The following is a 51,751-nucleotide window of genomic DNA, read 5'->3' as shown; positions in this document are numbered from 1 at the left end:
ACGAGGAACGAGGAACGAGAAACGAGGAACGAGGAAGAGACAAGAGGAACGAGAAACGAGGAACGAGGAACAAGGACCCAGACACGAGGAACGAGACCCCGCCACGAAGCACCCGTCACGGGGCACCCGATCAGCGCCGGAGCGGCTCGGCCTTCATGAAGACGTCGACCGCGTCTTCGCTCTCGAGTTCGAAGCCGTGCCTCTCGTACAGCCGTCGCGCCGGACTGCCCTGCAGCACATTGAGGCGGAACGGCCGGTCATCGCCCGCATGACGCGTCTCCAAGGCGTCCGCCAGCACCGCGGAGCCGAGGCCGCGGCCCTGCTGAGCGGGATCGAGGTAGAAGTGCTCGATCCACACCGCGTCGCTCTCGGGCCTCACCGCGATGAGGCCCACGTCCTGCCCGGCAACCACGATCACTCGCGTGTTCTGCGGGACGAACCCATCGAGGAACCGCTGCCGCACACGCACCGGGTCGAAGCGTCCGAGACGCTCCAGATCGGCGCGCATGACGATCGCTCGCAGCTCCGACATCCAGTGCGCATCCGACCGACTGCTCTCTCGAAGACTCCACCCGGCGCACACAGCATCCATACAATCACGCAGGCCACGCACCCGGAGCGACCGCGACCACGACCACGACCACGACCACAGAACCACCGCCGCAGAACCACCGCTACAGCGCGAGCAGCACGATCCCGCCCGCGACGACCGCGGACGCGGCGAGACGCCATCCGGGCCTGCTCTCCTTCAGGGCGAAGACACCGAACAGGCTGACCAGCACGACGCTGACCTCGCGCAGCGGCGCGACCAGTGCGACCGGAGCGATCTGGATGGCCGTGAGCACCAGGATGTACGAGAGCGGCGACAGGATGCTGAACGCCACGATGCGCTTCCACTGCGTGCGGCCGAGCGCGCGAACGGCCGCCCATCGGCCTCGGACGCCGAGCGAGTAGAACGGGATCTCGAGCAGCATCGTCCCCACCATGAAGGCGACGGGCGAGAGGTGCCACGTGCGCACGGCGTTGGCGTCCCAGATCGTGTAGACCGCGATCGCGACGCCGGTGAGCAGACCGAACACGAGCCCGGGATCCAGGCGACGCGACCGGTCGGCGCGTCCTCGGTCGACGAGACCGATCGCGACGACTCCGAGGATGATCGCCGCGACGCCGGTGAGCGCGAGGGCCGACGGGCGCTCCCCGAGCACCAGCACGGCGACGATCACAGAGAGGAACGGCCCGGTGCCCCGAGCCGTCGCGTAGACGGTCGAGAGGTTGCCTTCGCGATATCCGCGTTGCAGCACCGCCATGTAGGCGACGTGCAGCACACCGGAGACTCCGACGCCGAGCAGGAACGCCAGCACGTCGTCGGTACCGAGCCCGCCGGTGAACGGCACGACCCCGATCCAGACGGCGGTTCCTCCCACGGCCCCCCACCAGAGGAACGGCGTCCCTGCGCGGCTCACGCCGTGGGCGATGATGTTCCATGCGGCGTGCGTGACGGCTGCGGCGAGGACGAGAGCGAAGGCGAGAGCGGACATCAGAGACCCTTCCGTTCTTCGCGGGCGCGACGAACAGGGTCCTCCGGGCTTTTGTCCTGTCAGATGACGGCGCTCCTGCGGAGGAGCACCGTGGCGCCGCTCGGACCAGACGGGACGAACCCCGGAACCCTAGGCGCTATCGAGATCGACCGTACCGGCCGATGGTGACGAGAAGGTGAACGACCGCCATCCGACCGTCGCGGAGATCGCGCATCGAGTCGCCGATTACGATCGAAGGACCGCCCCTCCAGGAAGGTCGCTCATGCCCGTCACCCCGGACGCTCTCGCCCACGCCGAGGATCTCGCCGACTTCGTCGCCGCCTCGCCCTCGAGCTATCACGCCGCCGCCGAGGTGGCCAGGCGCCTCGCGGATGCCGGTTTCACGCGGCTCGAAGAGGATCAGGCCTGGGATGTCGCCCCCGGCGGACGCTATGTCGTCGTACGAGACGGTGCCGCGATCGCGTGGACGGTTCCGGGGGACGCCACCGCGACCACGCCCGCTCACATCCTGGGTGCTCACACCGACTCCCCCGGCTTCAAGCTCAAGCCGCAGCCGACGACCGGTTCGAGGGGCTGGCTGCAGGCGGCCGTCGAGGTGTACGGCGGTCCGCTGCTGAGCTCGTGGCTCGACCGCGAGCTGCGTCTCGCCGGACGGCTGGCCCTCGCCGACGGACGCGTGGTGCTCGCCGACACGGGAGCGCTGCTGCGGCTTCCCCAGCTCGCGATCCACCTCGACCGCGAGGCGAACACGGGCCTCGCGCTCGACAAGCAGTTCCAGACGCAGCCGGTCTGGGGCCTCGGCGACCCGACCCAGGAGGACATCCTGGCCGAGCTCGCCGGTTCGGCCGGCGTCTCGGCATCCGACATCCGCGGTTACGACGTCGTGATCTCCGACACAGCGCGCGGCGCGATCTTCGGCAAGGACCGCGCGTTCTTCGCTTCCGGCCGACTCGACGACCTCGCCTCGGTGCACGCCGGCGTCGTCGCGCTCGAGAAGATCGATACGGCAGTCAGCGGACCGATCGCGATCCTCGCGGCGTTCGACCATGAAGAACTGGGCTCCAGCTCCCGCTCCGGCGCGGGCGGCCCCCTGCTCGAAGACATCCTCGGCCGCGTCTACGACGCGCTCGGCGCCGACGCCTCCGAGCGTCGACGCGCGTTCTCCGCGTCGTGGTGCCTGTCGAGCGACGTGGGCCACTCGGTGCACCCGAACTACGTGCACAAGCACGACCCCGTCGTGCAGCCGGTGCTCGGCTCGGGACCGATCCTCAAGCTCAACGCCAACCAGCGCTATGCGACGGATGCCGTCGGCTCCGCCGCCTGGCGCGGCTGGTGCGAGACCGCCGACGTGGTCACGCAGGAGTTCGTGTCGAACAACAACGTGCCGTGCGGCTCGACGATCGGCCCGATCACGGCCACGCGTCTCGGCATCCGCACGGTCGACGTCGGCATCCCGATCCTGTCGATGCACTCGGCGCGCGAGCTCGCCGGCGTCTCGGACCTGCACGACCTCACCCGCGTCGCCGGAGCTTTCTTCGCCGGCTGAGCCCTGCCGACGCCCTCGCGGGCCCTGCGCAGTGCCAGGATGATGGCATGACGGACATCAAGCCTGCTCTCATCGAGCGCGCGGGCATCGAGATCATCCCCGAATCCGAGCGCACCGCGAAGCCGAGCGACCTCTTCTGGCCGTGGTTCGCGGCGAACGTCTCGGTGTTCGGCATGTCGTACGGCTCGTTCGTGCTGGGCTTCGGCATCTCGTTCTGGCAGGCGACCCTCGTGTCGATCATCGGCATCGTCGTGTCGTTCCTGCTGTGCGGACTGATCGCGATCGCCGGCAAGCGCGGTTCGGCGCCCACCATGGTGCTGTCCCGTGCGGCGTTCGGCGTGCAGGGGCAGAAGGTTCCGGGCATCGTCTCGTGGCTGACGTCGATCGGCTGGGAGACGTTCCTCGCGATCATGGCCGTGCTCGCCACGGCCACCGTCATCACGCAGCTCGGCGGTGACGGCGACAGCATCGCGCTGAAGATCACCGCCACCGTGATCGTCGCCGCGCTCATCGTCGCGGCATCCGTGCTCGGCTATCACACGATCATGAAGCTGCAGTCGGTGCTCACCTGGGTCACCGGCATCGTGACGGTGCTCTACATCGTCCTCGCCGCTCCGAGCATCGACATGGCGGCCGTCCTCGCGCGTCCGGACGGCGGGATCGGCCAGGTCACCGGCGCACTCGTCATGGTCATGACCGGCTTCGGCCTCGGCTGGATCAACATCGCCGCCGACTGGTCGCGGTACCAGAAGCGCACGGCATCCGACGGGGCGATCGTCCTGTGGAACACGATCGGCGGCTCGGTGGCTCCCGTGATCCTCGTCATCTTCGGTCTGCTGCTCGCCGGATCCGACGACGAGCTCAGCGCGGCGATCGCCGCCGACCCGATCGGCGCGCTCGCGACGATCCTGCCCATCTGGGTGCTCGTTCCGTTCCTGCTCACCGCCGTGCTGGCGCTCGTCTCCGGCGCGGTGCTGGGCATCTACTCCTCGGGCCTCACGCTGCTGAGCCTCGGCATCCGCATCCCCCGCCCGTCCGCGGCGGCGATCGACGGCGTGATCCTCACGATCGGCACGATCTACGTGGTGTTCTTCGCGACCGACTTCCTCGGTCCGTTCCAGAGCTTCCTCATCACGCTGGGCGTGCCGCTGGCGGCATGGGCCGGCATCCTGATCGCCGACATCCTGCGTCGCAAGAAGGACTACGACGACGAGGCGCTCTTCGACAGCCGCGGCCGCTACGGCGCGTGGGACTGGATCTCGATCGGCACGATGGTGATCGCGAGCGTGATCGGCTGGGGCTTCGTGCTCAACGGATTCGCGGATGCGGCGCCGTGGAACAACTGGCAGGGCTACCTGCTCGGCCTCGTCGGGGGTGTCGACGGCGACTGGGCCTATGCCAACCTCGGCGTCTTCTTCGCCCTCGTCCTGTCGTTCGTCGTGACCTGGTTCGCCCGGGCCGGAAAGATCCGCGCGCAGGAGGCCTCGGCGTGAGCGACGGTCCCTGGCTGATCGTGATCGACCCTCAGCAGATCTTCGCGTCGCCCGGATCTGCGTGGGGATCGCCGTTCTTCGCCGACACGATGCCGCGCATCCGCGAGCTGGCCACGGCCTTCGGCGACCGCGTGATCGTGACGCGCTGGATGCCGACGGCAGACCGCTCGACCTCGTGGGGCGCCTACTTCGCCGCGTGGCCGTTCGCCGACCAGCCGCCGACGGATCCACTGTTCGACCTCGTCCCCGACGCGGCCGGGCTGTCGCCGCATCCGACTCTCGACCTGCCGACCTTCGGCAAGTGGGGCGCAGAGATCGAGGCGGTCGTCGGCCGAGGGGCGCACGTCGTGCTGACGGGTGTCGCGACCGACTGCTGCGTCATCTCGACCGCACTGGCCGCAGCGGATGCCGGAGCGCACGTCACCGTGGTCGGCAATGCCTGCGCGGGATCGACGGCGGAGAATCATGCGGCCGCGATGCAGGTGATGGGTCTCTACCCGCCGCAGATCACGATCAGCGACACCGCCTCCGTGTTGTCGGGGCTCTAGCTCCCCGCGCGCACCGCGGCCGCGATGTCGGCGGGCGACCCCCGCCACGGAGCTCCGTGCCCGGGCAGCACCCATGATGCCGACACGGCGGCCAGCCTGTCGAGAGACGCGATGGCCTCGGTCGGCTCATCCGTGAACGGCGCGGGCTGAGGACCGACCTGCCCCGTCAGCACATGGCGCGTGGTGAGGGCGTCGCCGACGAACACCGCGTCCGCTGCGGGAATGTGCACCGCGATGCTGCCCGGCGAGTGTCCCGGCATCCCGATGATGACCGGAGATCCCGGCAGGCCGAGCGCCTCGCCGTCGGCGACCGTCATGACGTCGGTGACATGGCGCGTGCGCAGCCCGTTCTTGCGCACGCCGTAGGCGAGGAAGCCGAGCAGTGGACCGACGCGAGCGGGTCCCATCGGGGTCTTCGGCTTCTCACCCGTGCGCACGCGGTGCGCGTCGGCGCTGTGGATGAAGATCGGCACGTCTGCTTCGCTGCGCAGCCGCTCGGCGAACCCGATGTGGTCGCTGTCGCCGTGGGTCAGGACGAGACCCCGGATGTCGGAGAGCGGGCGCCCCAGTTCTGTGAGGGTGCGCTGCAGATCGTTCCAGTGGCCGGGCAGCCCGGCGTCGACGAGCGTGATCCCCTCGGGCAGATCGATGAGGTATGACGCGACGATGTCGTTGCCGAGTCGATGCAGGTGCGGTGCGAGCTTCATGGCCGTTCCCTTCGCGGTGGCTTATGATGGCTAGCCTACGTAGCTATCATAGCTAATGTCAATAGCCATGAAGGAGACCCGGATGCCGACCCCCGAACGAACCTCGCTGGCGGCCATCATCGACGCCGGTCGCGACATCCTCGAATCCGCCGGACCCGCGGGACTCACCATGCAGGCGGTCGCCGAGCGGGTGGGCGTCCGCGCACCTTCCCTCTACAAGCGGATCCGCGATCGTGACGCTCTGCTCTCCGCAGTGGCGGAGGCCTCGGCCGACGCGCTGACGGTCAGGCTCGACGCCGCAGGCGACGAGCTCCCCCTCCTCGCCTCCGCCTACCGCACCTTCGCGCACGAACGCCCGCACGCGTTCCGCCTGCTGTTCACCGCCTCCGCGCCCGAAGACGCCCTGCACCGGACGTCTGTTCCGGTGCTGCGCTCATGCGCCGCTCTCGTCGGGCCGGATCGGGCGCTCGATGCGGCCCGGCTCTTCACCTCCTGGGCGACCGGGTTCCTGCAGATGGAACTCGCCGGAGCCTTCCGTCTGGGCGGCGACGTCGACGAGGCGTTCGACTACGCGGTGGAGCGCATACTCGCGGGACTGACCGCCTGAGAGGTCGGAGCACCCCGCTCGGTGGCCTGCCGATCTCACCGCTCGGCGAGCGGCTGCGCCGAAGAGCAACCGGAATACTGCCAAGATGATGCGCGGAGAGGGGTTTCCATGACCGCGAGCGCGCACGACGACGGATCCGTCCACCCGACGAAGGGTCGTCGCCCCTGGCATCGCACGAAGGTGGCGGTCGGAATCGTGCTGATCGTCGTCGCCGTGGTGACGATCATCGGCGCGCTCACCCCCTGGCCGTCCGCGATGGCCATCCGCGCGGTGTTCACCCGGGGCGGCGACGAGACTGCCGCCGAGATGGACAAGCACGTGCCCGACACCGAACTCACCGAGAAACTCGATCTCGCGTATGCGGACGGAGGCGCCGACACCACGATGGACGTCTTCACACCGGCATCCGCCACGGGCCCGCTTCCGACCGTCGTCTGGATTCACGGCGGCGCCTGGATCTCGGGATCGAAGGAGAACGTCGACCCGTACATGCGGATCCTCGCTGCGGAGGGCTACACGACCATCGCCGTGAACTACACGATCGGACCCGAAGGGGTGTATCCGCTCGCCGTGCACCAGCTCAACGACGCGCTCGCCTACATCGACGCGCACGCCGACGAGCTGGGCGTCGACCCGACCCGGATCGTGCTCGCGGGCGACTCCGCCGGAGGTCAGCTGGCCAGTCAGATGGCGACGCTCATCACGAGCCCCGACTACGCCGAGATCATGGACGTCACCCCGGCGCTCGAGGCCGAGCAGGTGGTGGCGACCGTGCTGAACTGCGGCGTCTACGACCTGGCCGCACTCGCGACGCTCGACGGCATCGCCGGTTGGGGGCTGAAGACCTCGATGTGGGCGTACTCAGGCACCAAGACCTGGGCCGAGGACTCGACCGGTGCCACGATGTCGACGATCGACTGGGTCACCGAGGACTTCCCGACGACCTACATCTCGGGCGGCAACGGCGACGGTCTCACCTGGCTGCAGTCGATCCCCATGGCCCAGCGGCTCGACGCGCTCGGCGTCGACGTGACGACCCTCTTCTGGCCTGCGCCGCACGAGCCGCAGCTGCCCCACGAATACCAGTTCCATCTCGACATGCCGGATGCGCAGACGGCCCTGCAGAAGACCATCGACTTCCTGGACGCGCACACCACCCGCTGACCGGGCGGGGTCGGCGTGGGCCGTCTTTCGTGTCCCGCTGCCTACTTCATCGTGTCGAGGATGCCGACGAGGTCGCCGAACGTGGTGAGCGGATTGAGGATCGCGAAGCGGGTGTTCGGGCGGCCTCCGTGCGAGCTCGGCACGACGAACGCGCGCTGCGAGTCGAGGAGCTCATCGGACCACCGGTCGTAGTCGCCGCGTTCCCAGCCCTCGCGTTCGAAGACGACGACCGACAGCTGGGGGTCGCGCACGAGACGAAGCTCGGGCCGCGCGGCGATCTCGGCGGCGATCCGCTGCGTCAGAGCGAGCGTCGCGCTCACGGCCTCGCGATACGCCGTCACCCCGTACGTCGCGAGCGAGAACCAGAGCGGCAACCCCCGGGGGCGCCGGGTGAGCTGGATCGAGTAGTCCGACGGGCTGAAGTCGCCCGCGTCGGTGAGCGTGTCGAGGTATTCGGCGTGCTGGGTGTGCGCGCGACGACCCGCATCGGGGTCGCGGTAGATCAGCGCGCAGCAGTCGAAGGGCGCGAACAGCCACTTGTGCGGATCGACGATCACCGAGTCGGCGCGCTCCACCCCGGCGAAGACACCCCGAGCCTCGGGGGCCAGCATGGCGGTCAGCCCGTACGCGCCGTCGATGTGCAGCCAGAAGTCGAACTCGTCCTTCAGCGCGGCGATGCCGGCGATGTCGTCGACGATGCCGAAGTTGGTCGAGCCGCCGGTGGCGACCACAGCGCAGATCTCGTCGCCGTGCTCGGCGAGTGCGTCGCGCACCGCGTCCGCCCTCAGCACGCCGTCGTCTCCGGCCGGCACGAGCAGCACGTCGGCGTCCATGACCTTCGCCGCCGACTTGTTCGAGGAGTGCGCCTCGACGCTGCACACGATCTTCCAGCGACGAGGCAGCTCCTTGCCCGCGTCGAGCAGCTTCGCCTTCGCCGCCTCGCGCGCCGCGACGAGTGCCGACAGGTTGCCGATCGTGCCACCCTGCACGAACACCCCGCCCGCGGTGTCGGGAAGGCCGAACTCGGAGGCGAGGAACGACAGCACCTCGTTCTCGGCGTGCACGGCTCCTGCGCCCTCGAGCCAGCTGCCGCCATAGAGGCCGGATGCCGAGACCACGAGGTCGAACGCGATCGACGCGATGGTCGGCGCCGTCGGGATGAACGACAGATACGCCGGGTGGCTCGTCGTCAGGCAGGCGGGAGCGAGGATGTGCTCGAACACGCTGAGCGCCCGCTGCGATCCGAGACCCGCATCGGTGATCGTCGTGCCGACCAGACGGTCGAGCTCGGCGGGCGACTGGGGCTTGTCGAGCGGCACATCGGCCGCGAGCATCCGCCGGCGCGAGTAGTCGAGCACTGCATCGACGATCGCCGTCGATTCGGCCGAGGCCGCGTGCATGCGTTCTGCTCCCATGAGCTGTCCTTACCTGAGGGTTTCTGCGGGCTGTGCGGGCTGTGCGGGCTGTACTGCCCGTCGTGCTGCGGCGGGCTCGAGATCGTCCGACACCGGAACGGAGGGCTCCGGAACGTCCGTCACGGGGACATCGAGCACGGCGGAGAGGGTGCGGCGAGCGAGTGCCGCCCGATCGCGCGGCGCCCAGTGCACGAGCGAGTGGGCGCTCATCCCGTCGACCATGGCGAGCAGCATCCACGCCGACGAATCGGGATCGACCCGCACTGCCGGATCTTCGGCGATCGCCCGGGCGATGAGGTCTTCGAGGGCGCGGTGCCAGAGGTCCATCTCGGTGCGCACCCGGGTGCCGAGCGCCTCGTTGCGGGCTCCGAGCGCCCACGACTGCACCCACACCATCGCCACGTCGTCGCGCGAGTCGTCGAGCAGCGTCTCGATGAGACGCAGCAGATTCGTGCGCAGGTCGACAGTCGGGTCGTAGGAGGAGATGACCTCTTCGCGCTCGGCCGCGACGATCGTCGTGAAGACCTCGGCGACGAACGACTCCATCACGGGCCGGTAGTGGGCGACGAGAGCGGGTGTGACGCCGACCCGCGCAGCGACGGCTCGCACGGTGAGGGCCTCGAGGCCGCTCTCCGAGGCGAGCGATACGGCGCCGTCGAGGATCGAGCGTTCGCGCTCCTCCGGCGGCAGCCTGCGCGGTGCGGCGGCTCTTGACGTGGTCTTCATCACGGGTTACCGTATCACTCGTTGATCGCGTGTTCAATAGCGACGGCGACTCTCGTTGCCGAGGTCGTGATCAGCAGCGAGGGAGACAACCATGGCCTGGCACATGCCCGCCGAGACCGCACCGCACGACCGCACCTGGATGGCGTTCCCCGCCGAGGGGCCGACGCTCGGCGAGACGGCGGCCGAGCGCGACGAGGGCTACGAGACCTGGACCGCCGTCGCCCATGCGGTCGCCGAGTTCGAGCCGGTCACGATGATCGTCGACCCGGCGGAGATCGCCCGCGCCCGGCGGATGCTCAGCGGTGCCATCGACATCGTCGAGGCGCCGGTCGACGAGTTCTGGATGCGCGACTCCGGGCCGACGTTCGTCATCGACGACGAGCGACCCGGCGTGCTCGGCGCGGTGGACTGGATCTTCAACGGGTGGGGCGCACCGGCCTGGGCGCAGTGGCAGAAGGCGGCGCAGCACGCGCGCATCATCGCCGGGGCCGTCGACGCCGAGCTCGTGAGCTCGACCCTCGTCAACGAGGGCGGCGGAATCCACGTCGACGGCGAGGGCACCGTGCTGCTCACCGAGACCGTGCAGCTCGATCCGCGCCGCAACCCCTACGCCGACAAGGCCCGCGTCGAGGCCGAGATGGCCCGCACTCTCGGCACCTCGAAGGCCGTGTGGCTGCCCCGGGGCCTCACCCGCGACTACGACGACTTCGGCACGAACGGCCACGTCGACATCGTGGCGACGATCGTCTCCCCCGGTCGGCTGCTGCTGCACGATCAGCAGGATCCCGCGCACCCCGACCACGAGGTCACCCGCGAGCTGCGCGCGCACCTCGGCGATCAGACCGATGCCGCCGGTCGCCGCTTCGAGATCGTCGACCTGCCCGCGCCCGCGACCCTGCGCGACGGCGAGGGGTTCGTGGACTGGAGCTACGTCAACCATCTGGTCACCAACGACGGCGTCGTCGCGTGCGGGTTCGGCGACGAGAAGGCGGATGCCGCCGCGAGGGCCATCCTCGCCGACGTCTATCCCGGCCGCCGGGTCGTCACCGTCGACGCGCGCCCGCTGTTCGACCGCGGCGGCGGCATCCACTGCATCACCCAGCAGCAGCCGAGTGTGGGGGTGTCCGCATGATCGACGTGGTCGAGGCCTCGATCGCCGACCTGCGACGAGCGCTGGAGACGGGCGCTGCCACCTCCGTCGAACTGGTCGACGCCTACCTCGCGCGCATCGCCGCCTACGACGGCCCCGATACGGACACGGCTCTGAACGCGATCGTCGTCGCGAATCCCGAGGCGCGCACGGAGGCCGAGGCATCGGACGCGAGACGTGCCCGTGGCGAGACGCGGGGGCCGCTCGACGGCATCCCGTACACGGCGAAAGACAGTTATCTCGTGCGAGGGCTCACGGCGGCCGCCGGCAGCCCCGCCTTCGCCGACCTCGTCGCGCAGCGCGACGCGTTCACGATCGAGCGCCTGCGGTCGGGAGGCGCGATCTGCCTCGGGCTGACCAACATGCCGCCGATGGCGAACGGCGGCATGCAGCGCGGCGTCTACGGCCGCGCCGAGAGCCCCTACAACGCCGACTTCCTCACCGCGCCCTTCGCCTCCGGGTCGTCGAACGGCTCGGGCACGGCGACGGCTGCCAGCTTCGGCGCGTTCGGTCTGGGCGAGGAGACCTGGTCGAGCGGTCGCGGCCCGGCCACGAACAACGCCCTGTGCGCCTACACGCCCTCACGAGGCGTCATCTCGACGCGGGGCAACTGGCCGCTCGTGCCGACGATGGATGTCGTCGTGCCGCACACCCGCACTCTGGCCGATCTTCTCGAGGTGCTCGATGTGATCGTCGCCGACGACGCCGAGGTCCGCGGCGATTTCTGGCGCGCACAGCCGTGGGTGTCACTGCCGCAGTCCTCCGAGGTCCGCCCCGCGTCGTACCGCGCGCTCTCCACCGATGCGGCGGCAGCTCTCGACGGCGCTCGCATCGGAATCCCGCGCATGTACATCAACGCCGACTCCGACGCGGGCACCGCCGACGATCCGGGCATCGGCGGCCCGACCGGCCGGCGCATCGCGACGCGTCCGTCCGTGATCGACCGGTGGCAGGCGGCCCGACGGAGCCTCGAGGCGGCCGGCGCGACGGTCGTCGACGTGGACTTCCCGGTGGTGTCGAACTACGAGGGCGATCGACCCGGCGCCCCGACCATCGCCACCCGCGGGCTCGTCACGCCGGAGTACCTGCACCGCGAGATCGTCGACCTGTCGGCCTGGGCCTGGGAGGATTTCCTGCAGGCGAACGGCGACCCGCGGCTGCACACTCTCGCGGAGGTCGACGGGGCATCGATCTTCCCCCACCCTGAGGGTGCGCTGCCCGACCGCTACACCGGCTTCGACGACGACATCGCCGAGTACCCGGAATGGGTGCGCGAGAACCCCGGCGTCGGATTCGAGGACATGCCCGAGCTGCCGGACGGCCTCCGCGGACTCGAGGAGACCCGCCGGGTCGACCTCGAGCAGTGGATGGACGAGCTCGAGCTCGACGCGGTCGTCTTCCCCGCGGTGGCCGACGTCGGGCCGGCTGACATGGATGTGAACGAGTCATCCGCCGACCTCGGCTGGCGCAACGGCACCTGGATCGCGAACGGCAACCTGACCATCCGTCATCTCGGCATTCCGACCGTGACGGTGCCGATGGGTCTGATGGCCGACATCGGCACGCCGATCGGCCTGACGTTCGCCGGCCGCGCCTACGACGACTCGTCGCTGCTGCGACTCGCGGCCGGGTTCGAAGCCGTCGGCGCACCCGGCGAGCGGCGTACTCCCCCGCTGCGCACGCCGAGGCTTTGACCTCGGCGGAGCCGGTCCCACCGCGCGACATTTCACCATTGTGACGCTCGCCACGATTGTTATATGTTCTTCCTGTCCGTCACGACAGGAAGCGACCTATGAGCACCGAGAACAACGAGCGCGAGCTCGAGGCCGGCATCGTCACCGATCTGTCCGGACGCATGACGTACGGGTCGTATCTGTCGCTCGACCAGCTGCTCACCGCCCAGAATCCCGTCAGCGTCCCGGAGCACCATGATGAGCTGCTGTTCATCATCCAGCACCAGACGACCGAGCTCTGGCTCAAGCAGCTGCTGCACGAGCTGTCGTCCGCACGCCAGCTGCTCGCGAGCGACGACCTCCGTGAGGCGCTGAAGAGGGTCGCGCGCGTCAAGCGCATCCAGGACGTCATGACCCAGCAGTGGGCGATCCTCGCGACGCTCACGCCCACCGAGTACGCGCAGTTCCGCGGAGCGCTCGGCAATTCCTCCGGCTTCCAGTCGGTGCAGTACCGCGCCGTCGAGTTCGCGCTGGGCAACAAGAACGAGAAGATGCTGAGCGTCTTCAGCGACCACCCCGCGAACCTCGCGCTGCTCACCGCCGAATGGCACAAGCCGACGCTCTATGACGAGTTCCTGCGCTACGCCTCGCGACGCGGCCTCCCGATCCCGACCGAGATCCTCGACCGGGACGTGCGTCTCCCCTACCGCGAGACGCCCGCACTCGTGCCGGCCATCCGCGAGATCTACCAGAACCACCAGCAGCACTGGGATCTGTATGAAGCGTGCGAAGACCTCGTCGATCTCGAGGACAACTTCCAGTTCTGGCGCTTCCGTCACCTCAAGACCGTCGCGCGCACGATCGGCATGAAGGTCGGCACCGGCGGCTCGAGCGGAGTCGGCTTCCTGCAGCGCGCCCTCGACCTGACGTTCTTCCCCGAGCTCTACACCGTGCGCACCGAGATCGGCGGCTGATGCACGCGGCGACCTTCTTCGACGGCGAAGGATGGCGCGACGGCATCATCGACCGCGACGGCGAGCGGATGCGGCTCCGCGCCGAGCCTCCCGCCCGCGATCTGCCCCGTCTGGCCGGCGTGCTCATCGGCGGCTTCACCGACCACCACGTGCACCTTCAGCTCGTCGACCACACGCTGCTCGCGAGCTCGACCCTGGGCCGCGTGGTCGACCTCGGGGCGGACCCGGCCGTCATCGAACCGCTGTCCCGGGCATCGTCGCCCCACGACTTTGGAGATCTGCGCCACACCATCCCGGATTATGCGGATGTCCGCCGAGCCGACGCGGGGATTCCGGAGTTCCGGCGAACCGACGCCTCGCACCGTGTCCAGGTCGACTTCGCCGGCGCATTCCTCACTCCCGTCGGCGGGTACCCGAGTGACCGCGACTGGGCCCCCACAGGATCCTTCCGCGAGATCACGGACGCAGAGACGGCGCGCGCGGCCGTCACCGCGATGGCGGATGCCGGAGCATCCTGCATCAAGGTGGCGAGCAACGCCACCGCAGGCCCCGTCTTCGACGACGACCTGTTCCGCACGATCGTCGACGCCGCCTCGGCCCGCAGGCTGTCCGTGGTCGCCCATGCCGAGGGACCGGGCCTGGCGCAGCGCGCCGCTCGCCTCGGGGCCGCCCGTCTCGCCCATGCACCGTTCACCGAAGGGCTCGCCGACGACGAGATCGCCCGACAGGCGGCATCCGTCTCGTGGATCTCGACGCTCGCGATCCACGATGCAGACAGCGACGAGCGAGCCACCGCGGTCGACAACGTCCGCCGCTTCCACGCCGCCGGCGGAATGGTGCTCTACGGCACCGACATGGGCAACGGTCCGACGCCCGTGGGCCTGAACCCCGCCGAGCTCGCAGCGCTCCGCGAGGCAGGCATCGCGGGCGATGACCTCCTGCGCGCTCTCGCGCCACAGGACCCGCTCGATCCCGCCGCTCTGCTCCTGAGGCTCCCCGGCACCGACGCCGACCCGACACTCGCCCGCCCGCTGACCAGCGCCGATCTGAAGGCATGACATGACCGACTCACCCGAGACCACGACCGCCGCTCCGACCGCCGACAGCACCCTCCTCGACCTCGCGCAGGCTCTCGACGCGGCCGATCCGCTGCACTCGCACCTCTCCGCCTTCGCCGAAGCGCCCGGCGTCGGCGCCTACCTCGACGGCAACTCGCTCGGCCGGCCCCTGAAGGACACCCCCGAGAAGCTCGCCGCATTCGTGCGCGACGACTGGGGCACCCGCCTGATCCGCTCGTGGGACGAGCAGTGGATGGCCCTTCCGATGGAGCTCGGCGATCGCATCGGACGTGTCACCCTCGGCGCCGCCGCGGGTCAGACCGTGGTCGCCGACTCGACCAGCGTGCTGATCTACAAGCTGATGCGCGCGGCCGCCGCCGCCGACCCCTCGCGCACCGAGCTCGTCATCGAGGCGGGCAACTTCCCGACCGACCGGTTCATGGCCGAGGGCGTCGCCGCCGAGACCGGCATGACGGTGCGGTGGATCGAGCCCGATCCGGTGCTCGGGGTGCAGATGGCCGATGTGGTCGCTGCGATCTCTGCGAAGACGGCGCTCGTGTCGCTGAGCCACGTCGACTACCGCTCCGGCGCCCTCGCCGATATGCCGGCGATCACCACCGCGGTGCACGAGGTCGGCGCGCTGATGATGTGGGATCTGTGCCACTCGGCCGGCGTGATCCCCATGCAGCTCGACGACTGGGGCGTCGACATGGCCGTCGGGTGCACCTACAAGTACCTCAACGGCGGCCCCGGCTCCCCCGCGTTCGCCTTCCTGCGGCGCGAGCATCAGGGCGTGCTGCGCCAGCCGATCCAGGGGTGGTGGAGCGCCGCCGACATCTTCGCGATGGGTCCGCAGTACGAACCGGCCGGCGACATCCGTCAGCTGCTCAGCGGCACTCCCCCGATCACCTCGATGCTCGCGATGCAGGGCATGCTCGACCTCATCGAGCAGGCGTCGGTCGAGGCGATCCGTGAGAAGTCGCTCTCGCTCACCGATTTCGCGGTCCGCGCCCACGACGAGGTGCTCGCGCCTCTCGGCGTGCGCCTGCTCAGCACCCGCGACGCCGCACAGCGCGGAAGCCACGTGACCATCGGCCACCCCGACTTCCGCGCGGTGACGCAGCGACTGTGGGCCGACGGCATCATCCCCGACTTCCGCTTCCCCGACGGCATCCGTCTGGGGCTCTCCCCTCTCAGCACGTCGTATGTCGAGACGCTCACCGGCGTCCTCGCCGTGCGCGACGCACTGGAGTCGCATGACCGCTGACCGCGCAGAGGCGACCACAGGCCCCGTGCTCGATGACATCGATGCGCGCCCCGGCAGCACCGCCTCCCTCTTGCGCACTCTGGTCGGGCTGTATCTGCGACCTCTCGGCGGCTGGATCTCGACGGCCGACCTGGTCGCCCTCGCCGGCGATCTCGGGATCCCCACGGCGCAGGCGCGCACCGGCGTCACCCGTCTCAAGCAGAAGGGACTGCTGCTCGCCGAGCGCAGGCACGCGGCCGGGTATCTGCTGAATCCGGATGCCGCGACGATGCTCGAGCGCGGCGATCGGCGCATCTTCGAGATGCGCGAGATGACGGATGCCGACAGCTGGTGCCTCATCTCGTTCTCGATGCCCGAGAGCGCGCGAGCCACCCGGCACCAGCTTCGCCGTCGCCTGCAGTGGATCGGGGCGGGTGTCGTCTCGCCTGCGCTGTGGATCTGTCCGGGGCATCTGCAGGGCGAGGTGCAGGAGATCGTCGACGACCTCGAAGCGAGCGAGTGGGTGACCCTGTTCCAGGCCGGCACGCCGACGACGGCCCGCACACTGCCCGAGGCCGCCGCCGACTGGTGGGACCTCGAGTCGCTGCGCGCCGAGCACCTCGCGTTCCAGGCCTCGCTCGCGACGCTGCCCACCGCGCCGTTCGCCGCGTATGTGCAGCTGCTCGACCGCTGGCGAGTGCTGCCCTACGTCGATCCGGGGCTGCCGCCGTCGATGCTGCCGGCCGAGTGGCCCGGTCGGCGCAGCGTCGCCGAGTTCCAGAGGCTGTCGACAGAGCTGTCGGATGCCGCGTGGCGGCGTGTGCGCGACGTCACGCGACACCCCGCGGCCGGAAGCTCCGCGACCGGCGCCGAGCTCACCGCGGCGGGGCGGTCGTAGCCCGCACCACCAGCCGCGTCGGCAGGATCACGTGCATCTCGTCGACCTCCTGCCCCGCGAGCAGCGTGAACACCATGTCAGCCGCGACCGCGCCGAGTCGCCGCATCGGCTGCTGGATGGTGGTGAGCGGCAACGCCCTTCTGGTGGCCTCCGGCACGTCGTCGAATCCGATCACCGACAGATCGTCGGGCACCCGCAGACCGAGCTCGTGGGCGACATCGATGACCGCGATCGCGGAGAGGTCGTTGGCGGCGAAGATCGCCGTGGGACGCGAGTCGCCGCTCAGCATGATGCGAGCGGATTCCCTGGTCGCGTCGAGCTCGTAGCGACCGACACCGATCAGCGACGGATCGAGGGGGATCCCCGCGTCCGACAGAGCCCTGCGATACCCAGCGTCGCGCAGCCCGGCGGAGCGCAGGTCGGGGCGACCGGCGAGGAAGCCGATGCGGCGGTGGCCCAGTTCGATGAGGTGTCTGGTCGCGACGAGCGCGCCTCCGAAGCTGTCCGACTCGACCGTGGGCAGGTCGGCCCGGCCCGTGTGCGGATCGATCGCGACGACGGGGATCTCGGTGCCGGCGCTGACGACCGTGGGCGTGACCATGATCGCGGCGTCGATCAGCGTGCCGGAGAGCCTGCTCAGGGATCGGCGTTCCCATCCGTCGCCCGCGCCGAGGTGGGAACCGCTGTACGCGAGCAGATCGAAGGAGGTGTCGTGCACGGCCGAGCCGACGCCCTTCAGGATCTCGGCGCTGAAGGGTTCGAAGTCCGCCAGCAGCACGCCGATCACACCGGTGCGCCGCGCGCGCATGCTGCTCGCCACGAGGCTCGACTCGTAGCCGAGCTCCTTCACCGCGTCGAGTACGCGCTGCACCGTGGCATCCGCGATCCCGTACCGACCGTTCACCGCCTTCGAGACGGTCGACACAGACACTCCCGCCGCTTTCGCGACGTCATGGATCGTCGTGCGTGCCCCCATGAGACGCCAGCGTAGTCTCCCGCCGATCGCAATGGAAACTGTTTTCGAAAACGTTTGACGATCGAGCGCGTCCGCCGGAGACTCATGCCACTGCGGTCTCACCAGAGTGTCCGCAGGCGCCCCGCAGTGACGCGGCGCGCAACTCGATGAGGAGAACGATCACATGAACAGCAGAAGGCTCCCCCTCGCCTCCGCAGTCACGGTCCTGGCCGTCGGAGCGCTCGCGCTCTCGGGCTGCACCGCGGACTCGTCCGGCTCCGGAGACGGCGGCGACACCAGCATGACCCTGTGGCACAACTCGACGACGGGCCCCGGAGTGGAGTTCTGGGAACAGACCGTCGCGGATTTCGAGAAGGACAACCCGGGCGTCACGATCGACATCCAGTCGATTCAGAACGAGGATCTCGACGGCAAGCTGCAGACCGCCCTCAACTCCGGCGACGCCCCCGACATCTTCCTGCAGCGCGGTGGCGGCAAGATGGCGGCGATGGTCAAGGCCGGCCAGCTCAAGGACCTCACCGACGCCATCGACGGCCCGGCCGCCGACGAGATCCCCGATGCGTCGTACTCGGCGAACAGCCTTGACGGCAAGATCTACGCCATGCCCGTCGCCGTACTGCCCGGCGGCCTCTTCTACAGCCAGGACCTCTTCGACCAGGCCGGCATCACCGAGAACCCGACGACCCTCGAGGAGCTCGAGGTCGCCACCGAGGCGCTGAAGGCGGAGGGGATCGACCCGATCGCACTCGGCGCCAAGGACGCCTGGCCCGCCGCGCACTGGTACTACTGGCTGGCGCTGCGCGAATGCAGCTCGGACACCCTCGCCGCCGCGGCGGACGAGATGGACTTCAGCGACGACTGCTGGGTGCGTGCCGGTGAGGACCTGCAGGCGTTCGCCGAGACCGAGCCCTTCAACTCCGGATTCCTGACGACTCCCGCACAGCAGGGCGCGGGCAGCTCGGCCGGCCTCATCGCGAACCACCAGGCCGCCATGGAGCTCATGGGCGCCTGGAACCCCGGCGTGATCGGCTCGCTCACCCCTGATCAGAAGCCGCTGGCCGACCTCAGCTGGTTCCCGTTCCCCGAGGTCGAGGGCGGAGACGGCGAACCCGGCTCCATGATGGGTGGCGTCGACGGCTACTCGTGCTCGGTGGATGCACCGGACGCCTGCGTCGACTTCCTGAACTACATCGGCACCTCGGACGTGCAGACCGCGTACTACAAGGCGTTCAACGCCCCGCCCGTCAACACGGTCGCTCAGGAGGCCGTCACCGAGCCCTACCTGCAGACGATCCTCGAGGCGTACAACGCTGCCCCCTACGCGACGCAGTGGCTCGACACCGTCTACGGCCAGAACGTGGGCAACGCGCTGAACGTCGCCGTGGTCGACCTGCTCGCCGGCAACAGCAGCGCGGAAGACCTCGTCAAGGCTGTGCAGGATGCCGCAGCGAAAGCGTGACATGCGTGCCCGGCTGGAAGTGATCCTTCTGGCCGGGCCCGCCCTGCTCGTGTTCCTCGCCTTCGTCATCTTCCCGGTGCTGATGGCGGCGTACTACGGGTTCTTCAGCTGGCAGGGCTACGGCCCTCCCACCGACTTCGTCGGGCTGAAGAACTACCTCACGATCCTCCAGGATCCGCTGTTCCACGACGCGCTCGCGCACAACGGGTTCATCCTGGTGTTCTCCCTCGTGCTCCAGGGTCCGATCGCCATCGTGCTGGCGCTGCTGCTCAACCGCAAGATGCGCGGCCAGTCGCTGATCCGCGTGCTGATCTTCGTCCCGTACGTGATCTCCGAGGTCGTCGTGGGCACGGGGTGGAGCCTGATGCTGCAGACCAACGGCGCGATCAACGCGATGCTGACGAACATGGGCCTCGGGTTCCTCGCCACCGACTGGCTGTCGGATCCCGGCATCGCGATCTGGACGCTGATGGCCATCATCACGTGGAAGTACATCGGCTTCGCGGTCATCCTGTTCCTCGCGGGCCTCCAGGGCATCCCGGAGGAGCTGCACGAGGCGGCGGCGATCGACGGCGCGTCCTACTGGCAGATCCAGTGGCGCATCACTCTGCCGCTCCTGGCGCCGACTCTGCGCATCTGGGCGTTCCTGTCGATCATCGGCTCACTGCAGCTGTTCGACCTCGTCTACATCATCTGGGGCCAGTACATCGCCTCCACCGCGGGCACGTCGACCATGGCGACCTACATGGTCTCCGAAGGCCGGAACGCCGGCAACTACGGCTACGGCAACGCGGTCGCGGTCGTCCTGTTCCTCATCTCGCTCGTGGTCGCTCTCATCTATCAGCGTGCGGTGCTGCGCAAGGACACCGACGGCGCCCTCACGGGTGCATCGGGTCGCAAGCGCGGCTCCCGGTCGCGCGCGTCGCAGGATGCCGTCCCGCAGGATGCCGTCGCAGACGCAGACGCCGACTCCGGTGCAGACGCCACCACACAGAAGGAGTACGTCCGATGACCGCCACCTCGGTGCTCGTCACCCAGCGACCCGCCCGTCTCGGACGCCCGGGTCGAACCGCCACGCCGAAGCTCCCGTGGGCGCATCCGACCGTGTACTTCGTCGCGCTGATCGCCGTCGGACTGATGCTCGCGCCCATCGCGTACATCATCACCGGCGGGTTCCGCACGAACGCGCAGATCACGACCGACCCGTCGGGGTTCCCGTCTCCCTGGGTGGTGTCGAACTACCTCGACGTCCTCACCGGCGACGTGTTCTGGCGGCTCGTGGGCAACTCGACGATCGTCGCCCTCGCGACCACCGTGGGCACCGTCGCTCTCGCGCTGATGGCGGCATACGTGCTCGCTCGATACCGGTTCGCCGGTCGCGGCGTGCTCTACGCCTTCTTCGCCGCGGGCCTGATGTTCCCGCTGACCGTGGCGATCACGCCGCTGTACATCGTGGTGCGCAGTCTCGGGCTGATGAACTCGCTCGGCGGAGTGATCCTGCCGCAGATCGCCTTCGCCCTGCCGACGACCATCATCATCCTCGTGCCGTTCCTCCGGGCGATCCCCGATGAGATCGAGGAGGCCGCGTTCATCGACGGATGCAGCCGCATCGGGTTCTTCTGGCGGATGGTGCTGCCGCTCTCCCTGCCGGGAGTGATCACGACCGGCATCCTGGCGTTCATCGGCAGCTGGAACGGCTATCTGCTGCCGCTGTTCATCCTCAACGACGCCTCGGCGTTCACCTTGCCGCTCGGCGTGCAGTCGTTCGCCTCGCAGTACTCGGTCGACACCGCGAAAGTGCTGGCATTCACCTCTCTGTCGATGATCCCTGCGCTGATCTTCTTCAGCCTGTTCGAACGGCGGATCGTGGGAGGGCTGACCGGTGCTGTCAAGGGCTGACACGGTCGCCGTCGCGACCCCACACGTCGACGAGAACGAGAACGAGAACGAGAAAGAGAACAAGATGTCGCAGTACGCAGGCGCCGCGCCGCGCTCGCCCCGCGTCGAGGAGCTCCTCGCGCGGATGACCCTCGAGGAGAAGCAGGCGCAGCTCGTCGGCTTCTGGGTGGACCAGGGCGTCGAGGTCGTCGCGCCGATGTCGGGCGAGAAGAAGAGCTCGACCCGCTACGAGGACGCCTCGGCGCACGGGATCGGTCACCTCACCCGCGTGTACGGCACACGTCCGGTCGACCCTGTGGAACGCGCCGAGTGGCTGTGGGCCGAGCAGCGCCGCCTGAAGGAGCAGACCAGACTCGGCATCCCCGCCATCGTGCATGAGGAGTGCCTGACCGGTCTCGCCGCCTGGAAGGCAGCGACCTTCCCGACGCCGCTCGCCTGGGGCGCCGCGTTCGACCCCGAGCTCGTCGAGGAGGTGGGCCGAGCGGTCGGATCATCGATGCGCGCACTCGGGATCCATCAGGGCCTCGCTCCCGTGCTCGACGTCATCCGCGACCCCCGTTGGGGCCGGGTCGACGAGTGCATCGCCGAGGACCCGCTGGTCGTCGGCCGGGTGGGCACGGCGTATGTCCGCGGCCTCCAGTCCGAGGGCGTGCACGCGACCCTGAAGCACTTCATCGGATACTCCGCTTCGAAGGCCGGACGCAATCACGCGCCCGTGAGCGCGGGCGTGCGAGAGATCGAGGACGTGCTGCTCCCGCCGTTCGAGATGGCGATCCAGGAGGGCGGCGCCCGCAGCGTGATGAACTCCTACGTCGACATCGACGGCGTTCCCGTCACGGCAGACGCGCACTACCTGACCGGCATCCTGCGCGATCGCTGGGGGTTCGACGGAGTCGTCGTGTCGGACTACTTCGCGGTCGACTTCCTCTACAGCATGCACCGCGCAGCCGCGGACTCAGCGGACGCCGCCAGGCTCGCGCTCACAGCGGGAATCGATGTCGAGCTGCCCTCGCCCGACGCCTTCGTCACGCTCGCCGATCAGGTGCGGGACGGTCGGCTCCCGGTCGAGATCCTCGACAGGGCCGTGGGCCGGGTGCTCGCGCAGAAAGAGGAGCTCGGGCTGCTGGATGCCGGCTTCGACACCCCTCCGACCGCGATCGACCTGGATCCGGCAGAGCACCGTGCGCTCGCGCGCCGTCTCGCCGAGGAGTCGATCGTGCTGCTGAGCAACGACGGATCCCTGCCGCTCGCGCCCTCGACCACCGCCAGGATCGCCGTGATCGGGCCGAACGCCGACAGCGCCGAAGCGCTGATGGGGTGTTACTCGTTCGTCAACCATGTGCTCGCGCATCACCCCGACACCCCCGCAGGCATCGATCTGCCGACGGTCGCCGGCTCGCTGCGCGACGAGTTCCCCGCCGCCGAGATCGTCTCGGCGATCGGATGCGATGTCGAGGGCTCCGATCGCTCCGGCATCCCCGCCGCGGTCGACGCCGCCTCCGCTGCCGACGTCGCCGTCGTCGTGGTGGGCGATCGCGCCGGCCTCTTCGGACGAGGCACCGTGGGCGAGGGCAACGACGTCGAGGACCTCGAGCTCCCCGGCGTCCAGCGCGAGCTGGTCGAGGCCGTCGTCGCGACCGGCACTCCTGTGATCCTCATCGCGATGACCGGACGTCCGTACGTCCTCGACTGGGCGCTGCCGACCCGTGCGGGCGCCGCCGGGACCATGACCGGCCTCGGAGCGGTCGACGGCTCTGTTGTGGCGAACGAGGCATCCGCGGGCATCCCCGCGGCTGTGCTGCAGACGTTCTTCCCCGGCGAGGAGGGCGGCCCCGCGATCGCGCGGCTGCTGAGCGGTCGCGTCGCTCCGTCGGGTCGGCTGCCGGTATCGCTGCCGCGTTCGGCGGGAGCGCAGCCGTACTCGTATCTGCACCCCGTGCTGGGCGGGCTCACGGATGTCACGAGCGCCGACTCCACGCCCGTGCGGCCCTTCGGCTTCGGTCTCAGCTACACGACCTTCGCCCACGATCAGCTCACCGCACCCGCATCGGTCACCTCGGGGGAGAACTTCCGGGCGACGGTGCGCGTGCGCAACACCGGCGAGATCGCCGCGACGGACGTCGTGCAGCTCTACGCGCACGACGAGGTCGCGAGCGTGACCCGTCCGGTCGCCCAGCTGCTGGACTTCCGGCGGGTCGCGCTCGCGCCCGGCGCCGAGCAGATCGTCGAGTTCGACGTGCCCATCGACCGGCTGGCCTTCACCGGGCTCGACGGCGTCAAGCGGGCCGAAGCAGGAGCCATACGCCTGTGGGTCGGCGGCGCCTGTGACGAGGAGGAGACGGTCGCCCGGCTCGAGATCGTGTGAGGCGTCAGCCCTTCACACCCGCGATGAACGCGCTCACGTGCTCCTGGAGCTTCAGGATGCGCATCTCGCGGGCGAGCTCGCGGTCGTAGCCCTCGTACGCGAGCGGCGGCAGCACGCGCACGTTCTGCGAGCATCCGAACTCCGCGCAGACGAGAGTGCCGATGCTGTCGCCCTTGCGGCCGGCCGGACCCGCCTTGCGGGCGACGTACAGCTGCACGTCGTTGCGCAGGGTGACGTCCTCGCACCAGGAGCACTGGGCTCTGGCCGTGACGCGCTGCTCGGCGCGCTGCAGGATCACGCCGGCGAGGACGTCATCGACCCAGGCGACGACATAGGAACGTCGAGGGAGCTTGGGGTCGACCCAGCCGAGGTAGTCGAGCTTCTCGACGTCGAGGTCGGCGAAGCCGGCGGGCAGGGTGAGATCGGAGACCTCCTTGCGGGAGGCGTTGATGAAGGAGGCGCGCAGGGTGCGCTCGTCGATGGGACGCATGGGTCGGTGCTTTCGTGTGGGCCGCAATAGGGCGGCGGAGAGGAATGAAGGGCGGCATCCGCACGGATGCCGGGTACGACGTGGTTCCGGGGACGGGATGTTCCGCCTCCGGCCGATCGTCAGCCTCTGTCCGTGGCGCTGAACGCGCCCACGGCTCCATTCCGCGCTCGATCCGGAATCCGGTGAGCGCTCTTCGACAACAGCACCCCGAGAGTCTACGCCCGTTTGTTTCGGAGCATGTCGGCTCGGGTTTCCTCGCTGCCACAGCCGACCTACTCTTGCCGGAACGTCCGCTCATGAAGGAGACCACCGTGTCCACGCCGCTGAACCGCCTTTCGCCCCTCTCGGTGCGTGAGCGTTCTGCGTGCATGTGCCGCCACGGCTTCGCATGCTCCTCGTTCGAGGCGGGTCACGCGCTGCACCTGATCCAGGCGCGCATCGCATCGGCGACCCCGACCGAGTGGGCCGACGCGATCGTCGAGCACGCCGATGCGGCGACCGGCGAGCTGAGGGTGCGCACCCTCGACGGGGCGACTCACGCACTGTGGAACAGCGGCGGCGCAGCGCTCGAGGCTCCTGCGGGCACGCCGATCGCGCTGCACGTGCGCTACGGCGTGCTGGCCGTCGGTCGCACGCAGTTCAACGTCGCGCTCTCCTGAGGGCGCCGTGCGACTCGCTGCCGCTCAGGCGGTCGCCATCATCATGTCCTTGACGGCCATGCACGCGTCCATGCAGTCCTTGCAGGTCTGAGCGCACATCTTGCACACCTCGCTGTGGTCGGCGTGCGCCATGCACTCGTCCATGCACGTCTGACACATCGCGATGCAGGCGTCGAGCATCGCCATCATCGACGCAGGGGTCATGCCCTGCATCCGCATCATCGACCGCATCATGGTGTTGCACATGTCCGCGCAGTTCATGCATGCCGGCGAGCAGTCCATCATCTGCGTCGAGCACACCGTGCACGCCTGCTCACAGGCCGAGCACGCGTCCATGCAGGCCTGCATGACCGACATGTCCATGGTCGCCATGTCGGGCATCGACATCATGTTCGAGCGCATGGCGCCCATCATCATCGAGTCCATGTTCTACCGCTTCCTTCGTCGACCGCAGCCGAGGTGAGAGCGGGCAGGACCACCCGCCTGGGGCCAGGCTAGTCGTCGCCGACGTCCGCGTCGACGGGGAGGTGGCGCTGTCACGCCCGACCGCGGTTGTCAATCCCGTGTGCAGGATTCTCGGTCCGTGCGACGGTGGACATCCATTGATCGACTGATGAAAGGAATCGCGCCATGAGTGGAGCAGACGACATCAAGAACGCAGCGGAGAAGGCCGGCGGAAAGATCAAGGAGGGCGTCGGAAAGGCGACCGACAACGAGAGCCTCGAAGCCGAGGGTCGCGCCGACCAGACGAAGGCTTCGGTCAAGCAGGCCGGAGAGAACGTCAAGGACGCCGCACACAACGTCGGCGACGGTCTGCGGGACGCTTCCCGGGACTGATCCCTGAAACGGAGTGAGGCCCGCCGAAGCGGGCCTCACTGCGTGGATCAGCGGGTGCGGCTGCCGGAGATCGCTCGGATCAACCAGGCGATGACCGCGATGGCCAGCAGCACCAGGCCGACCCACAGGAGGAACTGCAGGGACTGCACGAGCCCGCCGGTGATCGCCAGGATGATGGCGACCACGATGATGATGATCAGCAGGATGTTCATCGGTCTTTCCCTTCTTGGGGGCGCGGGGGAGTGCGCCCATCGGTCACTCAACCTAGACCCCCGGGGCCTGTCACCGGAGGGCCTTGACGCGGGGCTTCCCGCCGTGCGAGAGGAGCAGACGACATGCCAGGACGCAGGAACAACTCACTGAAGGATCCGGAGCTGTACGAAGAGCTCCGCGATGACGGCGCCTCGAAGGAGAAGGCCGCCAGGATCTCGAACGCCGCAGCCAGAGACGGCCGCAGCACGGTCGGGCGCCGAGGCGGCGAGCACGGCGACTACGAGGACTGGACCGTCGACGAACTGCGCACACGCGCCAAGGAGATCGGCCTCACCGGTTACAGCGGCAAGCGCAAGGCCGAGCTCATCTCGGCGCTGCGCGATCATTAGGTCCGCGTCTGTGGCCCGGTTCGGTGTCGAGGAGGAGTTCGTCCTCCTCGACGAGCAGACACTCGTGCCGTCGGCCATGAGTCCCGAGACGCGCGAGCGCATCCTCGACGCGGCGGGCTCCGGTCTCACCCCTGAGTATCTGACCTGCCAGCTCGAGTCGGCGACCGAGCCGTGCGTCACGCGAGCGGATGCCGAGGGGCAGCTGCGTCGCACGAGAGGGATTCTCGGCGAGGTCGCTGCGGAGCAGGGATCGATCGTGGCCGCCTCCGGCACCCCCTTCATCTCGCCCAACCGCCTCGTGGTCTCGTCGTCGCCCCACTACGACGCGGTGTCCGCCCAGCTCGTCGAGATCACGCGTGAGCACGAGGTCAACGGCCTGCACATCCACGTCGAGGTGCCGGACGAGGAGGAGCGCGTCCGCGTGGTCAACCGCGTGCGGGCCTGGTTGCCTCCGTTGCTCGCCATCACCGGCAATGCGCCGTTCGCGCACGGGCGGGATTCGGGCTACGCGAGTTGGCGCAGCATCCTGATCCGTCGACTTCCTGCCTCGTGGAGTCCTCCTCTCTTCCACGATATGAGCGACTACCGCTCGCACGTTGATCAGCTGGTCTCGATGGGGGCCATCGCCGAAGCCAGCTCGCTGTCATGGACCGTCCGCCTGTCCGAGAGGTTCCCCACCGTCGAGGTGCGCGTCTTCGATGCGCAGCTGACGGTCGACGACACGCTGCTCGCCGTGGCCCTGACTCGCGCGCTGCTGGTGAGCGACGCCCTCGACGACTGTCACGGTCTGAGCCTCGACGCGATCGACGCCTCGCTGTGGACCGCGGCCAGATACGGCACGGATGCTCGCCTCGTCGACCCGGTGGACGGATCGATCGAACCGGCCTGGACGATCGCCGACCGGCTGCTCGAACGGCTGCGCCCGGCGCTCGCCCAGCTCGGCGACGACGATTTCGTGGTCGACGGCCTCGCCCGCCTCCGATCCGAGGGCACCGGCGCCCAGCGCCAGCACCGCGCCTACGCGGATGACGGCGCCGCCGGACTCCGCGAGCTGTATCGGACGAGCACCGCGACCCGCTGACCGCCCCGGAGGTCTCCCGGCGGCAGTAGTGTCGCCGTGTGGCATCCTCTCGCTTCGCGCCGCTGCAGCGGCTCGTGATATCCGTCGCCGTCCTCGCGTCCTTCGTGACCTTCCTCGACGGCACCGTGGTGACCGTCGCCCTGCCCGCGATCAGCCGAGAGCTCGGCGGCGGCATCACCACTCAGCAGTGGGTGGTCGACGCGTACCTCATCACTCTCAGCGCGCTGATCCTGCTCGCGGGGTCGCTGTCGGACGCCTACGGCCGGGTGCTCGTCATGCGCATCGGCCTGATCGCCTTCGGCGTGGCATCCGTCGCGGTGGCCGCCGCACCCGATCCCCTCATCCTGATCATCGCGCGCGCGGCGCAGGGCGCAGCGGGTGCGCTGCTCGTGCCCAGCTCGCTCGCGCTGATCACGGCGACCATGCGCGCCGACGTGCAGTCGCGGGCGATCGGCGTCTGGACCGCGTTCACGACGGCGGCACAGCTGGTCGGCCCCCTGCTGGGCGGGCTCTTCGTCGACTTCCTCTCGTGGAGATTCGTCTTCCTCATCAACGTGGTGCCGATCGCCGTCACGCTCGTGCTGCTCTCGCGCCTGAAGCTGAAGGAGCACCCCAGCGGTGTGCGGGTCGACTGGCTCAGCGGTGCGCTGTGCGCGATCGGTCTGGGCGCTGTGGTCTTCGCGCTGATCGAGCAGCCGAACCTCGGGTGGCAGTCCCCTGCGATCTGGATGCCCGGCGTCGCCGGAGCGGCGCTGTTCGCCTGGTTCCTCGTACGCCAGCAGCGCTCGGCCTCGCCGCTGATGCCGCTGTCGCTGTTCCGGGTGCGCGACTTCGCCTGGGGCAACCTCGCCACCCTCTTCGTCTACGCCGCACTGTCGCTCAACGGCTTCGTCGTCGGCGTCTACCTGCAGCAGGGCGGAGGTCTCAGTGCCACGGCGGCCGGCCTCGCGAGCCTGCCGATGACGATCCTGATGATCCTCGTCAGCTCGCGCGCCGGATCCTGGGCCGGTCGTTTCGGGCCCCGCATCTTCATGACCGTCGGTCCGCTCATCATGGCGGTCGGCGCGCTGATGCTGCTGCTCGTCCGCGAGGACTTCGACTACTGGTGGCAGGTATTGCCGGCGATGATCGTGCTCGGCCTCGGGCTCTCGCTCACCGTGGCTCCGCTCACCTCGGCGATCCTCGGCGCCATCGACGAATCCCGCTCGGGCATCGCCTCCGCGGTCAACAACGCGGTCTCCCGCGTCGCCGGGCTGCTCGTCGTCGCGATGCTGTCGACCATCATCGGCGGCACGCTCGATCTCGCGGGCTTCCACAACGCGGCCTGGGTCACCGCCGCGCTGCTCGTGCTCGGCGGTGTGGTGTCGTGGATCGGCATCCGCCGCAATCCGGCCGAGGAGGCCGAGGCTCCGGCCGTCGACGGGGCACCCTCGCCGATCGGTTGACGATGTCGGTGGTCGGGCGCACACTGGGGGCATCGTCCTACCGAGCACCCGGAGGTCCACCGTGAGCACGCCCCAGACGCCCCTTCCGCCCGTCGTCGACGTTGACACGTGGCGTCGCGAGCTCGACGCACTGCGCGTGCGTGAGAAGGCGGCGACGCGAGAACTCGATGCGATCGCGGCACAACGACGACGACTGCCGATGGTCGAGCTGCCCGACTACACGCTCGTCGGCGAAGACGGGCCGGTGCGGCTGCCCGAGATCTTCGGCGAGCACCGCCAGCTCATCGTCTACAACCACATGTGGACCGACGGCAATGAGTGGCAATGCCCCGGCTGCACCGGCTTCACGTCGCAGTTCACCCGCCTCGACTTCCTCGAGCGCTACTACGACGCCCGCTTCGTGATCGTGACGAACGGACCGATCGATGAGGCACTGGCCTACCGCGACAGGGTGGGCAACCGCATGACCTGGTATTCGAGCGCCGACAGCACCTTCGGTGCCGACATGGACGCCGGTCCGAACGAGGGCTTCGGCGTGAACGTGCTGCTCCGCGACGGCGACACGGTCTATCGCACGTGGCACACGAACGGCCGTGGCACCGAGCGCATGAGCCAGCTGCAGGGTCTCGTCGATCTGCTGCCCTTCGGCCGACAGGAGGAGTGGGAGGACTCCCCCGCCGGCTGGCCCCAGCATGAGACGTATTCTCAAGGGATGGGTTCGAAAGAGATCGCCGCACTGTACGGGGCCGGCAGCTGAGGCGCGCCACGGTCGAGGTCGCCGCCATCGCCGTGCTGGTCCTCACGCTCACAGGGTGCGTCACGACCATCTCCGACCCTCCGGCGCAGTTCGCCCTTCCCCCCGCGGGAGCGACCCCCGACTATCAGCTCGGCGGCGGCTACGACCCCGCCGACGGAGTCGGCATCGTCGGCCGGGACCGCTCGGATGTGCCCGCCGACGGGCTGTACTCGGTCTGCTATGTGAACGGATTCCAGACCCAGCCGGGCGAGCTCGACACCTGGCCCGACGACCTCGTGCTGCAAAGCGACGGCGAGCCGGTGTTCGACCCCGATTGGCCCGATGAGGCTCTGCTCGACACGTCGACGGACGAGCGCCGCGAGCGCATCGCCGAGATCGCCGGACCGTGGATCGAGGGGTGCGCCGAGTCGGGATTCGACGCGGTCGAGTTCGACAACCTCGACTCGTACACCCGCTCGGACGACGCGCTCACTCTCGACGACAACCTCGCCCTCGCGGCGCTGCTGGTCGACGTCGCCCACGACTCCGGACTCGCAGCCGGGCAGAAGAACGCCGCCGAAGACGCACCGGTGCTGCGCGAGCGCGCAGGATTCGACTTCGCCGTCGTCGAGGAGTGCAGCGTCTTCGACGAGTGCGGGGCGTTCACCGACGTCTACGGAGACGCCGTGATCGACATCGAGTACTCCGACGAGCTGCCGCGGTCGTTCGACGAGATGTGCGCCGACGACGACGCCCCCTCGTCGATGGTGCTGCGAGACCGCGACCTCGTCACGCCGTCAGACGACGGGTACGTGTTCGAGACCTGCGATCGCTGACCGTCGCCTCAGCAATGCACATCGATATGCTGGCCCCGTGAGCATGACGGGGGATCACGGTGGCGCCACGCCTGCGGCCGCGCGCCCGGCGCCCGCGCAGGTCGTGCGGCACGCTGCCTCCCGGTGGACGCGCGGGATCTCCGAGCTGCCCCGATGGATCTGGTTCGCCGCAGTCGCAGTCGCCGCCGTGGCCATCGTCGTCGCGGCGATGGGCGGGTTCACCCGTGCAGAGGCTTCGCCGACGCTGCGCGGCGCGGATGAGGAGGTGCGCACCTCGCATTACGCGATCACCGTGCTCGACGCCGAGTTCGTCACCGAGGTCGAGTCGGAGTATCTCGAGGCGGAGCCCGGCGAGAAGCTGCTCGTGATGAGCACGCGTATGGAGAATCTCTCGGATGCTCCGATCGGAGTCGGCACCACCGTCGACCGCATAAGCACCGGGTTCGTGAACACCAGCCGTCCGCTTCTCGACCTCGCAGGCGTCCCCGCGAGCGACTCGGTGGCGGTCTGGCGAGCGGACGGGTCATCCGGCCAGGTCATCCTGCAGCCGGGCGTCCCCAGCCAGGTGACCTTCGCCTGGACCATACCCGAGGACGCGTTCCTCGACGGTTCCGTCGCGCTCGACGTGCACGAGGTGCAGATCCAGCGTGGAGCGGTGATCCTCTCCTCACGAGCGGTCACGTGGCGCCCTGCCGCCCTCAGCGCACGCATCTCGGTCACCGCCCAGGAGACACGATGAGACGCGCGACCCCCTGGCTGGTCGGCGCTGCGCTGGTGGTCGCGGCCGGCGGGCTGACCGCCGTCACCCCGACCGATGACGACGTCATCGGTCCGACCGTCGTGCGTGGCGCCTTCGGCGACCCCGTCGAATCCCGCACTCTGATCGCGGCAGCGACGGACGCGACGTTCGCGGACCAGGTGGCGGTGTCCGGTGGCGACTGGAGCGCGGAGGGGAACTGGCTCGTCGTGACGGTGATCGCCTCGGCGCCCCGCACGGAGGTGGATGCCGCCATCCAGCTCGCGACGCTGACGATCGACGATCGCGTGTTCCAGGCCAGCGAGCGACCCGACGCGACGCTGACGTCGACCCCGCTGCGACTCGGCATCGACACGGTCGGGACGCTGGCCTTCGAGCTGCCACCGGATCTGACATCGGGGCAGGCGGACCTGCGTCTCATCTCCTCGTACTTCACCGCCGAGCTCGACGACGTGATCGCGATCGCGGTCGAACTGGACGACCTTCCTCGCACGCCGAGTCTCGAGCTCGATGACCCCGAACTGCGGATCCCATGAGCTGGTGGCGGACGCAGCGGACCGGGCTGATCGCGGTGGCGATCGCGGCCGTCGCGATGGTCAGCGCCACGGCATGGCTCGACATCGCGCCGAGCATCCGGCCGACGGATCGGGTGATCGACGCCGACACGACGGTCGACATCGCCGGACAGACCCTCACGCTCGGGCCCACGGAATGGGCGGAGTTCGAGGCGCCTGCGGGGACCCGCACCCTCAGCGTCCGACTGTCGTCGAGCGGCGGATCCGCGGCATCGCTCTGCGGACAGACGACGCTCACAGAGATCGACGCCGATCGCACCTGGCTCAGCTCTCGCGCAGACCTCGATGTGCCCTACGACGAGGGCGAGAGCTCATGCATCGCCGAGCCGGCGTCGTACCGCATCCTGCTGACCTTCCTGCTTCCCGACGACGCCGATGGCCCGTTCCTGCTCGACATCGAGGGCAGTGACGACGACCTCGCCCGCTTCCGTATCGAGCCCTGACGGGCGGGTGTCGAGGCCAGACCGGGGCCGGCCGATGACGGCGTCATAGGCCGTGGCGACGATCGCCACCCTGAGCGGTTCGGCGACGGCACCGATGGCGACGGTGACGAGCGGGAAGAACCCCGCCCAGAACGACGATTCGTGGCCCCCGATCAGCAGCAGCACTCCCCGGGTGCCCGCCTGCTCGGCGAAGCCCCACGCGGCGTAGGCCAGTGCGTAGACGCCGAAGAGCAATGGCCCGCCACGCCAGATCACCGCGACGGCAGCCCAGAGGCCTTCGAGTCGCATCACCAGCGTGCGCGCGATGCTCAGCGCCGCCCCTCGCGCCGCTCCCCCGCCGACGCGTGCGAACGGCGGAGTCGAGTCGAAGGTCGTGCCGAAGATCACACCGGCGACCGTGAGCCAGGCCGCGGGGACGAGGAGTGCGGCGACGAGGATTCCGGCCAGCCAGGTCGCCCCTTCCCATACGGCGGCGATGGGTTCGATGTTCACCGAGAACCAGTCGCCGAGGCTCTGCAGCCACCCGGCCGCCTCTCGTTCACCGAACCAGTCCAGGACGCTGACCCACCACCGTGCGACGAGTGTGAAGAGCATGAAGGTCCACAGCACCTCGGCATAGGTGGCCAGGATGATCGTCCACCGCGGCAGCCGGTCGGCGAAGCGCGTGAAGAGCAGTCGTGCGATCAACGCGATCACGAGCACCGTCACCGGCAGCACGCCGACCGCGATGACACCACCGCGATCGCCCATCTGGACGAGGTCGTACCCGGAATCGGCCAGCGCGATCGCGCTCGCGATCTGGAAGAACTCGATCTGGTCGGCATCGAGCAGACCCCACGCGGTGTAGAAGGCGAAGAACGGCAGGATCGCGGCGAGAGTCGCGGAGGCGAACTCGCGGAGGCCACCGGCATCCTCCCTCCGGCTGTGCGGCAAGGAGGGGCGCACAGTGAGATACATCGCGACGTACGCGACGAGTCGGGCGGCGACCGCCAGCGGCAGCAGCAGCAGGCCCCCGAGCGTGGTGTGACCGCCGACGAAGCCGGCGAGCTCGATCAGTACGCGATGCAGCGCCTCGCCCCCGAGATACCAGGCCATGAGCGCAGGCCAATGTCGGGCGAGGATGCGCCCGAACGTGCGGAGGGCCTGTGACATGTGCCCTACCGTACCGGTGGATCACCGTCGTCGAGCGGCATGAGGACACCGACCCCGGCTCACGCCAGCGGCATACTCCGCGCCACATCGGGCGTCAACCCGGTTCTCACCGCCGCCCTGCGGGGGCACCATGTCGTCGTGAACGCATCGACGTGGACTCCCCGCCGCGCCGTCTCGGCCGCAGTGGCGCTGTTGCTCGCCGCCGCACTCTCGGGCTGCGGCCTGACCATCCCGGCCGACCCGGACGGCACTCTCGCGTCGGCGACCGGCGCTGACCTGAGGGTCGGCGTCTCGGCCGATCCCGGGCTGGTCGACACCGATCGCGACACCCCCACAGGCAGCATCCCCGACCTCGTGACAGGCTTCGCCGACAGCATCGACGCCGACATCGACTGGACATACGGGTCGGAGGAGACACTGGTCGGGATGCTGGAGCGCGGCGACCTCGATCTCGTGGCGGGCGGCTTCACCTCTGACACCCCCTGGATCGACAAGGCCGGGGTCACCCGCGGCTATCCCGAGATCGACGGGGCCGACGGTCGCGAGATCGTGATGCTCGTGCCGCTCGGCGAGAACGCGTTCCTCAGCGCTCTCGAACGTCACCTCGACGAGGCGGTGGGGTCGCGATGACCGTGCAGCGGATCGGCCGCACCGAGCTGCCGGACGAGCAGCGCGCAGCGCTCCGCCGAGCGATCGGGTGGGAATGGTTCACCATCGCCTACACGTCGGTGACGATCGCGGTGATCGCCCTGGTCGTCGGCAACTCGCAGGCGATGCGCACCGCGTGGATCGAGGACATGCTGTCGCTGATCCCGCAGATCGCCTTCCTCGTCGCGCTGATCTTCATCCGCAAGCGCCCCTCGGTCAAGCATCCCTACGGCCTGCACCGCGTGATGGGAATCGGACACCTCGTGGCGGGCGTCGCCCTGCTGGCGGTCGGACTCAATCTGGCGGTCGAAGCGGTGACCGGGCTCATCGCCCGCGAGCACCCGACCATCGGCACGGCGCAGCTGTTCGGGCAGACGATCTGGCTCGGCTGGCTGATGGTCGCCGTGATGGCCGTGGTCATCGTCGGCCCGGTGTTCTTCTACGGACCGGCGAAGGCGAAGCTCGCGCCCGTGCTGCACAACAAGCTGCTCTTCGCCGACGCCGACATGGCCAAGGCCGACTGGCAGACCACGGTCGCCTCGATCGTCGGCGTGCTCGGTGTGGGTGCCGGCGTGTGGTGGCTCGACGGCGCTGCGGCTCTCGTGATCTCGCTCGGGATCGTGTGGGACGGCTGGCGCAACACCAAGACCGCCGTGATCGATCTCATGGACCAGCGCGCCAGGACGTACGACAGCAAGCACCCGCATCCGCTCGCCGGTGACGTGATCTCGACCATGCGCTCCCGCCCCTGGGTCGCGCAGGCGGGAGTGCGGATGCGGGATCAGGGGCAGGTCTTCCACATCGAGGCGTTCGTCGTCCCGCATCGCGGAAAGGTGTCGATGGGCGACGTCACCGACCTCGCAACGCGCATCACCGACCTCGACTGGAAGGTGCAGGATGTGGTCGTCGTCCCGGTGGAGGAGCTCCCCCAGGGCGTCGACACCTCGGGCCGCGACTGACCGTGCTCGGAGCGAGGCCCCGGACGGCAGGACGCCCACCGCACCAGCTAGGGGGAGTCCGTGCGGCGGGCGCCGTAGCCGGTCGCTCGGGGCGACCGGCCGCTCTCGGCAGGCGTCAGAGGTCGTCCTCGTCGTCGCCGTCCTCCGAGCCCGCGGCGTCCGGATCGTTCGGGACCGGGTCCTCGGACTGCTGACGCGGCGCGAGCTCGTCGGGGATCATCGGCGTCTCGTCCGCCTCGGATCGCCCGCCGTCGGGGGTGGATTCGATGTCTGACATAGTGCTCCCTTCGTCGGTGTGCGCAGTCCGGTCAGCATGCCGAGGCGGAACAGCCGATGCGCGCCCCTTGACAGAACGCGCTCACCCACTCAGTGGAAGGGGCACCCACGGGACGCGGGTGCCGATGACGATGCCGATACGGATGCCGCCGAGCGCACCGCACCGCCGGACCGCGGCTTGGTGGGCAGCCGACGCCGGTCGACGTCGAGCCCTTCGTCGAGGATCCGCAGGTCGGGGTCGCTGAGCACCGTGATCGCCGCGGCCAGCCCTGCAATCGCGAGCTTCTCGCCCGGGCAGCGGTGACCCGTCGGGACGTCGGCGCCACCATGAGGAACGAATGCGGCGAGCGCTTCGTAGTCCTCGATGTCGCGGAAGCGCTCGGGGTCGAACCGCTGGGGGCGCGCCCAGAAGCGGTCGTCCGTGTTGGTGCCCTGCAGGTCGAGGACGACGCGTCCTCCGGCATCCACCGTCTGACCGTCGATCTCGATGTCCGCGGTGGCCCAACCGGGAAGCATCGGCACGAAGGGAGAGGTGCGACGGATCTCCTGCGCGAACATGATCGACAGCGGTCCGCCGACGACCGACCCGCGCTCGACGGCCTCGGCCGCGATGCGCTCGCGCCAGTCGGGACGCTCGTGCAGCTCCTTCGCGGCGAAGGCCACGAACCGGGCGACTGCGATCATCGGACGGATGCTGTTCTGCAGCTCGACACCGGCGACGCGCGCCGGGAGCAGCTCGCCGTCCTCGTCGCGGTGATGCGCCCACACCTCGAGCGCCGTGCCCGATTCGGCGCGCAGCGAGCCGTGCCGCACCGCCTCGATGAGCCGAGCGGAATGACGGTCCGACCACCACCGGTTCGCCAGGGCGGCGATGTACACCGGCGAGTACGGCGAGCCGAAGCCGTCGACGATCTGGGCGAGCCGCGCCGCCCATCGGGTCTGGGCCGCCGGCGTGCCCGGCACACCCGCCCAGCCCATGATCGCCCGGCCCAGCGCGCCGACGGCCGCGTCGTAGGCGCTGCGGGTGCCGCCGTCGAGCCACGCCCGGCGCTCGCTCTGCCATTCGCGCTCGAGCCAGGGCGTGAGTCGTGCGACCTGCTCGTCCTCATAGAGGGCGCCGACGAAGGCGGCTTTGCGGTGCCGGTGGGCTGTGCCGTCGAGGCTGTGCACGGAGCCGTGCCCGAACAGGCTCTCCTGCACGATCGCGGGCATGGCTCCGGAGCGCGCGATGCGGGTCTCGTCGTAGAAGAGCTCGACCCCCTCCACTCCCCTGACGAAGACCGCGTCACTGCCGAGCAGCCGCATCGGCGCCGATCTCGCACCCGGCGGCACCCGTCGCCAGATCCGTGCCCCGAACCCGTAGCCGCGGGTCAGCAGGGTGGGAGCGTCGTCCTGTGCCAGTGCGCCGAGCTTTCGCGCCGCACGCGCGGGGATGTCGATGAGTGCCATGCTGCGACGTTCGCAGAGACGTGGTCGCCGAACCAGGGGGAGGCGCGAGCGGGGCCTCTGTGCTAGTGCCTCACTCGTGCCGCGCGACCCGCACTCCCCCACGCGCGGTCGTCAACCCCCTGTCTGCGAATCGGAAGCCACGCGATCATCGTCACGACGCGAGAGGAGTTCCGACATGGCGAAGAACGTGCGCACGATGGACTGTCAGCCCGACGATGTCTTCCGGGTGCTGGGCAACGGTTGGCTGTACCCGGCGTGGGTGGTGGGCGCCTCGCGCATGCGCGACGTCGATGAGTCGTGGCCGCAGCCGGGCGCTGAGCTGCATCACTCGGTCGGCGTCTGGCCCGCTCTGCTCGACGACACGACCGTGGTGGAGGAATGGTCGCCGCCGAACCGCATGGTCATGCGCGCGAAGGGTTGGCCGATCGGCGAGGCCCGCGTCACTCTGCGGGTGCGGTCGTATGACGGCGGCACGATGGTGCGCATCGACGAGGAACCCGTGAACGGCCCCGCCACGCTGCTGCCCGGTCTGGTGACCGCTCCCCTGCTGCGCTGGCGCAATTCCGAGACCCTGCACCGCCTCGCCTACCTCGCAGAGGGGCGTGCGTCCTGACCCGCTCCTGCCCATATATTGGGTCGTGAGCCGCGACCTCCGCGGATGCGGAGGGATGCACGATGGCCGATGTGACGCAGTCCGCCTGGCGACGCTTCTGGGAACAGGGCGGCTGGTGGCGGGCCGTCATCCTCGTGGTCGTCTACTTCGTGCTCTACAACGGGCTGTCGCTGCTGTTGACCCCGTTCGCGGCTCAGATCGAGGATCCGCAGAGCGCGGCGGGGATCCTCGTGTTCTACGCGATCCCGGTTCTCGTCGGCTGCCTGCTGCTCGTCGGCTTCGCGGCATCCGTCGGCTGGCTGGGTGAGGTCTTCCGTCCGCAGCCGATCCGCGGACGCGGATGGATGTGGATCGCGGTCGCCGTCGTGCTCCTCTTCAACGTGCTCCACCTGTTCGCCATCGACTACGGAGCGGCCGGATTCGAGGTCGTCGCGACCTGGCTCCTCGCCGGACTGTTCATCGGCTTCGCCGAGGAGGTGCTGACGCGCGGCCTCGTGGTGAACCTGCTGCGCAAGGCGGGTCAGCGCGAGCTCGTCGTCGCGGTGATCTCCTCGGCCCTGTTCGCCCTGCTCCACGCCGGCAATCTGCTCACCGGCCAGTCCCTGTTCGCGACCCTCATCCAGCTGGCCTACACCTTCGCGTTCGGCATCTGCATGTACCTCGCGATGCGCGTGACCGGGACCATCGTCGCGCCGATCCTGCTGCACGCCAGCACCGACCCGAGCATCTTCCTGCACACGGCGTACCCGGCGGAGAGCGCGTTCGGCTCGATCGCGAACCTCGGCAACATCGTGGTGATCGTCGTCGGCGTGATCTGCCTGTTCTTCATCCGCGGTCGCGTCGAGCAGACGCAGGCGGCGGCCCCGGGTGTCGGGGCCGCCGCCTGACCCTCACGCGGCAGACGGTCGCAGCACGACCTTGATGCAGCCGTCCTCCTTGCGCTGGAAGGTGCGATACAGCTCCGGCGCATCCTCGAGCGGAGCATCGTGGGTCATCAGATCCATCACGCCGAGGGGGTCGGAGAGGTCTTCGACGAGCGGCATCAGATCGTCGGTCCAGCGCTTCACGTTGCACTGGCCCATACGGATGCCGATCTGCTTGTCGAACAGGGTCTTCATCGGCAGGATGTCGGCATCGCCCGCGTAGACGCCGCTGAGCGACACCATGCCACCCCGGCGCACGACGTCGATCGATGCGTACACGGCGGCGAGTCGGTCGATCCCGGCCTTGTCGAACACGGCGCGGGCGGCCGGATCCGGCAGCAGTCCGACGGCCTTCTGCACGAGGGCGACGCCGGCGTTGCCGTGCGCCTCCATGCCCACGGCGTCGACCACGGAATCCGCGCCGCGTCCGTCGGTGAGGTCGCGCAGCTCGGCCACGACGTCATCCGTGAGGTCGAAGACCTCGACTCCGTGGCGTGCTGCCATCTCCCGGCGTTCCGCGACAGGGTCCACGGCCAGCACCCGGTATCCGCGGTGCGCTCCGATGCGGGCTGCGAACTGCCCGACGGGGCCGAGCCCCATCACCGCGAGCGTCCCGCCCTCCGGCACGTTCGCGTACTCCACACCCTGCCAGGCCGTCGGCAGGATGTCGCTGAGGTACAGGTACCGCTCATCGGGGAGATCGGACGCGATCTTGATGTGGTTGTAGTCGGCGAGCGGGACGCGCAGGTATTCGGCCTGCCCGCCCGGCACCTGGCCGTAGAGCTTGGTGTAGCCGAACAGCGCGGCGCCGCTGCCGTACTCCTTCACCTGCGTCGTCTCGCACTGCGACTGCAGGCCGCGCAGGCAGAAGAAGCAGTGCCCGCACGAGATGTTGAAGGGGATGACGATGCGATCGCCGACCGCGAGGTCGCGCACACCGTTGCCCACCTCCACCACGACCCCCATCGGCTCGTGGCCGAGGATGTCGCCCTTGTCGAGGAACGGTCCGAGCAGTTCGTAGAGGTGCAGGTCGGAACCGCAGATCGCCGAGGAAGTGATCCGGACGATCGCATCGGTCGCGTGCTCGATGGTCGGATCCGGTACCTCCTCGACCGCCACGTTGCGCGTTCCCTGCCAGGTGAGTGCCTTCATCGTCATCCTCCTCGTTACGTGTCGAACGGCCACCCTCCATCGACGGCGCGCGAAGTGACAGAGGGTTGACAGGCGGTTCCTGAACGTTCGCCAGTCGCGGTGCACATCGGAATATGGGAAACTGGACCCACCATCGGTGATCATTCGATACGCCTCGTCTCGCGGGCACTGTGGCGTACTGGGGAGATCATCATGGGCAAGTTCATCTACGAGGGCACCGTCAAATCGGACATCGAGGACAGGGCGCTCACGCACCTGCAGCTCGTGATGACGGCGAAGCTCAGGAGAGGCGAGCCCTTCTCGTTCTCCTGGCGCGAGGACATGACTGTCGGCGGCGGTCGGACGACTGTCTGGGTGCACGCCGGCAGCTCCCTCGTCTTCAAGTACAGCGGGAGCCGTCAGCCGCAGATCAACCGCGCGTGGATCGAAGCGCTGGCGTTCACGGCGAACGCCCCCGGCGGTCTGCGCCTGGTGAGCGAGCCGGCCGAAGGCACGGCGCCGCCGGTCGAGCGCGTCGAGGTTCCGGCGCAGGCCTGACGGATCTTCTCCTCCCCAGTCCTCGCGGCGTCGGATGCACCGGTCGCGAGGAGGAAGAATGGGATCGTGTCCCCGAATCCCCAGCGGCGACTGCTCGCCTCCGTGCGCAGGATCCTGCACACCGACCCCTCATCCGTCGCCCACACCGAGGCGATGCCGATCATCGACGAACGCACCGTGCCGCGTGTGCTCGACCTCGCGACCCGCATCGGCGAATCGATGTTCGGGGTCGGCGCCTCGGCGCACGAGGTCACGCTCGCCATCACCCGCATCTGCGCCGCGTACGGCATGCGGGACGTGCAGGTCGATGTCACCTACAACTCGATCACGGTCTCGTTCCACCTGAGCGGCGAGGTCTGGCCCGAGACGCTCGTGCGGGTCGTGCGCGTCGCCGCCCCCGACCACGCCAAGCTGCAGAGAGTGCAGGCCCTGGTCGCCGACATCGACGACGGACTGGATCTCGAATCGGCCCGCTCGACGTTCCGCGCCCTGCGGCGCGTGCCCTTCGGCTACCAGCAGCCGGTGGTCATCGTGGCACGAGCGCTGCTCGCCGTCGGAGTGAGCATCATGCTCGGGGCCTCGCCGCTCATCGTCGGGCTCACGTTCATCGCGGCGCTCTGCGCGGCGTTGACCCAGGCCGGCCTCGCGCGCGTGCGCGTTCCGCTGTTCTTCAGTCAGATCGCCGGAGGGTTCGTCACCACGGTCGTCGCGGTCGCCGTCTCGGCCCTCGGGGCCGCCGGTATCGAGCCCTTCGTCGGCATCCGACCATCGATCATCGTCGCGTCGGGAATCGTGCTCATGCTCGCCGGACTCACCGTGGTGGGGGCCGCTCAGGATGCGATCGACGGATTCGCGCTCACCGCAGGCGGACGCATCCTCGATCTGACGATGCAGACGCTCGGAGTCGTGATCGGCATCCTCGTCGGCCTCGAACTCGGCAGCGTGCTCGGCTTCACGATGGGTCTGCCCGATGACCCGGCCCCGTTCGGTCCGCTCCTGAACCAGTTCGCGGGGGCGATCATCATCGCGATCGCCGTCGCCGTCTTCAACGGCGCGGGTCTTCGGATCATCCTCGTCAGCGCGCTGCTCAGCGCCGTCACCATCGCCGGCTATTCGACGATGGTCGGTCTGAACCTGCATCCGGCTGCGGCGAGCGCGATCGGCGCCCTGCTCGCGAGCTTCATCGGGATGCTGATCGCGGTGAAGCTGCACGTCCCGTCGGTCGCGGTCACCACGGCCGCGATCGTGCCGCTCGTGCCCGGTGTCGCGGTGTTCCAGGGCCTGCTCGAGATGATCCACGCGGCAGGGTCGGCATCCGGGGTCGTCGGCATCGGCGGCTCTCTGGTCGATGCCGCGGTGATCGGAATCGCACTGGCTTCGGGCGCATCGCTCGGCCTGTATCTGGGAACGCCCGTGCGGGCCACCCTCAGCAGCGTCGCGAAGAACCGGGCGCGCGTCGTCCGGCGCTGAGCCGAACGACGCGAGCGACTCAGACCTGGGGTCCGAGCGCGCCGCCGCCGGGCTCCCCCGCGGCGTCGCCCTTCAACTCGACGAGGATGGTGTGCGTCGACGTCGCGCCCGTGTTCTCTCCCCAGTGGCGTTGGGCCGGCAGCCAGACGGCCTGACCCGCGGTCAACGACGTGTCGAAGGTGCGCTCCCCCGCTGACAGACGGCGCGAGAAATCGCTGAGGGTCACCATCACGCTGTTCGGATGATCGTGAGGAGTCGTGCGGTCGCCCGGCTCATCCGTGTACTCGAGCACGCGCACGAGATCGTTCTCCCAGAGCGTGCGGTAGTGATCGGGGTTGGTGACAGTGGGATCGTCGGTGACCATGCGGTCACAGTACGCCCCGATATTCCGCGCCGACAGGGGTACTTCGCGCAGCCGCGCGCGTCAGGCGTCGGCGCGCACGGTCTCGAGCGACGGGTAGTCCGTGTATCCCTCGGCCGTGCGTCCGTAGAACAGCGCAGGGCGCGGCTCGTTGAGCTCGGCGTCCTGACGCCAGCGCTCGACGAGGTCGGGGTTCGCGATCACCGGACGACCTGCTGCCACGGCGTCGGCCCATCCCTCCGAGACGAGCATCTCGGCCTCGTCGCGGGTGGTCTGCGCGGCGAATCCGGAGTTGACGATCAGCGGGGCACCCGCCGTGCGGCGGATGCGCTGCACGAGCTCGCTAGTCGGCACGGCACTGAGCACGTCGATGAATGCGAGGCCGAGCGGTGCGAGGCCCTCGGCGACGGCGAGGTAGGTGGCGAGTGCGTCGGCGTCGTCCTCCTCGAGGACGCCCTGGATGTTGTGCTGCGGCGACAGACGGATGCCGGTGCGGTCGGCCCCGACCGCCTCAGCCACCGCCGACGTGACCTCGATCGCGAACCGCGCGCGGTTCTCGGGCGATCCGCCGTACTGATCGTCACGGATGTTCGACACCGGCGAGAGGAACTCCTGCACGAGGTAGCCGTTCGCGCCGTGCACCTCGACGCCGTCGAAGCCCGCGGCGATCGCGTTGCGTGCGGCCTGCACGAACTGCTCGACGACCATCGGGATCTCGTCGAGCGTGAGAGCGTGAGCGACCGGCATGTCGACCTTGCCGACCGGGGTGTGCGTCTGGCCGGGGGCGGCGAGCGCGCTCGGGCCCACGACACGCGGCTCACCGGAGATCTCGGGGTGCGAGACGCGGCCGCCGTGCATCAGCTGCATGACGATCGTGCCGCCGGCCTCGTGCACGGCGTCGGCGATCCGCCGCCATCCGTCGATCTGCGCGGGAGTGACGATGCCGGGCTGCCCGGAATACGACTTGCCCTCGGCAGCCGGCCACGTGCCCTCGGAGATGATGAGACCCTGGCCCGCGCGCTGGCGGTAGTACTCCACCATCGTCTCGGTGGGCACACCGTCGTCGTCCGCACGGGTGCGGGTGAGCGGCGCCATGACGACGCGGTTGGACAGCGGGAGGGCGCCGAAGACGGCCGATTCGAAGAGGGTCACGCTCAGGGACAAGCGCCCTGGGGTGCCGAGTATTCCCCTGCGGAGATATGCAGACCGGATGCTCAGTCGGCGACGCGGCCGTACATCTCCCCCACGGGCACCGCGACCTCGAGCACATTGCCCGGCTGGGCGAGCGGGCAGGCCCACGCCGGGTCGTAGGCGCATGAGGGGTTGTAGGCGAAGTTGAAGTCGAGCACGATCGTGCCGCGCTCGGCGTCCGACCCGAGGTCGGCGCCCTTGATCGTGTCGATCAGATAGCGGCCGCCTCCGTAGGTTCCTCCCGGACGACCGGCGAGAGCGTCGCGCACGGGGATGAAGATCCCGCCGCCGTAGGTCGTCAGGCGCCACACGTCGAGCGACCCGGTGTCGGGGACCTCGACCCTGCCGATGCGCTCGAAGGGAACCACGCCGTCGGTGCCGGTCGCGAACTCGAAGCCCCCGGGCTCGGCCTCGAGGATCGGCAGCTCGAAGCGCCACTGCGGATCGTACGACGCGATCGGGAGCCCTTCGAACAGCGGTCGATCGTCGGCCATCAGCGGGGTCGCCGCATGGTGCAGCAGCAGGTCGTCGCGCTCGATGCGCCAGAGCTCGTGCGCGTCTTCGGCGGAGTCCGCCCGACGCACGGCGTCGTAGAGGGCGAAGACACGGCGTCGCCAGTCGACGACCTCTGCGGCGGTGCGGGCTTTCGTGAGCGTCATGTGGTTCAGGCTACGCGGCTCGCGCCCCCGGGTTCACACGTCGGTGTCGCGCGGCAGCACCGTGAGCACGCGTTCGATGTGGTCTCGGAACTCGACCAGGTAGTCGCGGAGGAAGGTCGCGGTGCCTTCGTTGTGGACCGTCCCGTCATCGGCGAAGGTGTCGGGCGAGAACTGGATATAGGCCTCGGGTGCCGTCATCTGGCGGGCGTTGCAGAAGCTCAGCACCCCGCGCAGGCTCTGCTGGGCGACCGCCGTGCCGATCGCGCCCACCGAGGCGCCGATCACCGCGGCGGGGATGTGGTCGAAGGAGTTCTGCCCCCACGGCCGCGACGCCCAGTCGATCGCGTTCTTGAGGCCGCCGGGGATCGAGCGGTTGTACTCGGGTGTCACGAAGAGCACCGCATCAGCCGAGGCGATGGACTCCTTCAGATCGACGGCCACCGCGGGGTAGTCGGCGTCATAGTCCTGGCTGTAGAGAGGGAGGTCTCGGATCGGGATCTCGAAGAACTCGAGATCATCCGGCGCCAGCCTGATCAGCGCCGTCGCGAGGATGCGGTTGATCGAGGTGGACGAGAGGCTTCCGACGAAGTATCCGACCCTGTATGCCATGACTGTTCCTCATTCCCGTAGTCGTGAGATCAGTCTCGTCCGGGCTCGCGTCTGCGTCCAGCCCCCGTGGCGAACGGTCCGCCGCCTTCGGCTCAGTCGCCGAAGGCGGCGAGCAGCTCCGCGAAGTGGTCGAGATCCTCGGCCGTCCAGCGGCGCAGCCTCTCGCCGAGGCGCTCTTCGTACCGAGCGCGGGCGAGGGCCACCCGCTCCTGCGCCAGCTCCGTGGCGACGAGCACCCGCGCGCGGCGATCGTCCGGGTCGGGGACGCTCTCGACGAGACCGAGCTGCTCGAGTTGGCGCACGTGCCGGCTGACGGCCGACTTGTCGGTCTGCAGGCGCTCGATGATGGCGCCGGCCGAGGTCGCCTTGCCGGTGGCGATCGACGTGAGCACCTGGTATCCGAGAGGTTGCAGGTCGGGATGCACGGTGGTCGCGGCTTCGCGCCAGCTCACCCGGATGCGGGCGAAGAGCCTGCCCAGCTCGTGCTCGACCCTCGAGATCGCCTGATCGAGGTCAGGGGTTGCGGCGCCGTCTTTCGGGGCGACTTCGTCGGACGAGGCACTCATGCTCGCCAGCTTACGATGAAGCCCCGCCGGCACTGTGCCGGCGGGGCTTCGATCAGATCACCGACTCGTGATCCGTCCGCACGATCACTTGTCGAGCAGACCTGCGGTGGTGAGCCATTCTTCCGCCGCGGTCGCAGCCGACGCCTTCTCGTCGCCCTCGACCCGTTCGCGCAGATCGATCAGGTCGTCGGTGGTGAGCTTCGCGGAGATCGCATTGAGCACCTCGGCGAGCTTGTCGGTGTAGATGTCCTTCGAGAGCAGCGGGATGACGTTCTGCGCCGAGATCATGTTCTCCGGGTCCTCGAGGACGACGAGGTCCTCGGACTTGATCGCCGGCGACGTCGTGTAGATGTCGGCCACCTGCACCGTGCCGTCGACGAGCGCCTGCACCGTGTCGGGACCGCCGAAGTCCTCGTACGGGACGAACGTGACCTGTCCCGCTTCGACGCCCACGCCGTAGACGTCGCGCAGCCCCGGGATCCCGTAGCCGAGTTCGCCGAACTGCGGGTTCGACGCCAGGGAGAACGGCTCGAGAGCCTTCAGGTCGCCGATGGCCGTCAGGTCGTTGTCCTCGGCGGTCTTCTTCGTCACCACGTAGGCGTCCTTGTCCTCGGCCTCGGCCGAGTCGAGCACCTGCAGGTCGTCCGCGCCCACCGCATCCGGCAGCGCCGCATCGACGTCCTCGGTCGTCCGCTCCTCGTACGCCGTGTCGTAGTAGGCCAGCAGGTTGCCGTTGTACTCCGGGATGAGGTTGATGGACCCGTCCTGCAGTGCGGGGATCGTCTGCTGGCGCGGACCGATGTTGAACTTGGTCGAGACGTCGAAGCCCTCGGCCTCGAGCGCCTGCGCGTAGATCTCGCCGAGGATCTCGCTCTCGGGGAAGGCGAAGGAGCCCACGACGATCGCGTCGCCCTCGGCGGCGTCACCGCCCGAGGACGTCGGGTCGGCGGTCGCGCAGCCGGCGAGCGCGACGGTGGTGCTGACGGCGAGCAGGCAGGCCGTCAGCCAGGTCTTACGGGCTCGAGAGGTCATGCGGGGGTCCTTTCGTCGACGATCGGCGCCACAGCGGCCTCCGACCTGTTTCGCTGCACACTGCGGAGGGGACGGCTCGTCTGCCCCCGAGTACGGGTGAGGCGCTGGAGGAGCGCGAAGACGCCGTCGACGCTCAGCGCGAGAACGGTCACCAGGAGCGCCCCGCCGAGGATCACGGTGTAGTCGTTGAGACCGATGCCCGACGAGATGATCCGCCCGAGGCCGCCGAGTCCGACGTACGACGCGATCGTCACGGTCGCGATGACCTGCAGCGTGGCCGAGCGGATCCCGCCGATGATCACCGGCAGCCCGAGTGGGATCTCGACCTTGCGGAGGATCTGCATCTCGGTCATCCCGATCGCGCGCGCCGCATCGATCGACTCGCGGCTGACGCTCTCGAGGCCGGCGTAGGCACCGGCGAGCAGCGACGGGATCGCCAGCAGCACGAAAGCGACGACGGAGCCGACGAGCACGGCCGGAGTGGTGCTGAGACCGGAGCGCAGCACCATCGTGAGGAAGAACAGGAGCCCGAGCGTCGGGAGAGCGCGCATCGCACCGGTGAAGCCGATCACGAACTGGCGACCGTGCCCGGTGTGCCCGATGTAGAAGCCGAGCGGCAGAGCGATCAGCATCGCGATGACGAGCGAGACGCCCGAGTAGATGAGGTGCTCGACGAGTCGGTCGCCGATGGGCAGCGGGCTCTGCGAGCCCGGCACCCAGTTGGCGGGGTCGAGGATCCAGGCGATGGCGTCGAGGAAGAAGTTCATCGGACACCGGCCCCCGGGGGCGCGAGCACTCGACGGGTGCTGACACTGTCGGTCGCGGGGTCGGGGTCGGTCGGTGCGCCGCTCTTGCCGCGCACGCCGGCGGCGCGGCTCCAGGGCATGAGGACCCGCCCGATCGCCACGAGGATCAGGTCGAAGACGAGAGCGATGAGCAGGCTCATGACGATCCCGACGACGACCTCCTCGAGGATGCCGCGCTGCTTGCCGTTCTGGAAGAGGTAGCCGAGATTCTCCGAGCCGATGATCACGCCCACCGAGACGAGGGCGATGGTCGACACGGAGACCACGCGGAGGCCGGCGATCAGCACGGGCCCGGCGAGAGGGAACTCGACGCGCCAGAACCGGCCGCTGCGCGAGAAGCCGATGGCCTTCGCCGACTCGATGATCGACCGATCGACCGATCCGAAGGCGTCGGTCGCCGAGCGCAGCATGATCGCGACCGCGTAGATCGTCAGCGCCACGACCAGGTTCGTGTCATCGAGGATCCGGGTGCCGAGGATGACCGGCAGGATGACGAAGAGCGGCAGGGACGGGATCGTGTAGAGCAGGCTGCCCGTCGTGATGATGAACGTCCGGGCGACGCGATTGCGGCTGGCCACCCAGCCCAGCGGCACCGCGATCAGGAAGCCGAGGATGATCGGGATGATCGCCAGACGCACGTGATTGATTGTCAGATCGACGATCAATCCGAGGTTGGAGGCGATCCAGTTCATCCGAAGTACCGTTCTTTACGGTCTTGGGACGCCGAATCGCGAAGTCAAGACATTCGACTGAACCACAGAATATCGCTCTCGACAACCCGGGCCGACACGTCGCGTGATCGGCCCGGGCTCTCGGTCAGACCTCTGAGAGCAGACGGAACACCTTGGATGCCGCGTGGATCTCGTCCTGCGTGAGCTCGGCCACGACCGTGCGCAGGCGCGAGGCGTGGTCGCTGCGCAGCTCGGTGAGGGCGGAGCAGGCCGACGGCGTCGCCGTCAGGACCCGCAGCCGGCCGTCACGCTCGTCCGGCCTCGACTCGATCAGGCCCAGCTCCTCCAGCATCCGCACCTGGCGACTGATGACGGACTTGTCCATCTCGAAGCGCTCGGCGAGCTCGTGAGCGCTGGCGGAGCCCGCCCGATCGATGAAGGTCAGCAGCTTGTAGCCGCCCACCTGCAGCTCGGGGTCGATGCGCGCCGCCGACTCCCTCCAGAGCGTCCGAGTCCTCGCGAAGATGAGGTTCAGATGCGTCTGGAGGTCGCCGAGGGCGGTGTCGACGTCGGCGGGCGCCGCCGCTTCGGAGGTGACCATGTCAGCGCCCCGACTCCCGCTCGTCGCGCTCGAGCACGGTCGTCACCGAGCCGGTCGAGGGTGAGGCGGACTCGGTGCCCGAGATGCGGATGGCTCCGGTCGACATGGTGGCGCCGACCTCGGCCTCGGAGACCTCGAGAACGGACTCCTCGGCCTGCTCGCGCAGCTGCTCGGCGGCGTTCTTCGTCGACAGCGGCTTGTTCCTGATGAACGCGATCGCGATGATGGCGATCACTGCGAGCGGAATGGCGATGATGAACGCATCCGCGATGCCGTGGCCGTAGGCTCCCTCGACGATCGTGCGGATCGTGTCGGGCAGCTGCGTGACCTTGGGCACATCGCCAGAGGCGAGGTGCTTCAGCGCGTCGATCTCATCGGGCGTCGTGGGAGTGAATCCCTCGAGCGCGTCGGAGATGTAGTTGCCGACGCTGGTCGAGAGCGAGGCACCCATGACCGTCACGCCGATGGTGCCGGCGATCGTGCGGAAGAAGTTGACGTTCGACGAGGCGGCGCCCAGCTGCTGCGGCGCGGTGTCGTTCTGCACGATGAGCGTGAGGTTCTGCATGACCATGCCGAGACCTGCGCCGAGCACGAACATGTAGGTCGCGACCAGCGGGAACGGGGTGTCGTAGCGCAGGGTCGCCATCAGGCTGACGCCGATCGTGGTCAGCACGGAGCCCGTGAGCATCCATCCCTTCCACTTGCCGAAGCGGCTGACGAGCTGGCCGATGATGATCGACGCACCCATCTGTCCGACGATCATCGGGATCGTCATGAGGCCGGACTCGGTCGGTGTGGCACCGCGGGCGAGCTGGAAGTACTGGGCGAGGAACACCGAGGTCGCGAACATCGAGACGCCGATCGCGATCGACGCGATGACCGACAGCGTGAAGGTGCGGTTGCGGAACAGCGACATCGGCACGATCGGTTCCTTGACGAAGAACTCGACGGTGATGAACGCGGCGATCGCGACACCCGCGGTGACGGCGAGCATGATGCTGGTCGAGGAGTCCCAGTCGAACTGGCTGCCGCCCATCGAGACCCAGATGAGCAGGGTCGAGACGCCGACCGCGAGCAGCACGATGCCGAAGTAGTCGATCGACACCTTGCGGTCGCGCTGGGGCTTGGGCAGGTGCAGGGTGAACTGCAGCAGCACGAGGGCGAGGATGGCGAAGGGCACGCCGACGAAGAAGTTGGAGCGCCAGCCCCAGACGTCGGTGAGGAGTCCGCCGAGCAGCGGGCCGCCGATGGTGCCGAGGGCCATGATTCCACCGACCACGCCCATGTACTTGCCGCGCTCGCGCGGCGAGATGATGAGGGCGACCGCGATCATCACGAGCGACATCAGTCCGCCGACGCCGATGCCCTGGATCACGCGGACCGCGATGAGCATGTTGGTGTCGGTCGAGAAGCCGGCGATCACGGTGCCGACCGTGAAGATGATCAGCGACAGCTGGACGAGGATCTTGCGATCGACGAGGTCGGCGAGCTTGCCCCAGATGGGGGTCGAGACGGCGGTCGCGAGGAGGCTGGCGGTGATGACCCAGGTGTACTGCGACTGGGTGCCGCCGAGGTCGGCGATGATGACCGGCATGGAGGTCGACACCACGGTGCCCGAGAGCACGGCGACGAACATGCCGACGACGAGGCCCGAGATCGCGGTGAAGACCTCGCGAGGCGAGCGCACCGCGTCGCCTGAGGAGGTGGGTGAGATGTGTGTCACAGTGGAGAGCTCCTGTGTAGAAAGTTGATAAGAGTCAACTATACGCCTATTGGTTGCGAAAGTGCAACTGTAGACCGGAGGCAACCATCTGTCGATGGAGTGGGACGCTAGCCGCGGCTCTCGTCCTTGGTCGGCTCGACGACGCGCTGGTCCAGGGACCACGACGCGAGCAGCGCGAGACGCTCGGCCGAGGGCGAGCCCGGCTCGGCCGAGTAGATCAGCAGCACGTTGCCCGGCTCGGCGGTGATCGCGAGCTCCTCGTACGCCAGGGTCAGCTCGCCGACGAGCGGATGCCGGAATCGCTTCGTGCCGGCGCCGTGGATGCGCACATCGTGCGCCGCCCACAGCCGGCGGAACGTCTCGCTGCGCGTCGACAGCTCGCCGACGAGATCCTGCAGACCCTTGTCGTGCGGATCCCGCCCGGCTTCGGCTCGCATGATCGCGACGCACATCTCGGCGAAGAGATCCCAGTCGGGATAGAAGTCGTGCGCTGCCGGGTCGAGGAACTGGAAGCGCGCGAGATTCGGGGTGCGGCCGCCGTCGCCGATCACCGGCGAATAGAAGGCTCGGGCGAGATCGTTCGTGGCGACCAGGTTCTGGTGGGGGTCGCGGACGAACGCGATCGCATCGGTGATCGACGACAGCGCCCACTGCAGGCTGGTTCGTGCAGCCCCGGGCTTCGCCGACCGGCGACGCGAGCGGCCGCTCGACGGGATGCCGTCGGCGGCGCGGGCGAGATCGAGCAGATGCGCGCGCTCGGCGTCGTCGAGTCGAAGGGCTGACGCGAGCGCGTCGAGCACCGCGGCGGACGCGCCGGCGATCGCGCCGCGCTCGAGCTTCGCGTAGTACTCGACGCTGACTCCGGCGAGCGCTGCGGCCTCACTGCGCCGCAGGCCGGCGACACGTCGGTTCCCTCCGGCCGGGATGCCGACCGACTCGGGCGCGACGCGCGCGCGGCGGGTCATCAGGAACTCGCGGACCTCGGATCTGTTGTCCATGCTCAGGACGCTACCCCCGACCGTGCTTCGGAGGGAGGTTCTCGCAGTACACCCCTCGACAGGGACTCCCTCGGAGCACCCGACAGGCGCAGAGTGGACAGCATGACATCCGCAGCCCGCCCCTCCGTCGACCGGGTGCTCCCCGCCCTGCTGCTTCTGCTGACCGTCTTCGGGCCGATCTCGATGGACCTCTACCTGCCCGCTCTTCCGGCTCTCACGGCAGCGCTGGGCGCCGCCACGTCGGTCGCGCAGCTCACCGTGACCGCCTGCCTCATCGGTCTGGCGGCCGGTCAGCTCATCGCCGGGCCGGTGTCGGATCGATACGGCCGCCGCGGCGTCCTGCTCATCGGCATCGTGGCGTACATCGTCACGTCGATGCTGTGCGCGATCAGTCCGACGGTCGAGCTGCTGATCGCCGCCCGATTCGTGCAGGGACTCGCCGGCGGCGTCGGCATCGTGATCGCACAGGCGGCCGGGCGTGACGTCTTCTCCGGCGGGACGCTGATCCGCTTCTACGCGCGGCTCACGGTCGTCGGCGGCTTCGCGGCGATCGTCGGCCCGCTGCTCGGGGGCCTCCTCAACACGATCATCGACTGGCGGGGGCTCTTCGTCTTCCTCGCCGTCCTCGGCGCCGCCATCCTGATCATCGCGCTCGCGCGGTTCGGGGAGACCCTGCCGATCGAGGCACGGACGACCGGCGGTCTGACCCGCACCCTGAGCGACTATCGGACGCTCCTGCGAGACCGCGTCTTCGTCGGCGCCGTCCTGAATCAGGGGCTGATGTACGCCGCGCTCTTCGCCTACCTGTCCGGCGCGACGTTCGTGCTGCAGGACATCTACGGCCTGTCGCCCCTCGGTTACGCCCTCGCGTTCGGCGCGAACTCCGCGGGATTCATGGTCTTCGGCCACCTGGCCGGCCGATTCTCCGAACGAGGGCACGTGCACGCCGTCCTCGCCGCCGGTGTCGTGGTCGCGACCGCCGGTGCTCTCGGCCTGCTCGCCGCCGGACTCACGACGATGCCGCTGTGGGTCGTGCTCGCGTCGCTGTTCGCCCTCGCCGCGGGCGTCTCCATCTCGTCTCCCCCGGCCACCACCCTCGCTCTGGTCGGATACCCGCAGATCGCCGGCACCGCCTCGTCGCTTCTCGGGATGGTGCGGTTCGGCTTCGGGGGTATCGCCGCCCCGCTCGTCGGCGTCGCCGGTGCCCTGAGCATCCTGCCGCTCGGCGTGGTCACCGTCTCCGCGACCGTGCTCGCGGCCGTCACCCTGGTGCTGATCGGCACCGCACGCGGGCGCACGCCACGGCACTCGCCGCACACGACCTCATCCGCCGCCCTCACCCACTGAAGGAGAACATCATGAGCACGGACACCGTCAGCACCCGCACCATGCGCGCCGTCGTCATGCACGCCCCCGGAGACGTCCGCGTCGAGGAGGTCCCCCGCGCTTCCG

At 69.0% G+C, this 51,751-nt stretch carries 57 protein-coding genes (1 of these 57 only partly in view); 33 read left to right on the top strand and 24 right to left on the bottom strand.

Annotation, left to right across the window (positions count from 1 at the left end; all coding sequences use genetic code 11):
* Window positions 1–130: 130 nt before the first annotated feature.
* Window positions 131–532, bottom strand: a complete 402-nt coding sequence (locus QRN21_RS14155) for a GNAT family N-acetyltransferase (protein WP_261987849.1) — start codon at window positions 530–532, stop codon at window positions 131–133.
* Between the two features lie 142 nt (window positions 533–674).
* The gene (locus QRN21_RS14150; protein ID WP_285364682.1) at window positions 675–1,538 is read right to left on the bottom strand and encodes an EamA family transporter; all 864 of its coding nucleotides are present in this window, start codon (window positions 1,536–1,538) and stop codon (window positions 675–677) included.
* 262 nt (window positions 1,539–1,800) lie between these two features.
* On the opposite strand from QRN21_RS14150, the gene QRN21_RS14145 reads away from it, so the two are divergent.
* The 3 genes from QRN21_RS14145 to QRN21_RS14135 are packed head-to-tail and all read left to right on the top strand — an operon-like array spanning window position 1,801 to window position 5,125.
* Window positions 1,801–3,084 carry a M18 family aminopeptidase gene (locus QRN21_RS14145; protein WP_285364679.1) on the top strand — a complete coding sequence of 428 codons (1,284 nt, stop codon included), beginning with the start codon at window positions 1,801–1,803 and terminating at the stop codon, window positions 3,082–3,084.
* A gap of 47 nt (window positions 3,085–3,131) precedes the next feature.
* Window positions 3,132–4,577, top strand: coding sequence for a purine-cytosine permease family protein (locus tag QRN21_RS14140; RefSeq protein WP_285364677.1), 1,446 nt, complete (start codon window positions 3,132–3,134; stop codon window positions 4,575–4,577).
* Window positions 4,574–5,125, top strand: a complete 552-nt coding sequence (locus QRN21_RS14135; RefSeq protein ID WP_285364675.1) for a cysteine hydrolase family protein — start codon at window positions 4,574–4,576, stop codon at window positions 5,123–5,125. Before QRN21_RS14140 ends, QRN21_RS14135 begins: the two co-directional genes overlap by 4 nt.
* Here QRN21_RS14135 and QRN21_RS14130 read toward each other — a convergent pair.
* Window positions 5,122–5,832 carry an MBL fold metallo-hydrolase gene (locus tag QRN21_RS14130; protein WP_285364674.1) on the bottom strand — a complete coding sequence of 237 codons (711 nt, stop codon included), beginning with the start codon at window positions 5,830–5,832 and terminating at the stop codon, window positions 5,122–5,124. The genes QRN21_RS14135 and QRN21_RS14130 overlap by 4 nt on opposite strands.
* 82 nt (window positions 5,833–5,914) lie before the next feature.
* Here QRN21_RS14130 and QRN21_RS14125 point away from each other — a divergent pair, with 82 nt between their 5' ends.
* Both QRN21_RS14125 and QRN21_RS14120 read left to right on the top strand, forming a co-directional pair.
* A complete protein-coding gene (locus QRN21_RS14125) occupies window positions 5,915–6,439 on the top strand; it encodes a TetR/AcrR family transcriptional regulator (RefSeq protein ID WP_053097597.1) in 525 nt (174 codons plus the stop codon).
* A gap of 108 nt (window positions 6,440–6,547) precedes the next feature.
* A complete protein-coding gene (locus QRN21_RS14120; RefSeq protein ID WP_285364670.1) occupies window positions 6,548–7,603 on the top strand; it encodes an alpha/beta hydrolase in 1,056 nt (351 codons plus the stop codon).
* A 41-nt stretch (window positions 7,604–7,644) separates the two neighbouring features.
* On the opposite strand, the gene QRN21_RS14115 is transcribed toward QRN21_RS14120, so the two are convergent.
* Both QRN21_RS14115 and QRN21_RS14110 read right to left on the bottom strand, forming a co-directional pair.
* Window positions 7,645–9,018 carry a pyridoxal phosphate-dependent decarboxylase family protein gene (locus QRN21_RS14115; protein ID WP_285364668.1) on the bottom strand — a complete coding sequence of 458 codons (1,374 nt, stop codon included), beginning with the start codon at window positions 9,016–9,018 and terminating at the stop codon, window positions 7,645–7,647.
* Window positions 9,019–9,027: 9 nt separating this feature from the next.
* Window positions 9,028–9,744 (bottom strand): TetR/AcrR family transcriptional regulator, encoded by a 717-nt coding sequence (locus tag QRN21_RS14110; protein WP_285364666.1) that lies wholly within the window; start codon window positions 9,742–9,744, stop codon window positions 9,028–9,030.
* A 91-nt stretch (window positions 9,745–9,835) separates the two neighbouring features.
* Here QRN21_RS14110 and QRN21_RS14105 point away from each other — a divergent pair, with 91 nt between their 5' ends.
* The 6 genes from QRN21_RS14105 (at window position 9,836) to QRN21_RS14080 (ending at window position 16,743) form a co-directional block, all read left to right on the top strand.
* Window positions 9,836–10,876 carry an agmatine deiminase family protein gene (locus QRN21_RS14105; RefSeq protein WP_285364664.1) on the top strand — a complete coding sequence of 347 codons (1,041 nt, stop codon included), beginning with the start codon at window positions 9,836–9,838 and terminating at the stop codon, window positions 10,874–10,876.
* Window positions 10,873–12,588, top strand: a complete 1,716-nt coding sequence (locus QRN21_RS14100; RefSeq protein WP_285364662.1) for an amidase — start codon at window positions 10,873–10,875, stop codon at window positions 12,586–12,588. Before QRN21_RS14105 ends, QRN21_RS14100 begins: the two co-directional genes overlap by 4 nt.
* 98 nt (window positions 12,589–12,686) lie before the next feature.
* Window positions 12,687–13,541: a tryptophan 2,3-dioxygenase gene (locus QRN21_RS14095; RefSeq protein ID WP_053097603.1), complete on the top strand. Its 855-nt coding sequence runs from the start codon at window positions 12,687–12,689 to the stop codon at window positions 13,539–13,541.
* The gene (locus tag QRN21_RS14090) at window positions 13,541–14,599 is read left to right on the top strand and encodes a hypothetical protein (protein WP_285364659.1); all 1,059 of its coding nucleotides are present in this window, start codon (window positions 13,541–13,543) and stop codon (window positions 14,597–14,599) included. Before QRN21_RS14095 ends, QRN21_RS14090 begins: the two co-directional genes overlap by 1 nt.
* A 1-nt stretch (window position 14,600) precedes the next feature.
* Complete coding sequence (locus QRN21_RS14085) at window positions 14,601–15,866, top strand: kynureninase (RefSeq protein WP_285364656.1); 1,266 nt, start codon at window positions 14,601–14,603, stop codon at window positions 15,864–15,866.
* Complete coding sequence (locus tag QRN21_RS14080) at window positions 15,856–16,743, top strand: PaaX family transcriptional regulator (protein ID WP_285364654.1); 888 nt, start codon at window positions 15,856–15,858, stop codon at window positions 16,741–16,743. The genes QRN21_RS14085 and QRN21_RS14080 overlap by 11 nt, the downstream gene beginning before the upstream one ends.
* On the opposite strand, the gene QRN21_RS14075 is transcribed toward QRN21_RS14080, so the two are convergent.
* On the bottom strand, window positions 16,721–17,719 hold the full coding sequence (locus QRN21_RS14075; protein ID WP_053097606.1) for a LacI family DNA-binding transcriptional regulator: 999 nt from the start codon (window positions 17,717–17,719) through the stop codon (window positions 16,721–16,723). The two genes, QRN21_RS14080 and QRN21_RS14075, sit on opposite strands and share 23 nt — an antisense overlap.
* Window positions 17,720–17,882: 163 nt before the next feature.
* Here QRN21_RS14075 and QRN21_RS14070 point away from each other — a divergent pair, with 163 nt between their 5' ends.
* The 4 genes from QRN21_RS14070 to QRN21_RS14055 all read left to right on the top strand — a co-directional run bounded on the left by QRN21_RS14070 (window position 17,883) and on the right by QRN21_RS14055 (window position 23,442).
* Entirely contained in the window at window positions 17,883–19,178 is a 1,296-nt protein-coding gene (locus QRN21_RS14070; RefSeq protein ID WP_187250262.1) for an ABC transporter substrate-binding protein, read from the top strand.
* Window positions 19,159–20,190 carry a carbohydrate ABC transporter permease gene (locus QRN21_RS14065; RefSeq protein ID WP_082297874.1) on the top strand — a complete coding sequence of 344 codons (1,032 nt, stop codon included), beginning with the start codon at window positions 19,159–19,161 and terminating at the stop codon, window positions 20,188–20,190. The genes QRN21_RS14070 and QRN21_RS14065 overlap by 20 nt, the downstream gene beginning before the upstream one ends.
* On the top strand, window positions 20,187–21,077 hold the full coding sequence (locus tag QRN21_RS14060; RefSeq protein WP_056279587.1) for a carbohydrate ABC transporter permease: 891 nt from the start codon (window positions 20,187–20,189) through the stop codon (window positions 21,075–21,077). The genes QRN21_RS14065 and QRN21_RS14060 overlap by 4 nt, the downstream gene beginning before the upstream one ends.
* Before the next feature lie 64 nt (window positions 21,078–21,141).
* Entirely contained in the window at window positions 21,142–23,442 is a 2,301-nt protein-coding gene (locus QRN21_RS14055; RefSeq protein ID WP_285364702.1) for a beta-xylosidase/alpha-l-arabinosidase, read from the top strand.
* A 4-nt stretch (window positions 23,443–23,446) separates the two neighbouring features.
* On the opposite strand, the gene QRN21_RS14050 is transcribed toward QRN21_RS14055, so the two are convergent.
* Window positions 23,447–23,932 (bottom strand): FBP domain-containing protein, encoded by a 486-nt coding sequence (locus tag QRN21_RS14050; protein WP_285364650.1) that lies wholly within the window; start codon window positions 23,930–23,932, stop codon window positions 23,447–23,449.
* 296 nt (window positions 23,933–24,228) lie between these two features.
* Here QRN21_RS14050 and QRN21_RS14045 point away from each other — a divergent pair, with 296 nt between their 5' ends.
* Complete coding sequence (locus QRN21_RS14045; protein ID WP_285364647.1) at window positions 24,229–24,591, top strand: hypothetical protein; 363 nt, start codon at window positions 24,229–24,231, stop codon at window positions 24,589–24,591.
* A gap of 24 nt (window positions 24,592–24,615) precedes the next feature.
* On the opposite strand, the gene QRN21_RS14040 is transcribed toward QRN21_RS14045, so the two are convergent.
* Window positions 24,616–24,891 (bottom strand): four-helix bundle copper-binding protein, encoded by a 276-nt coding sequence (locus QRN21_RS14040; protein WP_502883104.1) that lies wholly within the window; start codon window positions 24,889–24,891, stop codon window positions 24,616–24,618.
* Here QRN21_RS14040 and QRN21_RS14035 point away from each other — a divergent pair.
* Both QRN21_RS14035 and QRN21_RS14030 read left to right on the top strand, forming a co-directional pair.
* Complete coding sequence (locus QRN21_RS14035; protein ID WP_232224473.1) at window positions 24,794–25,054, top strand: hypothetical protein; 261 nt, start codon at window positions 24,794–24,796, stop codon at window positions 25,052–25,054. The genes QRN21_RS14040 and QRN21_RS14035 overlap by 98 nt on opposite strands.
* Before the next feature lie 167 nt (window positions 25,055–25,221).
* Window positions 25,222–25,428 (top strand): CsbD family protein, encoded by a 207-nt coding sequence (locus QRN21_RS14030; RefSeq protein ID WP_053097611.1) that lies wholly within the window; start codon window positions 25,222–25,224, stop codon window positions 25,426–25,428.
* Between the two features lie 47 nt (window positions 25,429–25,475).
* Here the strand turns inward: QRN21_RS14030 and QRN21_RS14025 are convergent, their stop codons facing one another.
* Window positions 25,476–25,640, bottom strand: a complete 165-nt coding sequence (locus tag QRN21_RS14025; RefSeq protein WP_167347464.1) for a hypothetical protein — start codon at window positions 25,638–25,640, stop codon at window positions 25,476–25,478.
* A 123-nt stretch (window positions 25,641–25,763) separates the two neighbouring features.
* On the opposite strand from QRN21_RS14025, the gene QRN21_RS14020 reads away from it, so the two are divergent.
* From QRN21_RS14020 to QRN21_RS13990, 7 genes are all read left to right on the top strand, one after another.
* Window positions 25,764–26,030: a DUF7218 family protein gene (locus QRN21_RS14020; protein WP_056279581.1), complete on the top strand. Its 267-nt coding sequence runs from the start codon at window positions 25,764–25,766 to the stop codon at window positions 26,028–26,030.
* Between the two features lie 10 nt (window positions 26,031–26,040).
* The gene (locus QRN21_RS14015; protein WP_285364644.1) at window positions 26,041–27,111 is read left to right on the top strand and encodes a carboxylate-amine ligase; all 1,071 of its coding nucleotides are present in this window, start codon (window positions 26,041–26,043) and stop codon (window positions 27,109–27,111) included.
* Between the two features lie 38 nt (window positions 27,112–27,149).
* Window positions 27,150–28,556 carry an MFS transporter gene (locus QRN21_RS14010; protein WP_285364642.1) on the top strand — a complete coding sequence of 469 codons (1,407 nt, stop codon included), beginning with the start codon at window positions 27,150–27,152 and terminating at the stop codon, window positions 28,554–28,556.
* Between the two features lie 61 nt (window positions 28,557–28,617).
* A complete protein-coding gene (locus QRN21_RS14005) occupies window positions 28,618–29,313 on the top strand; it encodes a DUF899 family protein (protein WP_072591748.1) in 696 nt (231 codons plus the stop codon).
* A 32-nt stretch (window positions 29,314–29,345) separates the two neighbouring features.
* Window positions 29,346–30,128, top strand: a complete 783-nt coding sequence (locus QRN21_RS14000; protein ID WP_442922969.1) for an endo alpha-1,4 polygalactosaminidase — start codon at window positions 29,346–29,348, stop codon at window positions 30,126–30,128.
* A gap of 37 nt (window positions 30,129–30,165) precedes the next feature.
* The gene (locus tag QRN21_RS13995; protein WP_285364640.1) at window positions 30,166–30,867 is read left to right on the top strand and encodes a hypothetical protein; all 702 of its coding nucleotides are present in this window, start codon (window positions 30,166–30,168) and stop codon (window positions 30,865–30,867) included.
* Complete coding sequence (locus tag QRN21_RS13990) at window positions 30,864–31,421, top strand: hypothetical protein (RefSeq protein WP_285364638.1); 558 nt, start codon at window positions 30,864–30,866, stop codon at window positions 31,419–31,421. The genes QRN21_RS13995 and QRN21_RS13990 overlap by 4 nt, the downstream gene beginning before the upstream one ends.
* Window positions 31,422–31,771: 350 nt before the next feature.
* Here QRN21_RS13990 and QRN21_RS13985 read toward each other — a convergent pair whose 3' ends face one another.
* Complete coding sequence (locus QRN21_RS13985) at window positions 31,772–33,055, bottom strand: hypothetical protein (RefSeq protein ID WP_053097619.1); 1,284 nt, start codon at window positions 33,053–33,055, stop codon at window positions 31,772–31,774.
* A 39-nt stretch (window positions 33,056–33,094) separates the two neighbouring features.
* Here QRN21_RS13985 and QRN21_RS13980 point away from each other — a divergent pair, with 39 nt between their 5' ends.
* A complete protein-coding gene (locus QRN21_RS13980) occupies window positions 33,095–33,685 on the top strand; it encodes a type 2 periplasmic-binding domain-containing protein (RefSeq protein WP_350223956.1) in 591 nt (196 codons plus the stop codon).
* Complete coding sequence (locus tag QRN21_RS13975) at window positions 33,682–34,662, top strand: cation efflux transmembrane domain-containing protein (protein ID WP_285364635.1); 981 nt, start codon at window positions 33,682–33,684, stop codon at window positions 34,660–34,662. Before QRN21_RS13980 ends, QRN21_RS13975 begins: the two co-directional genes overlap by 4 nt.
* 115 nt (window positions 34,663–34,777) lie before the next feature.
* On the opposite strand, the gene QRN21_RS13970 is transcribed toward QRN21_RS13975, so the two are convergent.
* The gene (locus QRN21_RS13970; RefSeq protein ID WP_285364633.1) at window positions 34,778–34,939 is read right to left on the bottom strand and encodes a hypothetical protein; all 162 of its coding nucleotides are present in this window, start codon (window positions 34,937–34,939) and stop codon (window positions 34,778–34,780) included.
* A gap of 89 nt (window positions 34,940–35,028) precedes the next feature.
* Window positions 35,029–36,387, bottom strand: a complete 1,359-nt coding sequence (locus tag QRN21_RS13965; RefSeq protein ID WP_285364630.1) for a cytochrome P450 — start codon at window positions 36,385–36,387, stop codon at window positions 35,029–35,031.
* A 175-nt stretch (window positions 36,388–36,562) separates the two neighbouring features.
* On the opposite strand from QRN21_RS13965, the gene QRN21_RS13960 reads away from it, so the two are divergent.
* On the top strand, window positions 36,563–37,000 hold the full coding sequence (locus tag QRN21_RS13960) for an SRPBCC family protein (RefSeq protein WP_072591755.1): 438 nt from the start codon (window positions 36,563–36,565) through the stop codon (window positions 36,998–37,000).
* A 62-nt stretch (window positions 37,001–37,062) separates the two neighbouring features.
* Complete coding sequence (locus QRN21_RS13955; protein ID WP_285364627.1) at window positions 37,063–37,887, top strand: CPBP family intramembrane glutamic endopeptidase; 825 nt, start codon at window positions 37,063–37,065, stop codon at window positions 37,885–37,887.
* 3 nt (window positions 37,888–37,890) lie between these two features.
* Here the strand turns inward: QRN21_RS13955 and QRN21_RS13950 are convergent, their stop codons facing one another.
* Window positions 37,891–39,075, bottom strand: coding sequence for an alcohol dehydrogenase catalytic domain-containing protein (locus tag QRN21_RS13950; protein WP_285364625.1), 1,185 nt, complete (start codon window positions 39,073–39,075; stop codon window positions 37,891–37,893).
* Window positions 39,076–39,267: 192 nt separating this feature from the next.
* On the opposite strand from QRN21_RS13950, the gene QRN21_RS13945 reads away from it, so the two are divergent.
* Window positions 39,268–39,612, top strand: a complete 345-nt coding sequence (locus QRN21_RS13945) for a DUF7882 family protein (RefSeq protein ID WP_056279560.1) — start codon at window positions 39,268–39,270, stop codon at window positions 39,610–39,612.
* 66 nt (window positions 39,613–39,678) lie between these two features.
* Entirely contained in the window at window positions 39,679–41,082 is a 1,404-nt protein-coding gene (locus QRN21_RS13940) for a threonine/serine exporter family protein (protein ID WP_053097625.1), read from the top strand.
* A 19-nt stretch (window positions 41,083–41,101) separates the two neighbouring features.
* On the opposite strand, the gene QRN21_RS13935 is transcribed toward QRN21_RS13940, so the two are convergent.
* From QRN21_RS13935 to QRN21_RS13885, 11 genes are all read right to left on the bottom strand, one after another.
* Window positions 41,102–41,446, bottom strand: coding sequence for a cupin domain-containing protein (locus QRN21_RS13935; protein WP_053097626.1), 345 nt, complete (start codon window positions 41,444–41,446; stop codon window positions 41,102–41,104).
* 60 nt (window positions 41,447–41,506) lie between these two features.
* Window positions 41,507–42,595 carry an alkene reductase gene (locus QRN21_RS13930; RefSeq protein ID WP_082297876.1) on the bottom strand — a complete coding sequence of 363 codons (1,089 nt, stop codon included), beginning with the start codon at window positions 42,593–42,595 and terminating at the stop codon, window positions 41,507–41,509.
* 62 nt (window positions 42,596–42,657) lie between these two features.
* Window positions 42,658–43,293, bottom strand: coding sequence for a DUF1684 domain-containing protein (locus QRN21_RS13925; protein WP_056279558.1), 636 nt, complete (start codon window positions 43,291–43,293; stop codon window positions 42,658–42,660).
* 33 nt (window positions 43,294–43,326) lie between these two features.
* Window positions 43,327–43,902, bottom strand: a complete 576-nt coding sequence (locus tag QRN21_RS13920) for an NADPH-dependent FMN reductase (protein WP_053097629.1) — start codon at window positions 43,900–43,902, stop codon at window positions 43,327–43,329.
* A 92-nt stretch (window positions 43,903–43,994) separates the two neighbouring features.
* Complete coding sequence (locus QRN21_RS13915) at window positions 43,995–44,468, bottom strand: MarR family winged helix-turn-helix transcriptional regulator (protein WP_053097630.1); 474 nt, start codon at window positions 44,466–44,468, stop codon at window positions 43,995–43,997.
* An 84-nt stretch (window positions 44,469–44,552) separates the two neighbouring features.
* Window positions 44,553–45,500 carry an ABC transporter substrate-binding protein gene (locus QRN21_RS13910; RefSeq protein WP_053097631.1) on the bottom strand — a complete coding sequence of 316 codons (948 nt, stop codon included), beginning with the start codon at window positions 45,498–45,500 and terminating at the stop codon, window positions 44,553–44,555.
* Window positions 45,497–46,267: an ABC transporter permease gene (locus tag QRN21_RS13905; protein ID WP_072591759.1), complete on the bottom strand. Its 771-nt coding sequence runs from the start codon at window positions 46,265–46,267 to the stop codon at window positions 45,497–45,499. The genes QRN21_RS13910 and QRN21_RS13905 overlap by 4 nt, the downstream gene beginning before the upstream one ends.
* Window positions 46,264–46,998, bottom strand: a complete 735-nt coding sequence (locus QRN21_RS13900) for an ABC transporter permease (protein ID WP_056279551.1) — start codon at window positions 46,996–46,998, stop codon at window positions 46,264–46,266. Before QRN21_RS13900 ends, QRN21_RS13905 begins: the two co-directional genes overlap by 4 nt.
* Window positions 46,999–47,122: 124 nt before the next feature.
* A complete protein-coding gene (locus tag QRN21_RS13895; protein ID WP_053097635.1) occupies window positions 47,123–47,578 on the bottom strand; it encodes a MarR family winged helix-turn-helix transcriptional regulator in 456 nt (151 codons plus the stop codon).
* A 1-nt stretch (window position 47,579) separates the two neighbouring features.
* Window positions 47,580–49,301, bottom strand: a complete 1,722-nt coding sequence (locus QRN21_RS13890) for an MDR family MFS transporter (RefSeq protein ID WP_285364617.1) — start codon at window positions 49,299–49,301, stop codon at window positions 47,580–47,582.
* A gap of 107 nt (window positions 49,302–49,408) precedes the next feature.
* Window positions 49,409–50,299: a helix-turn-helix transcriptional regulator gene (locus QRN21_RS13885; protein ID WP_285364616.1), complete on the bottom strand. Its 891-nt coding sequence runs from the start codon at window positions 50,297–50,299 to the stop codon at window positions 49,409–49,411.
* Between the two features lie 102 nt (window positions 50,300–50,401).
* Between QRN21_RS13885 and QRN21_RS13880 the strand changes: the two genes are divergently transcribed.
* Window positions 50,402–51,646 carry a multidrug effflux MFS transporter gene (locus QRN21_RS13880; protein ID WP_285364614.1) on the top strand — a complete coding sequence of 415 codons (1,245 nt, stop codon included), beginning with the start codon at window positions 50,402–50,404 and terminating at the stop codon, window positions 51,644–51,646.
* A gap of 41 nt (window positions 51,647–51,687) precedes the next feature.
* Window positions 51,688–51,751 carry the 5' portion of a zinc-dependent alcohol dehydrogenase family protein gene (locus tag QRN21_RS13875; RefSeq protein WP_056280243.1) on the top strand. Its footprint extends 962 nt past the window's final position, so the window shows 64 of its 1,026 coding nt (coding positions 1–64); it begins with the start codon at window positions 51,688–51,690; its stop codon lies off the right edge, out of view.

Origin of the sequence: Microbacterium sp. LMC-P-041 (assembly GCF_030209555.1) — a bacterium.
In the GTDB taxonomy this organism is placed as follows: Bacteria; Actinomycetota; Actinomycetes; order Actinomycetales; family Microbacteriaceae; genus Microbacterium.
Note: the sequence above shows the minus strand (reverse complement) of the source record. Positions and strands in the feature narration are given on the sequence as shown.

Coding starts and splice junctions, on each gene's coding strand:
- QRN21_RS14070 (WP_187250262.1), top strand. CDS start 17,883: ATGAACAGCAGAAGGCTCCCCCTCGCCTCCGCAGTCACGGTCCTGGCC.
- QRN21_RS13880 (WP_285364614.1), top strand. CDS start 50,402: ATGACATCCGCAGCCCGCCCCTCCGTCGACCGGGTGCTCCCCGCCCTG.
- QRN21_RS13935 (WP_053097626.1), bottom strand. CDS start 41,446: ATGGTCACCGACGATCCCACTGTCACCAACCCCGATCACTACCGCACG.
- QRN21_RS13895 (WP_053097635.1), bottom strand. CDS start 47,578: ATGGTCACCTCCGAAGCGGCGGCGCCCGCCGACGTCGACACCGCCCTC.
- QRN21_RS13955 (WP_285364627.1), top strand. CDS start 37,063: ATGGCCGATGTGACGCAGTCCGCCTGGCGACGCTTCTGGGAACAGGGC.
- QRN21_RS14130 (WP_285364674.1), bottom strand. CDS start 5,832: ATGAAGCTCGCACCGCACCTGCATCGACTCGGCAACGACATCGTCGCG.
- QRN21_RS14055 (WP_285364702.1), top strand. CDS start 21,142: ATGTCGCAGTACGCAGGCGCCGCGCCGCGCTCGCCCCGCGTCGAGGAG.
- QRN21_RS13945 (WP_056279560.1), top strand. CDS start 39,268: ATGGGCAAGTTCATCTACGAGGGCACCGTCAAATCGGACATCGAGGAC.
- QRN21_RS13920 (WP_053097629.1), bottom strand. CDS start 43,902: ATGGCATACAGGGTCGGATACTTCGTCGGAAGCCTCTCGTCCACCTCG.
- QRN21_RS13905 (WP_072591759.1), bottom strand. CDS start 46,267: ATGAACTTCTTCCTCGACGCCATCGCCTGGATCCTCGACCCCGCCAAC.
- QRN21_RS14115 (WP_285364668.1), bottom strand. CDS start 9,018: ATGGGAGCAGAACGCATGCACGCGGCCTCGGCCGAATCGACGGCGATC.
- QRN21_RS13885 (WP_285364616.1), bottom strand. CDS start 50,299: ATGGACAACAGATCCGAGGTCCGCGAGTTCCTGATGACCCGCCGCGCG.
- QRN21_RS14150 (WP_285364682.1), bottom strand. CDS start 1,538: ATGTCCGCTCTCGCCTTCGCTCTCGTCCTCGCCGCAGCCGTCACGCAC.
- QRN21_RS13985 (WP_053097619.1), bottom strand. CDS start 33,055: ATGTCACAGGCCCTCCGCACGTTCGGGCGCATCCTCGCCCGACATTGG.
- QRN21_RS13900 (WP_056279551.1), bottom strand. CDS start 46,998: ATGAACTGGATCGCCTCCAACCTCGGATTGATCGTCGATCTGACAATC.
- QRN21_RS13960 (WP_072591755.1), top strand. CDS start 36,563: ATGGCGAAGAACGTGCGCACGATGGACTGTCAGCCCGACGATGTCTTC.
- QRN21_RS14105 (WP_285364664.1), top strand. CDS start 9,836: ATGGCCTGGCACATGCCCGCCGAGACCGCACCGCACGACCGCACCTGG.
- QRN21_RS14120 (WP_285364670.1), top strand. CDS start 6,548: ATGACCGCGAGCGCGCACGACGACGGATCCGTCCACCCGACGAAGGGT.
- QRN21_RS14155 (WP_261987849.1), bottom strand. CDS start 532: ATGTCGGAGCTGCGAGCGATCGTCATGCGCGCCGATCTGGAGCGTCTC.
- QRN21_RS14100 (WP_285364662.1), top strand. CDS start 10,873: ATGATCGACGTGGTCGAGGCCTCGATCGCCGACCTGCGACGAGCGCTG.
- QRN21_RS14085 (WP_285364656.1), top strand. CDS start 14,601: ATGACCGACTCACCCGAGACCACGACCGCCGCTCCGACCGCCGACAGC.
- QRN21_RS13975 (WP_285364635.1), top strand. CDS start 33,682: ATGACCGTGCAGCGGATCGGCCGCACCGAGCTGCCGGACGAGCAGCGC.
- QRN21_RS14030 (WP_053097611.1), top strand. CDS start 25,222: ATGAGTGGAGCAGACGACATCAAGAACGCAGCGGAGAAGGCCGGCGGA.
- QRN21_RS14090 (WP_285364659.1), top strand. CDS start 13,541: ATGCACGCGGCGACCTTCTTCGACGGCGAAGGATGGCGCGACGGCATC.
- QRN21_RS13980 (WP_350223956.1), top strand. CDS start 33,095: ATGAGGACACCGACCCCGGCTCACGCCAGCGGCATACTCCGCGCCACA.
- QRN21_RS14050 (WP_285364650.1), bottom strand. CDS start 23,932: ATGCGTCCCATCGACGAGCGCACCCTGCGCGCCTCCTTCATCAACGCC.
- QRN21_RS14095 (WP_053097603.1), top strand. CDS start 12,687: ATGAGCACCGAGAACAACGAGCGCGAGCTCGAGGCCGGCATCGTCACC.
- QRN21_RS14065 (WP_082297874.1), top strand. CDS start 19,159: ATGCCGCAGCGAAAGCGTGACATGCGTGCCCGGCTGGAAGTGATCCTT.
- QRN21_RS13910 (WP_053097631.1), bottom strand. CDS start 45,500: ATGACCTCTCGAGCCCGTAAGACCTGGCTGACGGCCTGCCTGCTCGCC.
- QRN21_RS14020 (WP_056279581.1), top strand. CDS start 25,764: ATGCCAGGACGCAGGAACAACTCACTGAAGGATCCGGAGCTGTACGAA.
- QRN21_RS14080 (WP_285364654.1), top strand. CDS start 15,856: ATGACCGCTGACCGCGCAGAGGCGACCACAGGCCCCGTGCTCGATGAC.
- QRN21_RS14045 (WP_285364647.1), top strand. CDS start 24,229: ATGAAGGAGACCACCGTGTCCACGCCGCTGAACCGCCTTTCGCCCCTC.
- QRN21_RS14140 (WP_285364677.1), top strand. CDS start 3,132: ATGACGGACATCAAGCCTGCTCTCATCGAGCGCGCGGGCATCGAGATC.
- QRN21_RS13990 (WP_285364638.1), top strand. CDS start 30,864: ATGAGACGCGCGACCCCCTGGCTGGTCGGCGCTGCGCTGGTGGTCGCG.
- QRN21_RS14025 (WP_167347464.1), bottom strand. CDS start 25,640: ATGAACATCCTGCTGATCATCATCATCGTGGTCGCCATCATCCTGGCG.
- QRN21_RS14035 (WP_232224473.1), top strand. CDS start 24,794: ATGCCCTGCATCCGCATCATCGACCGCATCATGGTGTTGCACATGTCC.
- QRN21_RS13965 (WP_285364630.1), bottom strand. CDS start 36,387: ATGGCACTCATCGACATCCCCGCGCGTGCGGCGCGAAAGCTCGGCGCA.
- QRN21_RS14060 (WP_056279587.1), top strand. CDS start 20,187: ATGACCGCCACCTCGGTGCTCGTCACCCAGCGACCCGCCCGTCTCGGA.
- QRN21_RS14145 (WP_285364679.1), top strand. CDS start 1,801: ATGCCCGTCACCCCGGACGCTCTCGCCCACGCCGAGGATCTCGCCGAC.
- QRN21_RS14110 (WP_285364666.1), bottom strand. CDS start 9,744: ATGAAGACCACGTCAAGAGCCGCCGCACCGCGCAGGCTGCCGCCGGAG.
- QRN21_RS13970 (WP_285364633.1), bottom strand. CDS start 34,939: ATGTCAGACATCGAATCCACCCCCGACGGCGGGCGATCCGAGGCGGAC.
- QRN21_RS14075 (WP_053097606.1), bottom strand. CDS start 17,719: ATGGGGGCACGCACGACGATCCATGACGTCGCGAAAGCGGCGGGAGTG.
- QRN21_RS13950 (WP_285364625.1), bottom strand. CDS start 39,075: ATGAAGGCACTCACCTGGCAGGGAACGCGCAACGTGGCGGTCGAGGAG.
- QRN21_RS14125 (WP_053097597.1), top strand. CDS start 5,915: ATGCCGACCCCCGAACGAACCTCGCTGGCGGCCATCATCGACGCCGGT.
- QRN21_RS13925 (WP_056279558.1), bottom strand. CDS start 43,293: ATGACGCTCACGAAAGCCCGCACCGCCGCAGAGGTCGTCGACTGGCGA.
- QRN21_RS13915 (WP_053097630.1), bottom strand. CDS start 44,468: ATGAGTGCCTCGTCCGACGAAGTCGCCCCGAAAGACGGCGCCGCAACC.